We start from the raw sequence: 57671 nt of genomic DNA on the forward strand, positions 1-57671 counted from the left end.
GCGTGATCGCCAGGATGTTGCCGAGCACGATGGTCTGAATATTCACCGATGTCGGCGACAGCGAGACCATGAAAAGCCCGAGGCCGAAGAAGGAGGTGAAGATCAGGCCGATGATCGTGTCTTCCTTGAGCCTTGTGCGCTGGTTGAGAAACAACATGGCGCCGGCGGCAAGCGAGCCGGAGAAGAAGGCGCCGAGCGAGAAGGGCAGGCCGAGCATATAGGCGCCGGCGACCCCCGGGACGATCGAATGCGAGAGGGCATCACCGATCAGCGACCAGCCCTTGAGCATCAGATAGGAGGAGAGGAAGGCGCAGACGGCGCCGACCAGCGCGCTCACCCACATGGCATTGACCATGTAGCCATAGGTGAAGGGTTCCAGGAGCGTGGCGATCATTTGCCGTTCGGTTCCCCGTTGGTCTCGGGTTTTGCCGGCTGCGCCACCATCCGATCCTTGTCGCCATACATGACGAGCGGGCGCTCGTCGTCGGTGATGACGGCGAGCTGCCGCGGATCGGCATCGTCATGCAGGTTTTCGCCGCCGAGCACGAAGTGCCGGAGAACGCCGCCGAAGGCGAGTTCCAGGTTTTCGCGGGTGAAGGTGGTTTCCGTCGGGCCATAGGCGAGCACGGTGTTCTTGAGGAGCACGGTGCGGTCGCAGAATTCCGGCACACTGCCGAGGTTATGTGTGGAAACCAGCATGACCCGGCCCTCGTCACGCAGGCCGATCAGGAGGCGAATGATCGCGTCCTCGGTCTTGACGTCGACGCCGGTGAACGGTTCGTCGAGCAGGATGACCTTGCCATCCTGGGCGAGCGCGCGCGCCAGGAAGACGCGCTTCTTCTGGCCGCCGGAGAGTTCCCCGATCTGGCGCTTGTGATAGTCGCTCATGCCGACGCGGGCGAGCGCTGCCTCGACCGCCTCATGGTCTGCCTTCTTCGGGATGCGCAGCATGTTCATGTGGCCGTAGCGGCCCATCATGACGACGTCCTCGACCAGGACCGGGAAGTTCCAATCGACCTCCTCGGCCTGCGGCACATAGGCGACGAGGTTCTTCTTGAGCGCTTCCGGAACCGAACGGCCAAGGATCGAGATCTCGCCGCGCGACAGCCGGGCAAAGCCCATGATCGCCTTGAAGAGGGTGGACTTGCCGCTGCCGTTGACGCCGACGAGCGCCGTGATCGTGCCCGTCGGGATCTCGAAGGTCGCGTCGCGCAGGGCCCGCAGACCATTACGGTAGGTAACGGTGGCACCCGTAACACGTATGCCGCTGCCCTGTTCGCCGGATGCCGGCGCGGAGCCGGAGCGGGGCTTCACCTGAAGGTTCATTGCGAAAGCCCCTTGGCGATGGTTTCCGATGTGACGCGCAGCAGATCGATATAGGTCGGAACCGGACCGTCCGGCTCGCTCAAGGAATCAACGTAGAGCACGCCGCCGTATTTTGCACCGGTTTCGCGCGCCACCTGCTCAGCCGGATCGGGCGAGATCGTGCTTTCGGAGAAGACGACCGGAATGTGGTTGGCCCTGACGGCGTCGATGACCTTGCGAACCTGTTGCGGGGTACCCTGCTGATCGGCATTGATCGGCCAGAGGTAGAGTTCCTTCATGCCGAAATCGCGGATCAGGTAGCTGAAGGCGCCTTCGCTCGAAACCAGCCAGCGTTTGTCTTCGGGGATCTTGGCGATCTCGGCGCGGATCGGCGCGATGGTCGCCTCGATCTTCTGCTTATAGGCCTCGGCATTGGCCTTGTAGGTCTCGGCATTGGCGGGATCGTACTTCACGAAGGCGTCGCGAATGTTGTCGACATAGATGAGGGCTGCCGATGGCGACATCCAGGCATGCGGATTGGGCTTTCCGCTATAGGGGCCTTCGGCAATCCCCATGGGCTCGACGCCGGTCGAGACGACGGCACCGGGGACGTCATCAAAGTTCTGGAAGAACTTCTCGAACCAGAGCTCCAGGTTCAGACCGTTCCACAGGATCAGCTTGGCGTCGTGCGCCTTCAGGATGTCGCGCGGGGTCGGCTGGTAGTTGTGGATCTCGGCACCCGGTTTGGTGATCGATTCGACGATTGCGGCGTCGCCTGCGACGTTCTTGGCCATGTCGGCAATGACCGTGAAGGTCGTCACTGCCTTGAATTTCTCCTGCGCTGAGCCGGCGCCGGGAAGGAGCGCGATGGCTGCCAGGGCAGCTGCCGCTGCCAGGATCGCGCGCTTCGTCTGATCGATCATTCGCTACTCCCAGATGTTGACATCAACAGGAGTAGGGGAATGATTTGCATAAGTCAATGCAAATGCGAAGCATTCGCAACTAGCTATTTTCAAAACCAATGCCCTTGGCTAGTGTAACGACCATGAAACAGAACAAGAATCGTGTCGAAGAGCTGGAAGGCGTTTTGCGGGATGGCGGCGTGCGCGTTACGCGCCAGCGCTCCGCAATCCTGAAGATTCTCGCCACCGCCGAAGACCATCCGGATGCAAACGAACTGCATCGCCGGGCGAAGGAAATCGACGCCACCGTCTCGCTTTCGACGGTCTACCGGACGCTGTCAGCGCTCGAGCAGCAGGGCGTCGTGCAGCGCCATGCCTTCGAAAGCGCGACGGCGCGTTTCGAGACCGCCGACGCGCCGCATCACGATCATCTGATCGATATCGACACGGGGGCTGTGATCGAGTTCCGTTCCGACAAGATCGAGCAACTGCAAGCGGAGATTGCCGCCGAGCTCGGCTACGATCTCGTGCGCCACCGGCTCGAGCTCTACTGCCGCAAGCGCAAGGACTGAGCGAAGCTCGTCAGAGTCGTTGCGCTCGTGATGTCGCGCAACGTCTCCTTTTGCTTTCAAATGAAAAGAGTGTCAGCCGCGACCCGCGACGGCGGAGGTGCGCCGCCGTGCCGGTATGGTCATGGCCGCAACGCCGATGATGACGCAACCGAGACCGATCCAGGCGGTGTCCGACAGCCGTTCGCCGAGGAAGATCGCGCCGATGGCGACACCGACCGGCACGCGCAGATAGGCCTGGGCCGTGGCGCCGACCGAACCCAGCGTCTGGATCAGCCGGAAGTAGATGGCGAAGGCAAGTGCTGTCGAAAAGACTGCGAGGCCAAGGAGCGCAAGCAGCGAATCCATGGATGGAGCCAGCGTCCAGGGCCTGTCGACGATGAGGCTGGTGGGGATCAGCAGCACCGTGCCTGATATCAGCGAGCCGGCGGCGGGCATCATCGGGTCGAGCCCTTTGAAGCTGCGCCCGAAGATGGCGGCACCGGCATAACAGACGGTTGCAAGCACCACGGCGAGCTGTGGCAGCAATTGTTCGCCGAGGCCGCCGAAGGCCTCCATGCCGATGATCAGGCTGATGCCGGTCATGCCGGCAATGACGCCGACGAGCTTGCGGGCGGTGACCGGCTCGTGGTGGGTGACCAGGGCCGTCATAAGGAAGGCGAAGATCGGCGTCGTCGCATTGAGAATCGAGGCGATGCCGGCATCGATCGTCTGCTCGGCCCAGGCAATCAGTGTGAAGGGCACGACGCTGTTGAGGCAAGCCTGGAACAGGAACCGCCGCCAGGTTGCGAGGTCGCGCGGCATCTTCAGGCCACGCCAACGGAGAACCGCGAGAAGCAGGGCGCCGGCGATCAAGGTACGAGCGGCAATCAGCGTGACCGGCGGAATGGTTTCAACGCCGATCTTGATGAAGGTGTAGGAAGCGCCCCAGAGCGTGGCAAGCGCAAGCAGCAGGAGAAGCTCGAGGGTGAGATTGGTCTTGGCCATGGCATGGAACCTCCGTGTCGTCGTCGTTGTCCTTCTTCTAGCGCCGTGGAGATGGCAGATGCTTCGGTGGCGATCGAAGTATCGAGATCTCTCCGTGGACGTGAGACGACAAAGCCCCGGTCACCTTTCGGGACCGGGGCGGGTGCTTTCTGTATCGCTCAGTGGCTGTCGGCGAGCTTGGCCGCGTTGACGGACGCGGACCTTTCCAGGCTCAGGCCGTTGAAGAAGGCGTTGAGCACCACCGCCGAGATCGAGGCGAGCACGATGCCGGACTCGATGATCGGGTGGATCGCATGCGGCAGCCACATCAGGTAGTTCGGCGCGATCAACGGGATCAGGCCGAAGCCGACCGAGACGGCGACAACGAAGAGGTTGTTGCGCGACGACTTGAAGTCGACGGTCGACAGGATGCGCACGCCGGTGGCCGCCACCATGCCGAACATCACCAGGCCGGCGCCGCCGAGCACGAAGGTCGGCACCGCTTCCACCAGCGCGCCCATCTTCGGGATCAGTCCGAGCGCGATCATGATGGCGCCCCCCATCACGCAGACATAGCGGCTCTTTACGCCGGTGACGCCGACGAGACCGACATTCTGCGAGAAGCTCGTATAGGGGAAGGTGTTGAACAGGCCGCCGATCATCGTGCCGAGGCCATCGACCCTGAGCCCCGCCGTCAGTTGCTGCTGCGATACTTCGCGGTTGGTCATTTCGCCGAGCGCCAGGAACATGCCGGTCGATTCGATCATGACGACGATCATCACGAGCGACATGGTGGCGATCAGCACCGGATCGAAGATCGGCATGCCGAAGCGCAGCGGCGTGACCACGGCAAACCAGCCGGCGTCGGCCACCCGGTCGAAGTGCATCATGCCGAGTGCGGCGGCGAGGACGCAGCCGAGGACGACGCCGGTCAGCACCGCGATGTTGCTGATCAATCCGCGGCCGAAGCGTGCGATGACGAGGATGGACACAAGCACGAAGGCGGCAAGCGCGATGTGGCTCGGCTCCGCATAGAGCGGGTTCGGCACCGTGGCGCCGAGCACCAGACCATCAGGAATAGCAGGCCCGCCGCCGGCGGCGGCCGCGGCCTTCATCGCGGCCAGCCATTCGGCATGGGCTGGGTCGACCAGTTTCGGCGCCGTTGGGCCGAAAGGATTGCCGAAGATCCAGTTGACGCCCACCCGCATCAGCGAAACGCCGATGACGAGAATGATGGTGCCAGTGACGATCGGCGGGAAGAACTTGAGCAATCTGCCCATCAACGGCGCGATCAGCAGGGCGACGAGGCCGGCGCCGATGATGGCGCCGAAAATCATGCGCGCGCCCTCCTGGCCCGGGGTCATCGCCGCCATCGAAACCATCGGGCCGACGGACGCGAACGTAACGCCCATCATGACGGGAAGGCGGATGCCGAAGCTGCGACCGAGGCCGAGCGACTGGATGATGGTGACGATGCCGCAGACGAACAGATCGGCCGAGATCAGGAAGGCAACATCCTGGGGGCTGAGCTGCAATGCCCGGCCGACGATCAGCGGTACCGCGACGGCGCCGCCATACATGACAAGAACGTGCTGGATCCCAAGCGTGGCGAGCCTGCCCACAGGCAGCTTCTCGTCCACCGGGTGTATGCTGGAAACGTCGCTCATGGTTCCTCCTCCCATCACGTCGACCAGTCCGGTTCCCCCGTCCTCCAACAGGGGAGCGCAATTTTTCCGTGCCGAGGCAGAATGTCGCAAGTATTGCGAAAGCGAAAACACTTTCCGGAATCCGGGGGAAATCAGTCACGATGCCCTGGTGGCGGGAACGGTTGCCGCCAAGGTCGCGAGCCTTGACGAAAAGCTACAGGCGAGCCTGACGAGGCGGGAGACCATGCAACGTAGCCGCAATGCGAAGCAGCGATGGTCTCTTACGCCGGTGCTCCGGCGCTGTTCGTTTGGGATCATGGTCGATGGTATCTTGGAGATTGGCCTTCTGGCGTTTGCTCGCTGTGCTGTTCGCGCTCGCCTTCGCGCTTCCACCGGTTGCCGCGCGCGCCAACGGCGCCACCTTTCCGGGGCAGTGGCAGCAGGTGGCGTCAGGAACGGACGCGTGCGAGGCCTGCTGGGTCGAAATCAGGCGGAACGGTCCGGTCCTGAAGGTGACGGGCAAGGACGGATGGTTCGCGGTGGTCCATCTCGGACGCGCTGGAGGCGGCCATAGCGCCGAGGGGATCGGTCGCTGGAGCGAGGACGGGGACAGCCACTATCGCGGCCAGCCATTCGATATCCGGATCGCTATCGTCGACAAGCATCTCTACATGGACATGACCGTGCAGATGGACGACGGCTCGACGCACGCCGTCCGAGCGATCTTCGACAAGCGCCGGTCCGAGAAGTCCGGACGCCTTCGGCTGGCCCGGATGTAGGCACGGCCATGCCCCCTCAGGGATTGCCGGCAAAGAAATACCGGGGCCGTTGCCGACCCCGGTGCCGCATCTCCTGAAAGAAAAAGGCCGCCCGGTGGGGGCGGCCTTCTTGTTATTTCTGCCAGCTCTTGACCAGATCGTCGTAGTTGACGGTCTGCGGCTTTTCTTTCTCGTTCTCGACCTTCAGCTGCGGAGCGAGGTTGCCAGCCTTGACGGCTTCGGCGTTCCAGTACTCAAGGTCATGCTCTTCGGCGAGCTTCGGGCCGATGTCGCCCTGAACGCCCGAACGTTCGAGACGGGAGAGAACCTTCTCCTGCTCGGCGCACAGCGAGTCCATGGCTTCCTGAGCGGTCTTGGCACCCGAGGATGCGTCGCCGATCGCCTGCCACCACAGCTGAGCCAGCTTCGGATAGTCAGGAACGTTCGTGCCGGTCGGCGACCACTGCAGGCGGGCCGGCGAACGGTAGAACTCGATCAGACCGCCGAGCTTCGGAGCACGGTCCGTGAAGCTCTTGTGGTCAAGCGTCGACTGGCGGATGAAGGTGAGGCCGACATGGCTCTTCTTCACGTCGACGGTCTTCGAAGTCACGAACTGCGCATAGAGCCAGGCGGCCTTGGCGCGATCGTCAGGGGTGGACTTCAAGAGCGTCCAGGAACCGGCGTCCTGGTAGCCGAGCTTCATGCCGTCCTTCCAGTAGACGCCGTGCGGGCTCGGAGCGAAACGCCACTTCGGCGAGCCGTCCTCGTTGACGACGGGCAGGCCCGGCTTGACGAAGTCGGCGGTAAAGGCCGTGTAGGTGAACATCTGCTGGGCGATTTCGCCCTGCGACGGAACCGGACCGGATTCCGAGAAGGTCATGCCCTGGGCAGCAGCCGGTGCATAGGCCTTCATCCAGTCGAGGTACTTCTGGATGGAGTAGACGGCCGCCGGGCCGTTGGTGTCGCCGCCGCGGGCAACGCACGAGCCGACCGGACGCGAGTTCTCGTCGACCTTGATACCCCATTCGTCGACCGGCTTGCCGTTCGGGATGCCCTTGTCGCCGTTGCCGGCCATCGACAGCCAGGCGTCGGTGAACCGCCAGCCGAGCGACGGGTCCTTCTTGCCGTAGTCCATGTGGCCATAGACCTTCTTGCCGTCGACTTCGCGGCCGGTGAAGAACTCGGCAATGTCCTCATAGGCCGACCAGTTGACCGGAACGCCGAGGTCGTAGCCGTACTTCGCCTTGAAGTCCGCCTTGTTCTTCTCGTCGTTGAACCAGTCGTAGCGGAACCAGTAGAGGTTCGCGAACTGCTGGTCGGGCAGCTGGTAGAGCTTGCCATCCGGCGCGGTCGTGAAGGACTTGCCGATGAAGTCGTCGATGTCGAGGTTCGGATTGGTGACGTCCTTGCCTTCATTGGCCATGAAGTCCGTCAGGCTGCGCGCCTGCTGGTAACGCCAATGGGTGCCGATCAGGTCAGAGTCGTTGATGTAGGCGTCGTAGACGTTTTCGCCCGACTGCATCTGCGTCTGCAGCTTTTCGACGACGTCGCCTTCGCCGATCAGGTCGTGGGTGATCTTGATGCCGGTGATGTCGGCGAAGGCCTTGGCCAGCGTCTTCGATTCGTATTCATGGGTGGTGATCGTTTCGGAAACGACCTTGATTTCCATGCCGGCGAAGGGCTTGGCCGCATCGACGAACCACTGCATTTCGGCTTCCTGGGCCGCGCGGTCGAGCGAGGACATGTCGCCGATTTCGGTATCGAGGAACTTCTTTGCCTCGTCCATGCCGGCAAAAGCGGTGCCGGTGAAAGCCAGCAGCATAGCCGCCGTCGTAGTCAAAAGATGCCGTCGCATAATTCCCTCCCTTAGGTTTGCGAATGCGGTTCTTTAGCTTTTGAGGGGCCGCTCCCGCGGCCCCTCAAATCGGCTCGCCTCAGACATAGCGGAAGACGCCGACGGCATAGACCAGCGAGAGCGCGAGCGCCCACCACAGGTTCTGCCCGCCGACGAAACCGAGCCATGCGAGGTGAATGAAGGCGCTTCCGAGCAGCGACACGAAGAGGCGATCGCCCCGTGTCGTCTCGAAGCGCAGGATGCCGACGCGCGGGTTTCCGCCCGGCGCGGCATATTCCCAGACCGCCATCATCGACAGCAGCGCGAAGATGGTGAGGAAGAACATGGCCGACGGAAACGACCAGGCCATCCAGCCACCGGCGACCAGCGGCGCGAACCAGTCGCGCGCACCGTCCTTGATCGGCAGCATGCTCATGAGCAGCCCGGCGGCGGCGGCATAGACGATCAGAACGGCGGCGAAGGGCAGTTGCCAACGGGCCTTGCGAATGGGTTGAGCGGTCATCATACCCTCCCCAGGGCAAAGCCCTTGGCGATGTAGTTGCGGACGAAATAGATCACCAGCGCGCCCGGAATGATGGTGAGCACGCCGGCAGCGGCCAGCACGCCCCAGTCGAGGCCGGAAGCGGAAACGGTGCGGGTCATGGTGGCGGCGATTGGCTTGGCGTCCGTGGTCGTCAGCGTGCGGGCTAGCAGCAGTTCGACCCAGGAGAACATGAAGCAGAAGAAGGCGGCGACACCGATGCCCGAGGCGATCAGCGGCATGAAGATCTTCACGAAGAAGCGTGGGAACGAATAGCCGTCGATATACGCGGTTTCGTCGATTTCCTTCGGCACGCCCGACATGAAGCCTTCGAGGATCCAGACGGCGAGCGGCACGTTGAACAGGCAGTGGGCAAGTGCCACGGCGATGTGCGTGTCGATCAGGCCGAAGGCCGAATAGAGCTGGAAGAACGGCAGGGCGAAAACGGCCGGCGGCGCCATGCGGTTGGTCAAGAGCCAGAAGAACAGGTGCTTGTCGCCGAGGAAGCGGTAGCGCGAGAAGGCGTAGGCCGCCGGCAGCGCTGCCGATACCGAGATCACCGTGTTCATCACGACGTAGATGATCGAGTTGATGTAGCCGTTGTACCAGGATGGATCGGTGAAGATCACCTGATAGTTCCTGAGCGTCGGGTTCACCGGCCAGAGCGAGAAGGTGCTGAGGATCTCGCTCGTTTCCTTGAAGCTCATGTTGACGAGCCAATAGATCGGCAGGAGCAGGAAGACGATGTAGATCGTCGGCACCAGCCAGGAAAGGCGTTCGGTAAGCGGTTGTGTTTGCATGTTGGTTCTCCTCCCGCCTTTATCAGCCTTGCGCGTCGCTCGTGGTCATCACGGTGTAGAAGATCCACGAGAGCAGCAGGATGATGAGGAAGTAGATGATCGATAGCGCTGCCGCCGGACCGAGGTCGAACTGGCCAATGGCCGTCTTGACGAGGTCGATCGACAGGAAGGTGGTGGAGTTGCCGGGGCCGCCGCCGGTAACGACGAAGGGCTCGGTGTAGATCATGAAGCTATCCATGAAGCGCAGCAGGAAGGCGATCAGGAGCACACGCTTCATCTTCGGCAGCTGGATGTAGCGGAACACCGACCAGCGCGAGGCGCCGTCGATCTTGGCCGCCTGGTAATAGGCGTCCGGGATCGAGACGAGGCCGGCATAGCACAAGAGCACGACGAGGCTCGTCCAGTGCCAGACGTCCATGACGATCAGCGTCACCCAGGCAGCGACCGGGTTCTGCACGTAGTTGTAGTTGATGCCCATGCCTTCGAGCGTGCGGCCGAGCAGGCCGATATCGACGCGGCCGAAGACCTGCCAGATGGTGCCGACGACGTTCCACGGGATCAAGAGCGGCAGCGCCATCAGCACGAGGCAGACCGGGACGCCGAGACCCTTCTTCGGCATGTTGAGGGCGATGATGATGCCGAGCGGGATTTCGATGGCCAGAATGATCGCCGAGAAGATCAGGTTGCGGGTGAGCGCGTCCCAGAAGCGGTCGGAGGTCAGCACCTGCACGTACCAGTCGGTGCCGGCCCAGAAGAACGCGTTGTTGCCGAAGGTGTCCTGGACCGAATAGTTGACGACGGTCATCAGCGGGATGACGGCCGAGAAGGCGACCAGCACGAGAACCGGCAGCACCATGAACCAGGCCTTGTTGTTCCAGGTTTTTTCCATGGTCAGGCCTCCTCGCCGACGCGCCAGGAATCGGCGTAGATGTTGATGGCTTTCTGATCGAAGCGGACGCGCGGATCGGCGGGGATCTCGCCATCCTCGTCGACGATGATCGAGATCGGCTGATCGGCGAAGCGGGCACGCACGATCTTGTGGCGGCCGATGTCCTCTACCTTGGTGATCGCCACGGGCATGCCTTCGCGGCCGAGCGAGACGAATTCCGGGCGGATGCCGAGCTCGGTCTTGGCGCCGGCCTTGAACTTGGGCAGGAAGTTCAACGCCACGTGTTCGCCGCCGACCGTCGCGGTGTTGCCGTCGAGCTTGACCGGAAGCACGTTCATGCCCGGCGAACCGATGAAGTAGCCGACGAACGTGTGGCGCGGGCGCTCGAAGAGTTCGGCCGGGGTACCGATCTGAACGATCTGGCCGTCATACATGACGACGACCTTGTCGGCGAAAGTGAGCGCCTCGGTCTGGTCGTGGGTGACATAGACCATGGTGAAGCCGAACTGCTTGTGCAGCCGCTTGATCTGTGAGCGCAGCACCCACTTCATTTCCGGATCGATGACCGTCAGCGGCTCGTCGAACAGGATGGCGCTGACGTCGTTGCGCACGAGGCCGCGGCCAAGCGAGATCTTCTGCTTCTGGTCGGCGGTCAGCCCGCGGGCGGTCTTCTTCGCCCAGCCGCCGAGACCGATCATTTCGATCGTCTCCTTGACGCGGCGGTCAACCTCGGCTTCCGGCACATGCCGGTTGCGCAAGGGGAAGGCCAGATTGTCGTAGACCGTCATCGTGTCGTAGATCACCGGGAACTGAAACACCTGGGCGATGTTGCGTTCCTGGGTCGAGAGATGCGTCACGTCCTTGCCGTCGAAGAGGATGTGCCCTTCCGACGGGTTGATCAGGCCGGAGATGATGTTGAGCAGCGTGGTCTTGCCGCAGCCGGAAGGGCCGAGCAGCGCATAGGCGCCGCCGTCGTTCCATTCGTGATGCACTTCCTTCAGCGCGTAGTCGTTTTCAGACTTCGGCTTGGCGCCATAGGCGTGGCGGATATGTTCGAGATCGATGCGTGCCATGTTTTCCTCCCAGCGCCCCCTTTAGGCCGCGCCGCCGATGGCGCGTCCATCAGGCCCGAAGGCCATGAGATGACGGGTGTCGACGAAGACCTCGAGGGTCGCGTCGGGTTCGATGTCGTGAATGCCTGGCGCGAGCATGACCCAGCGCGCATTGGCAAATCCGACGTGAATGAAGCTTTCCGAGCCTGCGATCTCGGAGATCGCGGTCTTGACGGTGAGTGCGTCGCCGCTGCCTTGCGGACGGTCGAACGAAATATGGTGCGGCTGGAAGCCGACGGTGCAGGGACCGTCGGCGATGCCAGCCAGATGCGAAGGCACCGTCAGCACCGGCTTGCCGTCGAGCGCGAAAGCCGAACCTGATTTGACGAGTTCGATGCAGTTCAGCGGCGGATCGGCGAAGGTGCGGGCGGTGATGAGATCGACCGGACGACGATAGACGTCGATGGTCTTGCCGAACTGGGTGATGCGGCCCTGGCTGAGGGCTGCGGTATTGCCGCCGAGCAGCAGCGCTTCCGAAGGCTCTGTCGTCGCATAGACAAAGATGGCACCGGAGGCGGAAAAGATCTTCGGCAGTTCCTCGCGCAGTTCCTCGCGCAGCTTGTAGTCGAGGTTGGCGAGCGGTTCGTCGAGCAGCACGAGGTCGGCATTCTTGACGATGGCGCGGGCAAGTGCCGTGCGCTGCTGCTGACCACCCGAGAGATTGAGCGGCGTGCGGTCGAGATAGGGCGTCAGCTTCAGGAGATCGGCGGCCTTGCGCACTTCGCGGTCGATCGTCGCGGTGTCGGCGCCGCTGATGCGCATCGGCGAGGCGATGTTCTCATAGACGGTCATCGCCGGGTAGTTGATGAACTGCTGGTAGACCATGGCGACCGAGCGCTTTTGCACCGGCAGGCCCGTCACATCGATGCCGTCGAAGATCAGCGAACCGGAAGCCGGCTTGTCGAGACCGGCCATCAGCCGCATCAGCGACGTCTTGCCGGACAGGGTCGGGCCGAGCAGTACATTGAGCGACCCCCTCTCCAGCACCAGGTCGGTCGGGTAGATATGCGTCTCCCCGCCCACGACCTTGGATATCTTCTTCATTTCAAGCATTGAATTCTCCACCCAGCCTGTCGGCATTCCCGAGCGTTTCCAAGCCGGCGTGGAAACGCTCCATCTCGTCGTTTTTCGCATTTCCGGACGCAGAGCCTCTGCGCGCTTTGGCTGGAAATGCTTCAGAATGCGAGGATCCTCACGCGGCTGCGTCGGCCGCACCTCGCATGTATTCCTCCAGCGCCGCCGCCTCGCCGGGCGTCAGCTTCAATCCCAGTTTCGTGCGGCGCCACAGCACGTCCTCGGCGCGCCGTGCCCATTCCTTGGCGATCAGCCACTTGACTTCCGCCTCGTAGAGATCGGCGCCGAAGCGGCGGCCGAGCGCCGCCTCGTTCGAGGCCGAACCCAGGAGGGTGGCTGCCTGCGTGCCGTAGAGGCGCACAAGGCGACGGGCATGCACAGGCGCAAGGAAGGGGTATTGCTTTTGCAGTCTTGCGACTTCGTCGGCATAACCCTGGGCGGGGAATTCTCCGCCCGGCAGCTTTGATCCTGCGGTCCATTTCGAACCCTTGACGCCGATCGCCTCGCCGATCTTTTCGAGCGCGGATTCACCGAGGCGGCGGTAGGTCGTGAGCTTGCCGCCGAAGACGTTGAGCAGCGGTGCCGCACCCTTGTCGCCCTCGACGCGCAGCACGTAGTCGCGGGTTGCTTCCTGCGCCTTGCTGGCGCCGTCATCATAGAGCGGGCGCACGGCCGAATAAGTCCAGACGATATCGTCCTTCGTCACCGGTTCCAGAAAATATTCGCTCGCCGCGCTGCAGAGATAGTCGACCTCGGCATCGCTGATGCGCACATCCGCCGGGTTGCCGGTGTAGTCGCGATCGGTGGTGCCGATCAGCGTGAAGTCTTCCTCGTAAGGGATGGCGAACATGATGCGGCCATCCGGGTTCTGGAAGAAATAGGCACGCGGATCGTCGAACTTCTTCTTCACGACGATGTGGCTGCCCTGGACGAGGCGGACATTGTGGACGTCGTTCTTGCCGAGCGCGCCCGAAAGCACCGCATCGACCCAGGGGCCGGCCGCATTGATGAGCATGCGCGCCTGCAGGGTCTTGCGTTCGCCGGTTGCCTGATTTTCGGTCTCGACGGTCCAGAGCGCGCCTTTACGCCGTGCCGAGACGACGCGGGTTCGGGCCATGATCACGGCGCCGCGATCGGCAGCATCGCGGGCATTGAGCACAACCAGGCGGGCGTCATTGACCCAGCCGTCGGAATATTCGAACGCCTTGTTGAACAGCCGCTTCAGCGGCTTGCCGGCCGGATCGCGGTTCATGTCCAGCGTCGCCGTTGCCGGCAGCAGCTTGCGGCCGCCGATGTGATCGTAAAGGAAGAGGCCGAGGCGGATGAGCCAGGCCGGGCGCAGGCCGCCCTTATGATAGGGCAGCACGAAGCGCATCGGCCAGATGACGTGCGGCGCCATTGCCCAGAGCACTTCACGCTCCATCAGCGCTTCGCGCACGAGGCGGAACTCGTAATGCTCGAGATAGCGCAGGCCGCCATGAATGAGCTTGGTGGAGCCGGAAGAGGTGCCGGAGGCGAAATCGTTCATTTCGGCCAAGGCGACCGAGTATCCGCGGCCGACCGCGTCGCGCGCGATGCCGCATCCGTTGATGCCGCCGCCGATGACGAAGACGTCGTAGATTGCCTGCTCTGACACTGCTGTTTCCCCTCCACTTTTCGCGATGCACAAATTGATGCATGAGCGAAAGTGAAATCAGTTAAAACGAAAACATACCGAATGTCAAACGAATGCTCCCCGAATCTTTAGGGGTGTCTAAACCTCCCGATTCAGACGTCGGTTTCGATCAGCCGAACATCCTGTTCGGCACAGATTTTCCTGACATTTTCAAGCGTACAGCGATCGGTGATGAAGGTCTGGACCTGGGAGATATGGCCGATGCGCACCGGCGCGGTTCTTTCGAATTTGGTCGAGTCGGAAACGAGGATGACATGGCGTGCATTGGCGATGATCGCCTGGGCGACTTTCACTTCTCGGAAATCGAAATCGAGTAGCGCGCCGTCATGGTCGATCGCCGAGGCGCCGATGACCGCGAAATCGACTTTGAACTGCTTGATGAAGTCGACGGCGGCCTCGCCGACGATACCGCCGTCGGAGCCACGCACGACGCCGCCGGTGATCACCACCTCGATCGAGGGGAACACTCGCAAGCGGTTGGCGACGTTGATGTTGTTGGTGATGACCATCAATTCCTTGTGGTCGAGCAGCGCTTCACCCACGGCCTCGGTCGTCGTGCCGATATTGATGAACAGCGAGGCGTTGTCGGGGATGAGTTCGGCGGCCGCCCTGCCGATCGCCTGCTTCTCCGGTGCTGCGATCTGGCGGCGGGCATCGTATTTGACGTTTTCCTTGCCGCTCGGGAAGATCGCACCGCCATGAATGCGGTTCAAAATCTTGGCGTCGCAGAGGTCGTTCAGGTCCTTTCGGATGGTTTGCGGCGTAACGGAAAAGCGCTGCGCCAGTTCCTCCACGAGCACCCGGCCCTCGCTCTTCGCCAGCTCCAGGATTTCCGCCTGCCGACCTGTCAGGTACATTCCGTCCTCCCCATTTTCGTTTTGTTTCATAATATGCAAAAACGAAAGCCATGCAATTTCAGATTCGGCGGTTTCGATGAAATCGCTTTCGCTGCGGGCCAAAGGATCAGTGCGCGTTGCATTCGTTTCGCCGATGGGCGACTCTGCTTGAGGAATGAAGAGGGGAAGGACATGTTTCATCCGGCGTTGTTCAAGGGCATGACCGTTGTGGTCACCGGTGCAGGGCGCGGCATCGGGCTGGAGGTTGCCCGGCAGTTTCTGGATTGCGGCGCGCATGTGCTCGTCCATGCCGGCCGATCGATCGGCGATCTGCCCGATTTTCTCGAATCGGCGGCGACGGAAGGCCGGGCGCATGTCGTCACCGCGGATTTTCTGGCGCCCGGTGGCGTCGAGGGGCTGGCCGAGGTGGTCAGAGGCCAGTTCGATAGCATCGATATCCTCATCAACAATGCCGGCACCATGGTCGGTCGCTTCCCGGCGGCAGAGCTGACCGACGAGCAGTACCAAACCGTCGTGCAGCTCAACCAGACTGCGGTCGTCGAAATGACGCGGGCGATGCTGCCGCTTCTGCGCAAGGGTACGCATCCGGCAATCGTCAACACCGTATCGATCTCCGCCCTGACAGGGGGCAGCGCCGGCTCTTCGATCTATTCGGCCAGCAAGGCCTTCGTCGCCACCTATTCCAAGGCGCTGGCGCGCGAGCTCGCGCCCGAGGGCATCCGGGTCAACTGCGTTTCGCCGGGCACGATCACCACCGACTTCCACGAGCGCTATTCGTCGCCGGAAAAACTGGAGGCGACCCGCAAGACCATCCCGCTCGGCCGGCTCGGGACGGCGGAAGATTGCGCGCCGGCCTATCTGTTCCTCGCTTCGCACGCGCTGTCGGGCTACATCACCGGGCAGGTGTTGGAGGTCAATGGCGGGCAATTGATTGCTTGAACATGTGTTTGCGTCGGCGTTCGCCCCTCATCCGCCTGCCGGCACCTTCTCCCCGCGCGCAGGGAGAAGGGACAGCGCTGCGCCGTATTCGTTCTGCCTTGACTGCAAGCGGGCTTGTCTCGCCGGGCACGTCCCCTCTCCCCGCGAGCGGGGAGAGGGTTAGGGTGAGGGGCAAGCCAGTCCAGTAGCGTGGCAGAATCAAGAACTCCAAAGGCATGACATGATCGACAAGCTGGAAATGTTCCTCGTTCTCGCACGCGAAAGACACTTCGGTCGCGCGGCGGAGGAGTGTGGCGTAGCGCAACCGACCTTGTCGGCCGCCATCCGCCAGCTCGAGGATCAGCTTGGCGTGATGCTCGTCAGCCGCGGGTCGCGCTTCCAGGGACTGACGCCGGAGGGGCAGCGCGTGCTCGAATGGGCGCGCCGTATCGTCGGCGATGCCCGCACCATGCGCGAGGAGATGCGGGCGGCGCGCAAGGGCCTTTCCGGCCATATCCGCCTGGCCGCGGTGCCGACGACGCTGGCGATGGTGCCGATGATTACCGCGCCATTCCAGGAGAAACATCCTGATGTCACCTTCTCGGTGCTGTCGACCACGTCGCTGCAGATTCTGGCGCTGCTCGAAAACCTCGAGATCGATGCAGGTCTCACCTATCTGGAGAACGAGCCGCTCGGCCGGGTAACCAGCGTTCCGCTGCAAGTCGAGCGCTATCACCTCGTCACCGCCGCCGGAACGCCGCTTTCAGAGCGGGAAAGCGTGACGTGGAAAGAGGTTAGCGACGTTCGGCTTTGTCTATTGACGGCCGACATGCAGAACCGCCGCATCGTCAACCAGCATTTTGCCGAGGCAGGCGTGGTCGCCAGGCCGACGCTCGAATCGAACTCGATGATCGTGCTTTTTTCGCATGTGCGGACCGGGCGCTGGGCCAGCATCATGCCGTTCAACGTCGCGAAATCATTCGGTTTTCATGAGGATATCCGGATGATCCCGATCGTCGAGCCGGATGCCCGTCACACGGTCGGCCTGGTTGCGACCCATCGTGAGCCGTTTACGCCGCTTGTCTCGGCTCTGTTGCACGAGGCGCGTATCCTGGGTGAGCGAAACCAGGTTCAATAGATTTTTTCTATCGATCGACGGAACAGCCTTATTGACCCATCGGGCCATAAGCGCGAAGCTTTTTTGATCATGGCCGGAGACCGCCGAGGAACGGCCTTCGCCAGGTATTGAAATGTCGGCTGGACCGGTCGCCCGTTTGCGGGTGTCGCCGTCTAGCCCATGAGCCGGGAGGGCTCCCGTTGAACATCCATCAGCCGCGCGCCGACATCGCGGAAACCACCCTTGCCATCGTCGAGGAGCTCAAAGGGCTCGAAGGTCCGCTGTTGCCGATCCTGCACGAGCTTCAGGAAGAGTTCGGTTATGTGCCGCAGGAGTGCCTTCCGGTGATTGCGCGCGAGCTCAACCTGTCGCGCGCCGAAGTCTACGGTGTGATGACGTTTTACCATGACTTCCGCGAGCATCCGGCCGGACGCCATGTGCTGAAGCTCTGTCGCGCCGAGGCCTGCCAGTCGATGGGCGGTGATCAGCTCGCCGAGCGCGCCAAGCGGCTGCTCGGCATCGATTTCCATGAGACGACGCCGGATGGCGCGGTGACGCTGGAGCCGGTCTACTGTCTCGGGCTCTGTTCCTGCGCACCCTCGGCCATGCTTGACGGAGAGGTGCATGCCCGGGTCGATGCCGCCGATCTCGAGGCGCTCGTTCAGGAGGCGCGGCGATGACGGTGAAAATCTATATCCCGCGTGACGCCGCCGCCGTGGCGCTCGGTGCCGAGAAGGTCGCCAAGGCCGTGGCCGAGACGATCGCGGCCCGCGGTCTCGACGCGACAATCATACGCAATGGCTCACGCGGAATGCACTGGCTGGAGCCGCTGGTCGAAGTGGAAACCGCTGAAGGTCGCGTCGCCTACGGTCCGGTCAAGGCACGCGATGTCGGTTCACTGCTTGATGCCGGGCTGCTCGATGGCGGCGACCACGCGCTCTGTCTCGGGAAGACCGAGGAGATCCCCTTCCTCAAGCAGCAGACGCGACTGACATTTGCGCGCTGCGGCATCACCGATCCCCTGTCGCTCGACGACTACCAGGCCCATGGCGGCCTTGCCGGTCTGCGCAACGCCATCGCCATGGCGCCGGAGGCGATCGTCGCGCAGGTGACCGAGAGCGGCCTTCGCGGCCGCGGCGGCGCCGGTTTCCCGACAGGCATCAAGTGGAAGACGGTTCTCGAGGCCGCGGGGACACGCAAATACATCGTTTGCAATGCCGACGAGGGCGACAGCGGCACCTTTGCCGACCGGATGATCATGGAGGGTGATCCCTTCGTGCTGATCGAGGGCATGGCGATCGCAGGCATCGCGACCGGCGCCACCAAGGGCTTCATTTATACCCGCTCCGAATATCCCCATGCGATCGCGGCGATGGCTGAGGCGATCGAGATCGCGCGCAAGGCCGGCGTGCTCGGCGCTTCGGTGCTCGGCTCCGGCAAGGCCTTCGACATGGAGGTGCGCACCGGCGCCGGCGCCTATGTCTGCGGCGAGGAAACGGCGCTGCTCAACAGCCTCGAAGGCAAGCGTGGCATCGTTCGCGCCAAGCCGCCGCTCCCGGCCCACAAGGGCCTCTTCGACTGTCCGACCGTGATCAACAACGTGATCTCGCTCGCCTCCGTCCCTGTTATCATGGACAAGGGGGCTACCTTCTATCGCGACTTCGGCATGGGCCGCTCGCGCGGTACGATCCCGATCCAGATCGCCGGCAACGTCAAGCATGCCGGCCTGTTCGAAACCGCCTTCGGCCTCGCGCTCGGTGAGATCATCGATCACATCGGCGGCGGTACGGCGAGTGGCCGGCCGGTGAAGGCCGTGCAGGTGGGCGGCCCGCTCGGCGCCTATTTCCCTCGCGCTCTGTTCGACACGCCGTTCGACTATGAGGCCTTTGCCGCGCGCGACGGCCTCATCGGCCATGCCGGCATCGTCGTTTTCGACGATACCGTCGACATGCTGCACCAGGCGCGTTTCGCCATGGAGTTCTGCGCAGTCGAGAGCTGCGGCAAGTGCACGCCCTGCCGCATCGGTTCGACGCGCGGCGTCGAGGTGGCGGATAAGATCGCCGCCGGCATCGAGCCGGAGAAAAACCGCGAACTGCTCGCCGATCTCTGCAACACGATGAAATTCGGTTCGCTCTGCGCGCTTGGCGGGTTCACGCCCTATCCCGTCATGAGCGCCATGACCCATTTCCCGGATGACTTTCAGCCGGCACCGCGCGTTGAAGCGGCGGAGTGAGGAGGAAGACCATGTCTCTCATACATGAAATCGACTACGGCACTCCCGCTTCCAAGTCCGAAAAACTGGTGACGCTGACGATCGACGGGTGCGAAGTCACGGTACCTGAGGGAACCTCGATCATGCGCGCGGCGATGGACGCTGGCATCGAGGTGCCGAAGCTCTGCGCCTCCGACATGATGGATGCCTTCGGCTCCTGCCGGCTCTGTCTCGTCGAGATCAAGGGACGCGCCGGCATGCCGGCCTCGTGCACGACGCCGGTGGCGGCGGGTATCGAAGTCTCCACCCAGACGCCGCGGCTGAAGGACGTGCGCCGGGGGGTGATGGAGCTTTACATCTCCGACCACCCGCTCGACTGTCTGACCTGCGCGGCCAATGGCGATTGCGAGCTGCAGGACATGGCCGGCGCCGTCGGCCTGCGCGACGTGCGCTACGGGTATGAGGGCGAGAACCACGTCACGGCCCGCAACAATGGCGAAATCAATGCCAAGTGGCTGCCGAAGGACGAGTCCAATCCATACTTCACCTATGATCCGGCCAAGTGCATCGTCTGCTCGCGCTGCGTGCGGGCCTGCGAGGAAGTGCAGGGCGCCTTCGCGCTAACGATCGGCGGTCGGGGTTTCGACAGTCGCGTTTCGGCCGGCATGGCGGAAGACTTCATGTCGTCCGAATGCGTCTCCTGCGGCGCCTGCGTGCAGGCCTGCCCGACGGCGACGCTCACAGAGAAATCGGTCATCGAGATCGGCCAGCCGGAACATTCCGTCGTCACCACCTGCGCCTATTGCGGCGTCGGCTGCTCGTTCAAGGCGGAAATGCGCGGCGAGGAGCTGGTGCGCATGGTGCCGTGGAAGGATGGCCAGGCCAACCGCGGCCATTCCTGCGTCAAGGGTCGCTTTGCCTATGGCTATTCCAACCACAAGGACCGCATCCTCAACCCGATGATCCGCGAGAAGATCTCCGATCCCTGGCGCGAGGTCACCTGGGAGGAGGCCTATGCGCATGTGGCCTCCGAGTTCCGGCGGATCCAGTATCAGTACGGCCGTGATTCCGTCGGCGGCATCACCTCGTCGCGCTGCACCAATGAAGAGACCTATCTGGTGCAGAAGCTGGTGCGTGCCGGCTTCGGCAACAACAATGTCGATACCTGCGCCCGCGTCTGCCACTCGCCGACCGGCTACGGACTCGGCCAGGCTTTCGGCACATCGGCCGGCACGCAGAATTTCGATTCGGTCGAGTTCACTGACGTTGCCGTCATCATCGGCGCCAACCCGACGGACGGCCATCCGGTCTTCGCGTCACGACTGAAGAAGCGGCTGCGCGAGGGCGCCAAACTGATCGTCATCGATCCCAGGCGCACCGACATCGTGCGCTCGCCGCATATCGAAGCCTCCTATCACCTGCCGCTGCAGCCAGGCACCAATGTCGCGATCCTGACGTCGATGGCGCATGTGATCGTCACCGAAGGCCTCGCCGACGAGAAATTCATCCGCGAGCGCTGCGACTGGTCGGAATACGAGGACTGGGCGGCTTTCGTCGCCGAGCCCTATCACAGCCCGGAAGCGACCGAAGCCTATACCGGCGTGCCGGCCGAACTCGTGCGCGGTGCAGCAAGGCTCTATGCCACCGGCGGCAATGGCGCGATCTACTATGGTCTTGGCGTCACCGAGCACAGCCAGGGCTCAACAACGGTCATGGCGATCGCTAACCTTTCGATGGTCACCGGCAACATCGGCCGGCCGGGCGTCGGCGTGAACCCGCTGCGCGGTCAGAACAACGTGCAGGGCTCCTGCGACATGGGTTCGTTCCCGCACGAGCTGCCGGGCTACCGCCATATCTCCGACGACGCGACGCGCGAAACCTTCGAGAAGCTCTGGGGCGTTGAGATTTCCAACGAGCCTGGCCTGCGCATCCCGAACATGCTCGATGCCGCGGTCGATGGCACCTTCAAGGGCATCTACATTCAGGGTGAAGACATCCTGCAGTCCGACCCGGACACCAAGCATGTGGCAGCCGGCCTTGCCGCAATGGAGTGCGTCGTCGTGCACGACCTCTTCCTCAACGAGACGGCGAACTACGCCCACGTCTTCCTGCCGGGTTCGACGTTCCTGGAAAAGGACGGCACCTTCACCAATGCCGAGCGCCGCATCAACCGGGTGCGCAAGGTGATGACGCCGAAAAACGGCTATGCCGACTGGGAGGTCACGCAGAAGCTTGCCCAGGCGATGGGCCTCAACTGGAACTATCGTCATCCGTCCGAGATCATGGACGAGATCGCTGCCACGACGCCGAGCTTCGCGCTGGTCTCCTACGACTATCTCGACAAGTTGGGCTCGGTGCAGTGGCCATGCAACGAGAAGCATCCCGAGGGCTCGCCGATCATGCATGTCGACGGCTTCGTGCGTGGCAAGGGCAAGTTCATCCGCACCGAATATGTGGCGACCGACGAACGCACCGGTCCGCGCTTCCCGCTGCTCTTGACCACCGGCCGTATCCTCAGCCAGTACAATGTCGGCGCCCAGACGCGGCGTACCGACAACGTCGTCTGGCACGCGGAAGATCGACTGGAGATCCACCCGCACGATGCCGAACAGCGTGGCATTCGCGACGGCGACTGGATCAGGCTTGCCAGCCGCGCCGGCGAAACGACCCTGCGTTCGCTGATCACCGACCGCGTGGCGCCGGGCGTCGTCTACACCACCTTCCACCACCCGACGACGCAGGCAAACGTCATCACCACCGACTTCTCCGACTGGGCGACGAACTGCCCGGAATACAAGGTGACGGCGGTGCAGGTAATGCCGTCGAACGGGCCTTCGGACTGGCAGGTGGACTATGACGAGCAGGCCCGCCAGTCGCGCCGGATTTCCGGCAAGCTGGAGGCGGCGGAATGATGTTTTGCGCCGCGACCGACCATGGCGACATTTAGGACATCGACAACCGTTGCCGAGGCTGCCCGCCGCGGCGGCGCGCTTCGGGACGGTTCACGCGCCGTGCCGGAAGAGACGCCGGTTGCCTTCAGCTACGGCGGCTCGACCCACGCGGTGATGATGGCGACGCCCGGCGACCTTGAAGACTTCGCCGTCGGCTTCAGCCTGACCGAAGGCATCATCACGGATACCGGCCAGATCGAAACAGTCGAGATCGTCGCCGAGACGGTGGCCGGCAATCTCGGCATCGACCTGCAGATTGTGCTTGAGGACCAAGAGAACGACATGCTCCGCCAGCGCCGCCGGCACATGGCGGGTCCGGTCGGGTGTGGGCTTTGCGGCATCGAATCGATCGAGCAGGCAGTGCGGCCGACGCCGGATGTTTCCGGGTCGAAGTTGAGGCTGTCGCAGGAGGATGTCGTCTCGGCCGTGGCACTGCTCAACGGCCAGCAGCCGCTGCATTTCGAGACGCGCGCCGTGCACGGTGCCGCCTTCTATGTGCCTGGACGCGGCCTGATCGCAGTCCGAGAGGATGTCGGCCGCCACAATGCGCTCGACAAGCTGGTGGGTGCTGCGGCGCGCGCCGGCTTTAGGGGTAGCGATGGCGCCGTCGTCGTTACCAGCCGCGTTTCCGTCGAGATGGTGCAGAAGACGGCGGTCGTAGGCAGCCCCGTGATCATCGCCATTTCGGCGCCGACGGCGCTGGCCATCCGTACGGCAGAGGCTGCGGGCATGACGCTGATTGCGCTGGTGCGCGGCGACGAATTCGAGATATTCACCCATGCCGAACGCATCAAGTCCGGAGCTGTCGCCGATGTCGCATGACAACACCAACGCCAAGCTGATCTACATGGCGAACCAGATCGCCACCTTCTTCAAGAGCCAGCCGCAGAACGAGGCGGCCCAGGGCGTTGCCACCCATATCAACAAATATTGGGAGCCACGCATGCGGCGGAAATTGTTCGAGCATATCGACAATGGCGGCGAGGGGCTGACGCCGCTGGTGCTGGAAGCGGCGGCGAAGATCAAGCGTCCGGAAGCCGCCTAGCCAGCCTGCGCTCATCATCGACCGCAGGTTCTCCGCTCTTAGCGGACGGGGCGTTTTCCAAGCAATTGCTGCGTCTGAAAAGATTAAAGGGAAGGCGGCTACCGGTAGCCGCCTTCCCCATTCCCGAGCGCGGGGTGCAGGGATGTGCGCTCAGAAATTCTGCCAGCCATCCGCGGCCGGTGCCGCAGCAAGGCTTGTTCGTTGGCCGCTGCGCATGGCGCGGGCGGTTGCGTGGAGCCGGGTCGGTTGCGCGCGGTCGTCAAAGTGGCGGTTCGCGTCGATGATCTGGGCTTGCTCGCCGTAGCGGAACTGTCGGAGCAGTTCGTGCAGGGCGTCTGCCTCGCGGGCCATGGCGTGGCTTGCGGCCGTGCTTTCCTCGACCATCGCTGCATTTTGCTGGGTCGCCTGGTCCATCGAGTTGACCGCCTGGTTGATCTCCTTGAGGCCGGTCGACTGTTCGCGGGCGGCCTCGACGATCGCCGAGACGTTGGCGTTGATCTCCTGGACCTGGGAAAGGATCTCTTCGAGCGCAGCACCCGTCTGGCCGACCAGCGACACGCCGTTCTTGACATGTTCGGTGGAGGTGCCGATCAGCGCCTTGATATCCTTGGCCGCACTTGCGGAGCGTTGCGCCAGTTCGCGCACTTCCTGGGCGACGACGGCGAAGCCCTTGCCGGCTTCACCGGCGCGTGCCGCCTCGACGCCGGCGTTGAGCGCCAGCAGGTTCGTCTGGAAGGCGATGTCGTCGATGACGCCGATGATGTTGGAGATTTCGCGTGACGACTGTTCGATCTGGCCCATCGCGCCGATGGCGCTCTTGACCACATTGCCGGAGCGTTCGGCGCCGGCCTTGGTCTTGGCCACCATTCCGCCCGCCTCTTCGGCCCGGCGGCTGGAGTCGGCAACCGTCGTGGTGATCTCGTCGAGCGCGGCTGCGGTTTCCTCGACGGAGGCCGCCTGCTGTTCCGTGCGCTTCGACAGGTCGTCGGCCGCTGAGCGGATTTCCCGGGCGCCGGAGGCAATCGCGCTGGCATTGTCGCCGACGGTGCGCATCGCCTCGCGCAGCTTGGCGGTCGCCCCGTTGAAGTCGGTCCGCACCGTTTCCATGCTGGGCACGAAGGGCGTGTCGAGGTTGCGGGTCAGGTCGCCCTCGGCGAGCGCCCTCAGGCCGGCGCCGAGGCTGTTGATCGCGCTCATGCGCTCGCTGACGTCGGTCGCGAACTTGACGACCTTGTAGACCTTGCCGCTGAAGTCGCGGATCGGGTTGTAGGCCGCCTGGATCCAGATCTCCTTGCCGCCCTTGCCGTAGCGCACGAACTCGTTGGAGAAGAATTCGCCGGCGGCGAGACGTTTCCAGAAGTCGGCATATTCGGCGGTGCGGGCGTAATTCGGTTCGCAGAACATGCTGTGATGCTTGCCCTGGATTTCCGAGAGGCTGTAGCCGAGTGCGGCGCAGAAATTCTCGTTGGCCGTCAGGATTTCGCCTGTCGGTGTGAACTCGATGACCGCCTGCGAACGGGAGATCGCGTCGAGCTTGCCGGCATCCTCGGTTGCCCGCGCCTTGGCGGCGGTGATGTCGGTTGCGAACTTCACCACCTTGTACGGCTTGCCGCCGCGGAACACAGGATTGTAGGTCGCCTGGATCCAGATTTCGCGGCCGCCCTTGGCGATGCGCTTGTAGGCATTGGCGTCGAACTCGCCGCGCCCGAGGCGGGCCCAGAAGTCGCGGTATTCCTGCGTCTGGGTGTAGTCGGCCGGGCAGAACATGCGATGGTGCTGGCCGACGATTTCCGAAAGGCCGTAGCCGAGCGCCTGGCAGAAGTTCTCATTGGCGGTCAGGATCTTGCCGGTCAGGTCGAACTGAATGATGGCCTGCGACTTCGAAAGCGCGGCGACGATCTGGCGCGCATCTGCAATTTTACCGAGAGCGAACATTGTAACCCTCTGATCTCGTTTGTTGGCTCAAGCCGGGGCTTCGTGCCTTCTTTGACAGGGTTTGCGGGGCCAAAGCGGCGCAACTCCCGGACTAAGACAAATACCGGCCTGCCGAAAATTGTCTGGTCGTCCTACGCCGGCCCACCGGGTCAGCGGCTTCGTGCTTCGTGAGGGGAGTTCGAACTACCGGGCTTCATGCCCAAGTCGCCGTGTTTCTACAATCTAGGTTAGTAACAGGACTATTAAGCAGGTGTTAAAATAGCAACTATCAAATTTCAGTTGTAAAAACTCGTATATCCAATTTTAGTTGAATTAGTTGATCCTGCTTTTCTAATCTACTGCCGTGCAATCTGGGTCTGCCGCCAATAAGAAAGGCCGCCCCACGGCACGTAGGGCGGCCTTCATGTCGTTCGTCTGCTACCTCAGGGTTACCTCAGGCGGCCAGTTCTTCGACTTCACGTTCCTTGAACATTCGCGCCAGGTTGAGGAAGCAGATCATGCCGTTCTCGTTGGCGATGATGCCTTCGGCAAAGCTCTTGTCGAAGGACGCTGTCACTTCCGGCACCGGCTGCACCTGGCTGCCCTGAACGGTGAGGATGTCGGAGACGCGATCGACGACGAGGCCGATCACCATGTTGTGCACTTCGGCGACGACGATTGCGCTGCGTTCGTTGGCCGTCGTCGATTTCATGCCGAGCTTGTGGGCAAGATCGATGATCGGGATCACTGTGCCGCGCAGGTTCATGACACCGATCACTTCCGGCGGCGAATGGGGAATGGGGGTGGAGGGCGCCCAGCCGCGGATTTCGCGGATCGTCGTCGTCTTGACGCAGAATTCCTGATCGTGGAGGCGGAACGCAATGATCTCCAGCGTCTCGCCGTCAAACCCGGCCGTCCTGAGTGTGCTTGTCATCGAAGGTCCTTCCAGCTTTCCGGTCGACGCCCATGGCGCGACACCGCCAAACTCGAGATATCTCCGCATGGCTGCCGGCGCATGGGAGCGCGGCGATGGTCCGTTGGGGAGAGATCCTTACAGTCCGCCGATCACATCCGGCGGGGCGCAGCTGCATCATGCGCGGAAGAACCGCTTTGCGCTTTGGGAAGGGACTATAGGCCGGGATTCGTTAAGACTTGCTTTTGCAAGTGCTTAGAGCAGTTCCAGGAAAAGTGTGAAACGGTTTTCCGTCCGGAATTGCGTCGCTTCAAGGATGATCCGCCCTGAGCCTGGCTCGGGGCGGATCGGATCTTGGGGTCAGGCGGAGGCGAGAACCTTTGCGAACTGTTCCACGGCCCAGTCGACCTGTTCAGCGTTGATCACTAGCGGCGGCGCAATGCGGATCGTGTCGCCATGGGTGTCCTTGGCAAGGATACCCAGCTGCTTCAGTGCTTCGCAGTACTTGCGGGCGCCACCGGCTTCCGGCACCAGCTCGACCGCCAGCATCAGGCCGCGACCGCGAACTTCCTTGATGATGTTGGAGCGGATGTCGGTGAGGCCCTTCTGGAAGCGCTCGCCCATGCGGGCTGAGTTCTCGATCATGCCTTCTTCCGTCAGCGCCTTCAGCGCCGCCCGGGCGATGGCACAGGCGAGCGGGTTGCCGCCGAAGGTCGAACCGTGCTGGCCCGGTTTCAGAACACCCAATACTTCGGAGTTCGAAAGCACGGCGGAGACCGGGTAGAAGCCGCCAGAGAGCGCCTTGCCGATCAGCGTCACGTCGGCTTCGATGGCTTCGTGCTCTTCGGCGAGCAGCTTGCCGGTGCGGCCAAGGCCGGTCTGGATTTCGTCGAGGATCAGCGTGATGCCATGCTTGGTGCAGAGCTCGCGAACGGTCGTGAAATAGCCAACCGGCGGAACGATAACGCCCGCTTCGCCCTGGATCGGCTCGACGAGGAAGGCGACGGTGTTCTCGTTGATCGCAGCGCGGAAGGCGTCGATGTCGCCGAAGGGCACGACCTTGAAGCCCGGTGCGAAAGGACCGAAGCCGGTGCGGGCATCCGGGTCGGTGGAGAAGCCGACGATGCCCATGGTGCGGCCATGGAAGTTGTTGGAGCAGACGATGATCTCGGCCTGGTTCTCGGCCACGCCCTTGACCTCGTAACCCCACTTACGCACCGCCTTGACGGCGGTTTCGACGGCTTCGGCGCCGGAGTTCATCGGCAGCACCTTGTGCGAGCCGGTGAGGGCTGCGATCTCTTCATAGAAATGCGCGAGCTGGTCGTTGCGGAAGGCGCGGGAGGTGAGCGTCAGCTTCTGCGCCTGCTCCATCATCGCCTTCAGGATCTTCGGATGGCAGTGGCCCTGGTTGACGGCCGAATAGGCCGAGAGGCAATCGAGGTAGCGATTGCCCTCCATGTCCCAGACATAGACGCCTTCGCCGCGCGAGAGCACCACGTCGAGCGGTTTGTAGTTATGCGCGCCAAGCCGGTATTCGGTTTCGATCAGGGCTGCCGTCGTATTCATACATTGTCCTCCGTTTGTTATCTCAGGCGCTGCGGGTCGGCCGGTCGAGCACACGGCGGCCGAAGAGGCTCGCCGTCAATTCGACCAGGATACGCGCGCTCTTGCCGCGGTCATCGAGGAAGGGGTTGAGCTCGACGACGTCGAGCGAGGAAACGAGTTCGCTTTCCCAGAGCATTTCCATGATCAGGTGCGCCTCGCGGAAGGTCGCGCCGCCGGGAACGGTGGTGCCGACGCCGGGGGCGAGTTCCGGATCCATGAAATCGACATCGAGGCTGACATGCAGCAGGCCGTTGGCGGCGCGAACCTCATTGAGGATCTGGCGCATGATGTGGGCCATGCCGAGTTCGTCGACGGCGCGCATGTCATAGACGCGTACGCCGTGCTCGGTGATCTCTTCGCGCTCGCGATCGTCGACGGAGCGGATGCCGACCTGGAAGACCTTCTTCGGATCGACGAACGGCCGGTCGGCCGGCAGAATCGGAGCGAATTCCGCTTCGCCACAGAAATACGCGACCGGCATGCCGTGCATGTTGCCGGAGGGGGAGGTTGACGGCGAATTGAAGTCGGCGTGGGCGTCGAGCCAGAGCACGAAGAGCGGCCGGCCGACTTCGGCGGCGTAACGCGCCATGCCGGAGACGCTGCCCATGGAGAGCGCGTGGTCACCGCCGAGGATGATCGGGAAGTGGCCCTTGCGAACCGTGTCGTGCACGGAATCGTGCAGCGCGCGGGCAAAGGCTGCGACGATCTGCAGATTGTTGGCGCCCGGGTGGTTGGCGAGGTCGCGGGCCGGCAGCGGCTTGACGTCGCCTTCGTCGTGAACCGTGTGGCCGAGGTCGCGCAGCACCGTGTCGATGCCGGCTATGCGCAGGGCCGTCGGCCCCATGGCTGCGCCGCGCCGTCCAGAACCTTCTTCGATGGGTGCGCCGATCAGCGTGATGGTCGTCATATCCGCCCGATTCCTTCTCAAGATAATTCCGTGTGTACCCGGTTGGGATCGCGCGGATTATGGCCAAAATGCATGTCAGCAAAAAGATGGAAAACTGCCGATTAGTGAGATAAAATCGACAGATTGATAAGCACCATGTTACAAAGTGATAGCAATGGATGATCTCGATCAGGCACTCATCAGCGCCTTGCGCCAGAATGCGCGCATCCCCGTTTCAACGCTATCGGAAATGACAGGCGTATCGCGCGCGACCGTTGCTGCCCGCATCGACAGGCTCGTCGCTAATGGCACGATCGCTGCCTTTACCATCCGAACCGGCGCGGAAATCCCGGCTTCCGGGGTCCGCGCCGTGGTGATGATCGAGGTGCATGGAAAGATGGCCGACCGCGTTGCCGAACAGTTGCGCGGCCTGCCGCAGGTCCGGGCGCTGCACAGCACCAATGGCCGCTGGGACTTCATCGCCGAGCTGCAGGATCGCGATCTCGTCTCCTTCGACGAGACGCTGCGGCGCATCCGCCTGATCGACGGGATCACCGTCACCGAGACGAATATCCTGTTGAAAACCAGCAAGATGACCGGTGCATTCTGAGCATTTTTCGCCGCCCAAAGCGGTGAGGAAATTGCGTCTCTGAGTCGAATTGTTCTTGCTTTGTTCTCATGTTTCGCTATGATGTGCGCCTCACCCAAGATGGAGGATGTCATGGTTGCCAATGGCGGCAGGCTTGCCGATCGGCAGATCTGTGTGAAGCTGTTTGTCAGGCATGGCGACGAGGATCGCGCCATCGCCTTTTATCGCGAGGCGCTCGGCGCCGAGCTCCTGCAGCGGCACGAATGGCCGAGCGGCATTCTGACGAGTGCGGATCTGAGGATCGGGGAATCGGTCTTCCGGATTGCCGGGGCCAACCCGCGCCGCGATGCGGAGCCCAAGCTCGGGGGACCGCGCTCTCCGCATGCGCTGGGCACGACGGCGGTGATCCTGGAACTGCATGTTCGCGATGTCGATCGTGTGATCGGCCGGGCGATCGGCGCGGGGGCAAGCCTGCGCAATCCGGCCGAGACTTTGTCGACCGGTGACCGCGTCGGTGCCTTTATCGATCCTTTCGGCCATATCTGGGCGCTGTTCAACGCCATTGAGGATGCCGAAATCGTCGATCTGAACATCGAGGCCCGCAACGCCGCCTGAGGCGTTGCGGGCCTCTCGCTGTATGGCCGTGCACTTTGGCGGGATATGTTGCCCGCCGCGTGGCAATCAGAAGAACTCGTCGAGCAGGCAGTAGAGGTCGCGTTTCTCCGGATCGTCCCTGTCGATGCCATAGCGCGCCAGAAACGGCTGGACCCATTCCTCGCCGAGATTGTGGGCGATGCTGTGACAGGCAAGTGCAATGTCCTGATAGGGATCGGCGACGCCCAACCGGCTGCAATCGATGAAACCGGAGAACCGGCCATTCTTCTCGATGATGTTCGGCAGGCAGGCGTCGCCGTGGGTAATGACGAGCTTGCCGATCGAAGGTACGCGGGCTCGGAGTTCTGCAAAAAGATCTGCCGCCGTGCGGCCGAGTCGCGTTTCGTCGAAATCGTCTTCATCGATAAGGCCGGCTTCGGTGCGCGCTCCCGCGATGGCGATGCGCTTTTCGATCCGGTGATCGAAGGGGCAGTCGGCGACGTCCAGCCCATGCAAGCGTTTCAGGGCGTCCGCCAAGATGACGATCCGGTCCTTTGGCGACAGCGTCGTGGAGGCGAGGTCCGTGCCCTCGACAGCCTGCAGCAGCAGCCAGTTCGTTTCCGCGTCGAAGGCGCGGGCGATCACCCGCGGACAGGGCATGCCCTGAGACGCCAGCCAATCAAGCCGCTCCGCCTCGTCAACGAATTCGCTGAAGGGGCCGGCAGCCTCGACTTTCAGCACCAGCATCGGGCGATCCGGCGCCTTCAGCAGATAGATGCTCGAGTCCGACTGTCCGAGCGTGTCATGATTCCAGTCATAGCCTGCAACGAGCGGCAGGAGATTCTCGGGCAATTCGAGATGCGGTTTTCGGGAAGACAATACAATCACCTGAAAAATGAATGCAGCAAATTGGCCGTGACGGCGGCTGATGCCGATGTGGGTTCGCTGTGGCGGTGATTCCACACGTGACGTGCACGCATTCGCGCGGCTGCGGATCGTATTCGGTCCGCAGGCCGTATCTTGATCTGATCAAAATGTCGTCGAGGAGCGCGACGCCAGACAAACCGCCCCTCAATACTCCTTCTCGAAGAAGATACCGCCCGATGCCGAGCCGTCGCCCGCAGCCGACCCCTTGAGCTTCACGCCCTTGCCGACATCGAGATTGATGACCGCCTTGCTGGAGGCAGAATCAGAGCCCTGCTGCAGCTCGATATAGGTCCGGTCGTTGAGATACTTGCCGGCGCGCACCGAAGCGCCGCCGTTCTCGTCGGTGGTGACGTCGAGGTCGTCGACGCCGAGCTTGTTGCGCAGGCCATCAAGCAGCGACGTCGAGCCTCCGCCGGCAAGCTGGCTGACGGCGGAGGCGAGCTGGGCGATCTGGAAGGCCGAGAGGTTCGACAGCGACCGGTTGAAGATCAGCTGTGCCAGGATCTCGTCCTGCGGCAGCGCCGGCGATGACGAGAAGGCGATCTGCGGATTGTTAGCGAGGCCCGCAACCGAGACTGTGATGGTCGTCGAGCCGACGCTGGAGGTCGCCTTGAGGTCAAGCGTCGGGATCAGGTCGCCACCGAAGCCGATATTGCCGTCGGTGAAGGTCAGGCGCTTGCCGAGGATTTCGAGGCGCCCGCGGCGCATTTCGAAGCCGCCGGAAACGATCGGCTGCACGGCCGTGCCCCGGATCGTCAGGTTGCCACCGAGTTCGGCGTCGATGCCGCGGCCGCGCACGAAGACCTGGTTGGCGGCAACTGCCAGATCGAAGGCGATGCCGCCGCTGGCATTGGCGCCGGCTGCCGGCACCTCGTCCTTGCGCAGGTCCTTGACCATTTTCTGCACCTTGGGCGGCGCATTCTTGTGCTTGATGTCGATTGCCGAGAGCGAGGTGGGCAGCTTCTCGGGAATGGTGATCGATGCCTTGCGGATCGTAACCTTGCCGCCGAGCGTCGGGGTCGCGACCAGCGGACCGGTCAGCGTCATTTCGCCATTGAGATTGGCGTTGAACAGCGTGCCGTCGACATAGGTGGCATTGTTCAGGCGGATCGTCAGATTGGCCGGGAAGCCGGAGCCGGGGACCGTGCCGACGGTGCCGGTCGCCTCGATCGAGCCGCCGGTCGCGAGATTGGCCGAGAGCTTGGAGATCGTCGCCTGCTTTCCGTCGAGCGCGACATTGGCGGTCAGATCGTTCAGTGCCAGGTTGCGGCGCACGTCGACGAGCCGCCCGCCGGATGTCGTGACGGTGCCGGCGATCTGCGGCGCCTTGGCGGAGCCGGAAATCGCGAGGTTGATGCCGGCCTGGCCCGTGAGCGTGAAGCCTTTTTCCGCCATCAGGTTGGCAATGAGGGCAAAGGGCAGGTTGCCATTGAACTTCATTGCGATCGGCATGTTGCCGCCGATATCGACATTGCCGCCGCCCTTGAAGGAAAGGCCGCTGGCGCCCGAAAGCGTCGTGTCGAGCGTTACCTTGTTGTTGGCGAACTTGCCGTTGGCGGCGATGTCGAAGGCGGCGACCCCGGCCGTGCGTGCGGCGGCCAGCGACGCGCCAGACCATTTGAGGTTGTAGGCGACGACAGGTGCGGACGTTGCGCCAGCGACGTCGACGGTGCCGGCGATCGTGCCCTCGGCGCCGAGGTCCGGGACAAAAGCGTTGACCAGCGCTGCGGGCAGCGCATTGAGCTTGGCGGTGATGTCGAGTTTTTCGCCGGCCGTTCCGTTGACCGCGATGGTGCCCTTCGATGCCTGGATCGTCAGCGCGTTGAGGCGGACGGTGCCGTTTTCGATGGCGATGACCGTCGGCTGCGCGAGCTTCAGCGGGATGCCCTTTGGCGTCGCGCCGAAGGAGGCGAGGCGAATTTCCGTGCGTCCCTTCGCACTCGTGAGATCGCCCTTAGCCGTGAGCGGGCCACCATCATATTTGCCGTCGATCGAAAAGCCGGTGCGTCCCGCCTGCTGCTGGAAATCGACGGCGAGGCCGGCAACGCGGTTGGCGCCTTGAGCGATGGTCTCGGCGCGCACGCTGCCCTTGATGGCGAGGGCCGCGACATCGGAGATCGTGATATCAGCAGTCGGCTTGGCGATCGTCAGGGCATCACGCTTGATGCCGCTGCCGCCGGCCTTGACGACGACGGAGGTGATGCCGTTTGCGGTCTTGATTGCGGCCGACCCGTTGAGATCGCCAGAGGCTTTCTGCCCGGCCATGGCGGCAAGCAGGCCGAGATCGGGCAGGTTGAAATCGATCTTGCCGTCCGGTTTGAAGTCCGGGGTGAAACTGATCGCACCGGTCAGCTTGTTTTCACCGATCCTGGCTTCGAGCACGGGGATGGCGGTGCGTCCGTCCTTGGAGACGACGTCGGCCTTGACGTCGATCGCCTGGCCGTCGAGCGCACCGGTTGCGGTCAGGCTCGCCTGCGGGCTCGAGGGGTTGGCCTTCGCGTCGGCCTTGATCGTGAGGTCGCTGAGGGTGCGTCCGGCGAGCGTGGCGCCGCTCGAGGTCAGTTCGGCCTTGATGCCGAGTTCGGCGAGCGGGCCGGTCACGGCTGCGGTAAATTCAGCCTCGCCCTTGGCATCTGCCAGAAGCTTGCCGAGATTGGGCAGCTTTCCCTTGAGATCGGTGGTCAGTTGTCCCTGAGCCAAGGCTATCGTGCCGGCCGCCTCGATCGTGCTCGATTTGAGTTCGAGGCCCTCGACGGTCACGCTGCCGTCGTTCGCCGTCTTAACCTCGCCAGCAAGCGCGATGGTCCCGTCGAACTTTGCCGCCGCAGCCGGCGGCAGAGCCTCCGGAACGGTAAAGAGCTTGAAGGCGGTGGTGACCGTGTTTTCCTCACGTGAGACGGCACCGGTGACCGAACCGCCAATGCCGGGGCTTTCGATCGTCACCGGATCGAAGACGATGTTCTCCTTCGTCACCGACAGGCTGGCGTCGATCTTCATTGGCGCCTGGACCAGCCGGGTGACGTTGGCGTCGACGAAGCCTGCCTCACCGACTTCGATCACCGTTTTTAGCGGGCCTGATTGTGTAGCGAGGTTGAAGCCGTCGCTGCGCGCCGACAGCTTGACGGCGCCAAGTGCCGCGTCCGGCAGCGTCACGGAGGCGACGTCGGCGGCGAGATCGAGGATTGCGGCCTGCGCGTCGCCGATCAGCGACAGGTTGACGGCGTTGATCTTTGCCTGGGCCTCGCCCTTCTGCAGCGGCCAGCGGAAGTCGATCGCGCCGTTGGTGCCGGCAAGCCGGGCCTGCAGATTGTTGTCGCCCTTGCTGTCGAAGGTGCCGAAGGCGCCAAAGGTCAGCGCGCCGGTCGCGATCTGCCCCTTGTCGACGCGCACCATGCCCTGGCCGTTGAACGCGGCTGCGACGTCGATGCTGGTCTCGCCCTCGAACATCGCACGCAGTGCCGGCGGCATCAGCGAACCGAAGCCGCCGCCGCCAGTGACGGTGAGCCGATGCATGCCGTCGGGTGTCTGGACGTGGCGACCGTCGAGCTTGAGGATCTCGCTGCCGTCGAGCGCGGCCGTGGCAGTGCCGGCCCAGTCGGAAAGGGGACCTTCGCCGGTCAGCTTGATGTTGACCGCGGGCTCGTTGGGCAGGCGAAGGAGTTTCGCGAGCACGCCGTTGTTGGGCTCATCGACGGTTGCCTCCAGCTTCAGCTCGTTGCCCGCCGGGTTGAAGACGATATCGGCGACGGCGCGCGCTTCCGGCCGGTCACGCTGGGCGGCGGTCAGGCTGAGGGCAATGCTCTCGTTGGTCGCATTGATCTTGCCGCTGGCGGTCAGGAACTGATCTTCGCCGGCGATTGCCTTGCCGATGACGATCTCCTTGAGATCGATCGCGTCGATCTTGACGTCGACGGGAAGCGCGAAGGTCGCGCGCACTTCCTTGGTCTCGGTCGAGGGGATCGGCAGGCGTTCGACACGCACCGAGCCGGCGGACAACGCCGCGGCGTCGAAGCGGAAGGAGAGGAGGGCCGCCGGCGACCAGTTGAGCTTGAGGTCGCGGACCTCCGCATAGACGCCTTGGCCGTCGAAAAGCGTGATGCTTCCTGCCGCAAACTCACCTGTCAGCAGCGCACTCGGATCAGCGACCCGCACGATCTGGTCAGGCGTTGCCGCATATTTCTCGATTGCCCAGGCGACGAGGCGGGCGCCTGGAGTCGTGAAGCCCACGAAGGCGACGAGAAGGAGGGCAACGACCGCAATCACGCCAAGCACACGAAGGCCATAGCGCAGCGTCGCGCGAAGGAAGCGGACGACCTGATTCATGCTCTACCCTTAGCGCAAGTTGCGCTGCAGCGGAATCGCCGCAGGGCGAAACTATCGCGCAATGACGGCAATTTGCCGGTTCTTGCTGGAGAATCGGCCCTACTCAGAACGATTGGCCGATACCGGCATAGATGCCGTACTTGGTGCCACCGGGATATTTGTTGAGCGGCACGGCGAAGTCGAGACGGATGGGGCCGAAGGGCGTGGCATAACGCAGGCCGATGCCGGCGCCGGCGCGAATGTCGGAGAAATCGGGCGTCGTTTTCGCCGACACCGTGCCGGCATCGATAAACGGCACCACGCCGATCGTGTCGGTGATCGCGATGCGGGCTTCAAGCGAGGCGTTGACATAGGAACGCCCGCCGGTCTCCTCGTTGTCGGCGTTGCGCGGGCCGATCTCCTGGTAGGAGTAGCCGCGCACCGAACCGCCACCGCCAAGATAGAAGCGACGGTTTGCCGGGATATCCTCAAGCCCGCTGCCGCCGACGAGCACGCCGGCGCCGATCTTGCCGGCGAGAACGAAACGCTTCTCGTCGCCGAGCGCATGGTAGCCCGATGCCGACGCTTCGAAGGACGAGAAGAAGGTCTGGCCCTTGATCTCGTAGCTCGGCTTGGCGTTGATCATCGCCCGGTAGCCGTCGGTTGCGTTCAGCTTGTCGTCGCGAGTGTCGCGCACATATTCGAGCGGAATGGCCGCGGTCAGGTAGGAATTCGAGCCGAAGGCGTCGTCGATGTTGGCCCAGCTCAGCTCGCCGCCACCGGACACGGTGTCGGTCGGCGAGAGTTCGAATGTGGCGCCGGCAGCACCCGTCAGGATCTTGGCGCGGTAGGCGTCCGGATCCTGGATGTTGGCCTTGAGGCTGGCGGTAAAGGTCGAGGCGGGGCCGAAGGCGCCGGGCTTGGTGAAGAGGATGCCGACCGAATAGTCGAGCTTGTCCAGTTCCTTCGTCTCGCCGATGCGGTCGACCGAGCCTTCTATGCGCAGCGATTCCGCCCGCCCGAAGAGATTACGGTGTCCCCAATAACCCGAGACACCCAGACCATCGGTGGTCGAAACCTGCGCACCGAAGCCGAAATATTTATGCTTGCCTTCCGAGACCTCGATCTTCATTGGGATCGATCCGTCAGGCGACAGCGTGTTGGCTTCCTTGATCGTCACGCTTGAGAACACGCCGAGCTGGCGCAGGCGCTCGGATGCCTTGCGGATATCCTCGGGCGAATAGGGGCGCCCTTCGTTGAGGCGCGAATAGTCGCGCACGAAACCGGGATCGACGGTCTTGGTTCCCGATACGCTGACATCGCCGACAGGCGCGACCGGCCCGCCGCTTGCGCCGATGACGACGTCGACGGTGGAATTGGCGTGGTTGGCGACGGCGCTGCGTTCGGTGAGCTTGGCGAGTGGCCGGCCCTGCTCGCGCAGGTCGTTCACGACCTTTTCGCCAGCCTTGATGATCAGGGTCGAATCGGCGCGTGCGCCGGCAGGCAGGCCATAGTTATCAGGATTGAAGCCGGCCGCATCACCTTCGAACCTGACGGAACCGACCGTAAAGGCGGGGCCGGGCGTGACGGTGACCGTTACCGGGATCGCCTGCCCGTCGGGGAAGGCGGGATCCGGCGGCAGGCTGTCGATGTCCTGGCCGTTGACGCGAATTGCCACGGTGCCGCCGTAGCGGGCCTTTTCGTAGAGGGCGGCGAGCAGCCGGTCGCGATCGTCGCGCGCGCGGATGGCAAGACCGAGATCGCCGGACACGGGCTTTTCCTGACCCTGGACGAGCTGCGAGCTGTTTTCCAGCGCTTCCTTCAGTTCCTTGTCTTCGGTGCCGGCGTCGAAGGTAAGCGTATAGTTGACCGGGTCGATGACCGGCGCTTCCTCTTCGTCGCTCTCGAAGAACTTCATGCCGAAGAGCTTGAAGGCATGGGCGTTTTTGGCGGAAATCGGGCCGAGCGCAAACGAGAAGGCGACTGCAAGCGCAGTTGCGGCCTTCCAGTACGCAATACTCGACCGTGGTGGGGACATTCGCTTCCGCATCCCGTCTTCAGGCGACCCAATACAAACTGCCTGCTTATGCGGCCGGGTCACTATTGCATGCCTAAGGTTTTCCATCTGTTAACGATGACAGCCGGCTGCATCCACCCCTGATACCGATTTTCGGTGCCGTTTTCCGGGAAAAAGCTCCGAAATGTTGTCGGCGCAGCACAACCATAGGCTCCGGACGGACGGTTGCCAGCCAGGCGCGCCGGCATTTTGCTGGGTGTTTGGCTGGTTTTGTCCGCGGATCGTCGGGCCTATGCGGCTTCCGGCAGTGCCCGCAACTGCGGCACGCGAGAGGCTATGATAACGAGAAACTGGACCAGGAAACCCGTCGCGGCAACGGCCAGGCATGCCTCGACGCCGAAACGCGTGGCGACGACGGCACCCAGCGCTGCGCCGATCGGCCGCGCGCCGAACGTGGCTGTGGTGATGAAGGCGGAAACCCGACCCAGCATCGCATTCGGCGTGACGGCCTGGCGCAAGGTGAGGGTGGCGATCGACCAGAGCACAGGCCCTGCGCCAAAGAGGAAGAAGCTCAAGCCGGCAAGAACGCCGGATGGCATCCAGATCGTCGAGAGCATCACGGCGGCCGCCGCCAACCCGCCGAGCGGACCAAGCGCAATCATCACGCCGAAGGGGACACGGCGCGCAATGGCGGGCGCGGCGAATGCGCCGATCATCATGCCGGCGCCATAGATGCCGAGCGTGATGCCGACGCCTGTCGCCGTCATGCCGAGGGTTTGAATGGCATAAGCGACATAGACCGCCTGCAGCACGAACCAGGCGGTGTTGAAGACTATCGCCGTGACGAGGATCGGCCTGAGCAGCGTGTGGCCGGCAAGGAACCGTGCGCCTTCGGTCAGATCCTGCAGAAGTTTGCGTTTTGCCGCGGCGGGTTGGTGATGCTCGCCAAGGCCGGCAAGCAGGACGACGGAGAGAAGAGAAAGGCATGTGGCAGCGACATAGGCCAGGGATGCGCCCGTCCATGCGACGATCGCGCCGCCGATCGCCGGCCCGCCCGAATAGGCAAGGCTGCGGGCGAGTTCCAGCCAGCGGTTGGCATCGGCCAGTTGGGCGCGGGGAACGATCACCGGAATAAGGGCAGGGGCAGCGACATTGTAACAAACGGTGCCGATGGCACCGACGAACCCCATCGCAGCCAGAAGCGGCAGGGTCAAAAGGCCGCTGACCATCAGGAGCAGCGTGGCGACCAGCGACAGCGCGCGCAGCATTTCCGAGGAGACCATCAGCCTCAGTCGCGAGGCGCAATCGGCGACGAGCCCGGCCGGAATGGCGAGCAGGAGAAACGGAAGTGTCTGGGCCATCTGCAGCCATCCGGTTTCCGCCGGACCGGCGGCGAGCAGCAGCACCGCGGCGAGCGGAGCGGCAGCCAGCGCCATCTGCTCCGAGAATTGCGCAAAAAGATTGGACCAGCCGATCCGCTTGAAGGCTGGCGGCAGTGGATTGCCTGGTGATTTCGACATGTGACGGCCTCGATGGATGATACTTCGAGGACAGCAGACGGATTTGCGCGGCCGATAACCACCCGGTTTGCGCGCGTCGGATCATTTCTTGGGGGTATGCCTAGCTTCGCCGGCGCGTCCGGAACGAAAAACCCCCTCAGGCTTTGCGCCATGAGGGGGTAATTGGATCCTACGGAGAGCTTGCGCTACGCCGAAGGATGACCGTCTTCGCTACGCCTTAGCGCGGGCAAGAGTCGATGTAGCGGCGGCCATAGCGGTCGCGGTAGTAGCACTGGCCCGGCTGCTCGGTGACGTTGCCGATGACTGCGCCGGAAACGCCGCCGATGGCCGCGCCGACCGCTGCGCCACGGACGTCGCCGGTGACAGCGCCGCCGATGATCGCGCCGGAAACGGCACCGATGCCGGCGCCTTTTTCCGTCTGGGTGCAGCTTGCGACCGCCAGGGCGACCAGCACAAGTGCGATGGCTTTCTTCATGTTGTTCTCTCCGATCTCTACGGATCTTAAGCCTAGCGCTCAGTCCGTCCCGTGGATGATGGCGAAGCCGGGAACATCCCGCTCCACCTGAACTTGCAGTTCGGAAAATACGCGGTCCCTATTGAAAGTCTACGGGGACCTGCGGCTTCTTCCGGCGCGCAAGATAATGATATCGTTCCTGAACGGGACATGAAGGCTCAGTTCCGCGAGATACAACCCGCGTGGAAAAATATTGTCGTCCGGCGAGCGGTAGCGGTTGCGGCATTCCCAAAAAAGACAAATGATACAAACAAGCCTGCGACATCCGGAGGAGCGGATCCGTGGGCGACGGGCATCGATATCAGTTGGCGCGTACCCTAGTCGCGTGAACCATCTCACCCGACTTTTCGGCCGCGCTCGTGTTGGCATTGACCGACCCCGGAGGAGCGAAATGGCGAAAGTAACAATGACGGTCAACGGCCGTCAGGTGAGCGGTCATTGCGACGACCGCACATTGCTGGTGCAATTCATACGCGAAAATCTCGGACTGACCGGCACCCATGTCGGCTGCGACACGTCGCAGTGCGGCGCCTGCGTCATCCATATGGACGGAAAATCGGTCAAGAGCTGTTCCATCCTCGCCGCACAGGCGGCCGGATCCACGATCACCACCATCGAAGGGTTGGCGGCGGACGGCGAACTCCATCCGGTGCAGGCGGCGTTCAAGGCCAATCACGGCCTGCAATGCGGCTTCTGCACGCCCGGCATGGTGATGACGGCCGTCGACATGATCCGCAGGCACCAGGGCCAACTGGACGAGGCGACGGTGCGCGCCGAGCTCGAAGGCAACATCTGTCGCTGCACCGGCTACCACAATATCGTCAAGGCGATCCTTGCTGCCGCCGCCGAGATGAGTGGCGCCCGCGTGGCCGCAGAATAGCGGTAGATTTGGGGGCGGGACCCGCCCCGAAGGCATGTCATCGAAGGACTGTCGCTGGATATCTCGGGAGGAGATAGGCAATGGGCGTTGAAGGCATTGGCGCGCGGGTGGCGCGCAAGGAAGACAAGCGGTTCCTGACCGGAAAGGGCCGCTATACGGACGACATGTCCGTGCCGGGCATGAAATATGCGGTGTTCGTGCGCAGCCCGCATGCGCACGCGAAGATTCTGAAGGTGGACGCGTCGGCGGCCAAGGGCATGCCTGGAGTCATCGACGTGCTCGACGGCAAGCAGATCCTCGCCGACGGTATCGGCAACCTGATCTGCGGCTGGATGATCCACTCCAAGGACGGATCGCCGATGAAGATGGGCGCCTGGCGGCCGCTTGCGCACGAGACCGTGCGTTATGTAGGTGATGCCGTGGCGATCGTCGTTGCCGATAGCGTGGCCGAGGCGCGTGACGCGGCCGAGGCGGTCGTCGTCGATTATCAGGAACTTCCCGTCGTGATCGATGCGTCGAAAGCGCTCGAGGCGGGACAGCCACAGCTTCATCCGGAAGCGCCCAACAACCTGATCTTCGACTGGCAGATCGGCGACGAATCGGAGACTGACAAGGCGATCGCAACGGCCGCGCATGTCACCGAGGTCACGATTCATAACAACCGGCTCTCGCCCAATCCGATGGAGCCGCGGGCCGCACTTGGCATCTATGACGCCGGCGACGACCACTACACCTGCTACACCACCAGCCAGAACCCGCATGTGGCGCGGCTGGTGATGAGCGCCTTCTATAATGTCGCTCCGGAAAACAAGCTCAGGGTGATCGCGCCCGATGTCGGCGGTGGCTTCGGCTCGAAGATCTATATCTATCCGGAGGAGATCGTCTGTCTCTGGGCGTCGAAGCGCACCGGCGTGCCGGTCAAATGGACCTCCGACAGAACCGAGGCGTTCCTGACCGATGCGCATGGCCGCGACCACGTGTCGACGGTGAAGATGGCCTTCGATGCGAACAATCGCATCATCGGGCTGAAGGTCGACACGATCGCCAATCTCGGCGCCTATATGTCGCTCTTCTCCTCGGCGGTGCCGACCTATCTCTATGCGACGCTGCTTTCCGGCCAGTACGACATCCCGGCGATCCACGCGAATGTGCGCACGGTCTACACTAACACCGCACCGGTGGATGCCTATCGCGGCGCCGGGCGGCCGGAGGCGACCTATCTGCTCGAACGCACCATGGAGACGGCGGCGCGCGAACTCGGGGTCTCACCGGCGGAACTGAGGCGGGTCAACTTCATCCGCTCCTTCCCGCACCAGACGCCCGTGATCATGAACTATGACGCGGGCGACTACGAAGCGTCGCTGAACGCAGCGATGCAGGCGGCTGACTGGAACGGCTTTGCCGCCCGCAAGGCGGAAGCCGATCGCCGCGGCATGAAGCGCGGCATCGGCATGAGTTGCTACATCGAGGCCTGCGGCATCGCGCCGTCGGCGGCGGTGGGCTCCCTCGGGGCCGGCGTCGGTCTGTGGGAATCGGCCGAGGTGCGGGTCAATGCGGTCGGCACGATCGAGGTCTTGACCGGCTCGCACAGCCACGGCCAGGGCCACGAGACCACCTTTGCACAGCTCGTCGCCGATCGCTTCGGCGTTCCGATTGACAGCGTCAACATCGTGCATGGCGATACCGACAAGGTGCAGATGGGCATGGGCACCTACGGCTCGCGCTCCGGCGCCGTCGGCATGTCCGCCGTCGTCAAGGCACTCGACAAGGTGGAGGCCAAGGCGAAGAAGATCGCCGCGCATCTGATGGAAGCGGACGAAAGCGACATCGTGATTGAGAACGGCGAACTGAAGGTTGCCGGCACCGACAAGGCGGTGCCCTGGTTCCAGATGGCGCTTGCCGCCTACACCGCCCATAACCTGCCCGCGGGCATGGAGCCGGGCCTGAAGGAGGGCGCCTTCTACGATCCGGCCAACTTCACCTTCCCGGCCGGTTGCTACATCTGCGAGGTGGAGGTCGATCCCGATACGGGGCGGACCAAGATCGTCCAGTTCGTCGCCGCCGACGACTTCGGCAACATCATCAACCCGATGATCGTCGAGGGGCAGGTGCATGGCGGCATTGCCCAGGGCATCGGCCAAGCGCTGCTCGAAGGGGTGCATTACGACCCCTCCGGCCAGCTGCTGACGGCAAGCTACATGGACTACGCCATGCCGCGTGCCGACGATCTGCCGTCGTTCCAGGTCTCGACCTCGAACACGCCCTGCCCGAACAATCCCTTGGGGATCAAGGGTTGCGGTGAGGCGGGCGCGATCGGCTCGCCGCCGGCGCTGATCAACGCCATTACGGATGCCATCGGCAACAACGCGCTCACCATGCCGGCAACACCGCAGAAGGTGTGGGCGGCGGCGCACGCGGCCAAGTGAACGGGAGGACACCGCATGTACGAGACCCAATATCACCGGGCGTCCTCGGTTCAGGATGCCGTCAGCCGAATGGAAGCGGCCGGCGAAGGCAAGTATGTCTCCGGCGGCATGACGCTGATCCCGACGATGAAGCAGCGGCTGGCGGCACCGAGCGATCTCATTGATCTCCGGCATATCGCCGAGATGCAAGGCATCACGGTTTCCGGCCGGTCAGTGCGGATCGGCGCCGCCACGACACATTATGACGTGGCGTCGTCGGCGGCGCTCAAAGCCGTCTGTCCGGCGATCTGCAGCCTTGCCAGCCATATCGGCGACCCGCATGTGCGGCACATGGGCACGATCGGCGGCTCCATCGCCAACAACGACCCAGCGGCCGATTATCCGGCGGCGATGCTGGCGCTCGGTGCGACGATCGTGACCAACAAGCGCGAGATTGCGGCAGATGATTTCTTCACCGGCCTGTTCGAAACGGCGCTGGAGGACAGCGAGATCGTCACCGCCATTACCTTCGATGCGCCTGCCAAGGCTGCCTATCAGAAGTTCGCCAATCCGGCATCGCGCTACGCGATGACCGGTGTGTTCGTCGCGCGACGGGACAATGGCGACGTCCGGGTGGCCGTTACCGGAGCGGGAGCGAACGGGGTGTTCCGGCATGGCGATATGGAGGCGGCGCTGGTTGCCAACTGGTCGCCGGACGCGCTCAGCAATGTCAGCGTCGATGCCTCGGAACTGCTCTCCGACATTCACGCCGACGCGGCCTACCGCGCCAATCTGGTGAAGGTCATGGCCAAGCGCGCCGTGGCGGCGGCCTGACCGGCATGGGGTATCGCCAAACAGCAAAAAAAGGGGGCGGCTTCGGCCGTCCTTTTTTCATCCTTGCTTGACTTCGATCAAGCTTGAAGAGATGAACATGCGCTAGGGCTTTCTTTGGAATGTTTCAAAACTAGGGCTCTCCAGGTTGAAACGGTTTCAGTGAAAGCAGCGAAGATGCTTCGGTCCGAAAATGCTAGATCATTCCGGATGCATTCATTGGACACGCAGCGCTTCAGGGGCCTTTTGCCGCAGTTGGCAGATGCCGAGCATTCCGAGGTTGACCCCAGGTCGCTTTGATTGAAGAAAAGCGACCGGGCACTGGAGAAAATGATGGATTTCGAGAATTTCTTTAAGAACGAGCTGGACGGGCTGCATCAGGAAGGCCGCTACCGGGTTTTCGCAGACCTCGCCCGTCATCGCGGCAACTTCCCGAAGGCAGCGCGCCACACGGCTGCGGGCGTTCAGGAAGTCACCGTCTGGTGTTCGAACGACTATCTCGGCATGGGCCAGCATTCCATCGTCACCGAGGCGATGAAGCGCGCCATCGACGAATGCGGCGCCGGCGCCGGCGGCACCCGCAACATCTCCGGTACCAACCATTACCACGTCCTGCTTGAGCGCGAGCTCGCGGACCTGCACGGCAAGGAATCGGCGCTGCTGTTCACCTCGGGCTACGTGTCCAACTGGGCCGCACTCGGGACGCTCTGTTCGAAGATTCCTGGCGTCATCGTCTTCTCGGACGCCGGGAATCACGCTTCGATGATCGAGGGGATCCGTCACTCCAAGTGCGAACGCGTCATCTTCAAGCACAATTCGGTCGCTGACCTCGAAGCCAAGCTCGCCGCCGCCGATCCGCGCGCGCCGAAGATCATCGCGTTTGAGTCGGTTTATTCGATGGACGGCGACATCGCGCCGATCAAGGAATTCTGCGACCTCGCCGACAAGTACGGCGCCATGACCTATCTCGACGAAGTGCATGCCGTCGGCATGTACGGTCCGCGCGGTGGCGGTATTGCCGAGCGCGAAGGCCTGATGCATCGCCTGACGGTGATCGAAGGCACGCTCGGCAAGGCCTTCGGCGTCATGGGTGGCTATATCACCGGTTCTGCGGCGCTCTGCGACTTCATCCGCTCGTTTGCCTCCGGCTTCATCTTCACCACGGCGCTGCCGCCAACGCTTGCCGCCGGTGCGCTCGCCTCGATCCGCCACCTGAAGGAAAGCCAGGTCGAACGCTTCGCACACCAGGAGCGCGTCCGTCGTCTGCGTTCGCTGCTCGACCAGCGCGGCATTCCGCATATGCCGAACCCGAGCCATATCGTGCCGGTCATGGTTGGCGACGCTGCCAAGTGCAAGTGGATCTCCGACCTGCTGCTCGACAATTTCGGCGTCTATGTGCAGCCGATCAACTATCCGACGGTGCCCAAGAAGACCGAGCGCCTGCGCATCACCCCGACGCCGCTGCATTCGGATGCTGATATCGACCATCTCGTCAACGCGCTGCATTCACTGTGGTCGCGCTGTGCGCTCGCGCGCGCCGTCGCGTAAGCCCAAGCTTATCTTTCGGCGAATCTGCCCCTCTCCTCGGGTTTAACCCGAGGACTAACTCTCTCCCCGTGTGCGGGGAGAGAGGACGACGGCTTAACTCTGTATCCGTCCAATGCCGAGACGCCGTCTCGCCCAAATGCTGGGAAGCAGAAACCAAGAACGTTGGTGGTGGATCAGAGCGGGTGCTGCAGTGTCCCTTCGCCCCGCCTGCGGGCAGAAGGTGCCGGCAGGCGGATGAGGGGCGGGATGCCCGACCAGACCAGTTATTGAAGCAGCCCGGCCGCGAGATGCCGGGCTTTTTCGTCGGCGGCGAAGACATCGTCCATCGATGTAGCCGCCGGCAGGTCGGCGAGCTTGTCCATGACCTTTTCGACGATCTCGGCCATCGCGAGAAAGCCGGTTCGTCCGGCGATGAAGGCGTCGAGCGCCGTTTCCTTGGCGCCGTTGAGCACGGCCCCCTGCACGCCGCCCTCGACCATGGCGCGGCGCGCCAGGCTGATCGCCGGGAAGCGCACTTCGTCCGGCGCTTCGAAATCGAGGCGCGACAGCTTGGCGAAATCGAGCCGCTCGATCGGCAGGCTGCAGCGGCTCGGATAGGACAGCGCGTAGCCGATGGCGGTGCGCATGTCCGGGCAGCCAAGCTGCGCCAGCACTGAGCCATCGGTGTAGCCGACCATCGAGTGGATGACCGACTGCGGATGCACGATCACCTCGACTTGCTCCGGCTTGAGTGCAAAGAGGTGTTTCGCCTCGATCATCTCCAGCGCCTTGTTGAACATGGAGGCGCTGTCGATCGAGATCTTGAGGCCCATCGACCAGTTGGGATGGGCGCGGGCGACATCGGCGGTTACATGCCGCATCTCCTCGAGCGACTTGGTGCGGAAGGGGCCACCCGAAGCCGTCAGGATGATGCGCTCGACCGCGTGGCGCTGCTGTTCCTCGAGCACCTGGAAGATGGCGTTGTGTTCGCTGTCGACCGGCAGCAATCGGCCGCCGCCCGTCTTCACCGCGTCGATGAACAGGCTTCCGGCGGAAACCAGGCACTCCTTGTTGGCAAGCGCGATGTCGGCGCCGCGGCGGGCGGCTGCGAGCGTGGGAGCAAGACCGGCATTGCCGACGATCGCCGCCATCACCCAGTCGGCATCGCGTTCGGCTGCCTCGATCAGACCGCTTCGGCCGGCGGCGACGGCAATGCCGGTGCCGGCAAGGGCTGCCTTCAGGTTTTCGAATTGGTTTTCGTTGGCGGTGACGGCGAGTTCTGCGCCAACCTTCAAGGCCTGTTCTGCGAGCAGGGGGATGTTGCCGTTGCCGGTGACGGCGACGACGTCGAAGCGCTCGCGACCGCCAAGGCGCTCGATGACGTCGAGCGTGTTGGTGCCGATCGAACCGGTTGATCCGAGGATCGTCAGTCGGCGCTTCGCACTGTCGCGGGATGCCATGCCAATACCCATGTTCTTCTTTTCGGACGGGATGCCCGGCGCAGCCTGCGCTGCGGACACGTGATCTTCGCGAGATCGATCCGAGTTTTTTATGTTGTTTGCTAGGCTCTACAGGCGAATTCCGCCGGCAACAAGGGCGCGGTCTTCAATCCGTGTCGTCCACGGGCTAAGAATCGGACTGCTTTGAGTCGGAGCCCGAAGGAGTTCGCGATGCTGAAGATCATTACCGCCGTTTCCTGCGCCTGCGTGACCATCGAGATGGCCTCGATGCAGCCGGTTGCAGCCGAAAACGTTCCGCCGCAGCTCGTCGGTACCTGGCTTGCCGAAGATATCGGCGGCGGCGGCGTCATCGACGATCTGCAATCGACGCTGGAAATCCGCGAGGACGGCACTTACGGCGGCATGGCCGGCTGCAACCATTTCACCGGCACCTTCAGTCTGTCGGGCACGAAGATCACCTTCGGCCCGGCCGCATCGACACGCAAGATGTGCGTGCCGGCGGCGATGACCCAGGAACAGAAATTCCTGGAGGCGCTTGGCAGCGAACTCTCCTGGGCAGTCGAGGGATCGAAACTCGTGCTCAACAAGGCGGAGGGCAGGACCGCGATCAAACTGGCGTCGATGACGGTGGGTTCCGAAGGGATCGACGTGACGTTCCGTGCTCCGGGAGCCGGTGCGGTGGATCGGCGATCGGTGCGCTATGACTGCGGCGGCAAGCCCGTCGAAGCGGAGTACATCAATGCCGGCCCGGTTTCATTGGTGACTTTCACGATCGACGATACCTTCGTCGTCGCCGCCAATGTGGTTGCCGCTTCGGGCGCCAAATATGCCGGCGGCCAGTATATCTGGTGGACCAAGGGTGACGAAGCGACGCTTTTCGGCGCGACGAAGGGCGAACAGGACCAGGGCATCGCCTGCAAGCCTGCGCCTTGACGCGGAGGCTGCCCCGCAACTTCTCCAACCGCGCTTTCCAACCCGGCTAAAGAAGTTTCCGGGAGAATCGGAACTTTTACCCTCGCTCCATAGTTACAATCCCGGCGCTATCGCGCTGTCGTTGTGAAAAGGGAGTTGATCCATGGGGCTGCTTATCGGAATCCTGATTACGTTCCTTGTCATCGTGTTGGTGCTTTATCTCGTCCAGCGGCTGCCGCTCGACGCGCGCGCCAAACAGATCGTCCAGATCATCGTCATCATCATCGGCATCATCTCTCTGTTGAAATACTTGGCCGTCTTCTGACGCGCCTCGTTCCCAACCAATGTGAAAGCCGCCGGCTCCGATGTACCTGCGGTTTTTCTGCGCCGTCGGTCGATGCTGACGGAAGCTGACAGTCATTATGCCCAGGGTCGCGTTGTCGAAACGGGAGACCCGACCATGCTGTCACCAAACCTCATCCTGCTTTATGTCGAAGACCCGCTGGCGAGCGCACGCTTCTACACCGACCTGCTCGATCGCGAGCCCGCCGCCGCCTTTCCAAGCTATGTCGCCTTCGAACTGGAAAACGGCCTGACCTTCAGTCTCTGTTCCACGGCGGCGAAGGATTTCATGTCCTCCGGCACGGGCCATCGCTCGGAAATCGCCTTCATGGTGAAGGACGATGCCGAGGTCGAGCGGCTCTATACCGCTTGGCGGGAGCGGGGGTTTACGATCGAGCAGGAGCTGAAAACGGCCGTCTTCGGCCGCACCTTCGTCGCACTCGACCCGGATGGCCATCGCCTGCGCGTCTGCCGGCCGGATGATTGAAGTGCTGCGAACGCTGTGATTCCGGGCCGATTTTGCCTAAGCCTGCAGGTGGTTGATCCCTGTTCGGGAAAGCAGTGACGCGGCCCTTGCTCGAGTTGAACCAAGTATTGCCGGTACTGGCAAAGAATGGTTCTATGTCGATATGGGGGCTAATCGTCGTTTGGTTTCGATCATCGTTGCCGTGACTGTCTTGTTCGCGGCGATTGATGTTGTGTGGCTGCCGTTTTCAACAATCAGCCTTGATCCGCGAAACTTTGCTCACCTTGCGAAGGCGGCGTCGGCCGCTTTGGCTGCCTATCTGATCGGCAGGCTTGTTCTCTACCGCCTGCGCGATGAAAGTTCGTGGGCGGCCGGTGCGATGCGATGGGCTGCGGACCGCCTGATTGTGCTGGTCGCGGTTTCCACGATCTTTCTACCACTCGGCTTCGTCAGCGCCATCTTCATGTATTTGGCCTCGGCAACCCAGGTTCCCCTGGTCGATGGCAAATTGGCCGCACTCGACGCGGCGCTAGGCTTCGATTGGCGTTCGTTTCTGGCGACGACGAACGGGTCTCCGCCGGTCGCATGGGCATTGGTAATCGCCTATCACAGCCTGACGCCTCAGGTGATTGCGCTGTTTCTCTTGTACAGTGCGGCTTGGCGAGCGGACAAAGCCTTGGAGTTCGTCGCGCTGCTTGCGGTTTCCTCGGTGTTTACCGGCCTGTTGATGGCGATGTTTCCGGCCGCGGGCGCCTATGCCTATTTCGATCCGCCGCCCGAAACCTTCGACGCGTTTACGGCACAAGCCGGGATGTGGCACTACTCCGAACTGCTGAGGCTGAGGTCGGGGGACAATTTCAACCTGTTTGTTGCGAACGCGCAAGGCCTTGTGACTTTCCCCTCCTACCACACGGCCCTTGGAATCATGGTTGTCTATTCCCTGCGCAGCGTCCGCTGGGCCGCCGGCCCGATCGCTGTTTTGAACGCAGTGATGATCATCGGTACCCTGCCGGAAGGTGGACATCATTTGAGTGATGTGATCGCCGGCGCAATGGTCGCCGTGGTTTCAATCCTGGTGGTTCGAGCGGTCATGGGAATGGGACGGGAACGGTACCGGCCAGAGCAGGCTGCGACGACACTGTAGGCAATGGCCGAAACAAAAAAGGCCGGGGCAAAACCCGACCTTCCTCATCACCTTCGATCGACGCCAGTTCATCCGTGGTCATCAAGAAGGTGTGACTGTTCAATAGCTTCTGTTCGTGACAGGCAAATGACGACCTGACTTCCGTCCCGAAAGTCGGCGGCGTGGATCGCCGCCGACCGATGCTCTCAATCTGCCACTTCGACCAGAAGCTCGGTTTCTACCGGCAATCCCAGCGGAAGACTGGCGACGCCGAGGACGATACGGCCCGAGAGAAGCTCGGGACCGAAGACATCGGCCAGCAGGTCGGATGCGCCATCGGCGACCGCGGGGTGGTCGCGGAAATCGCCTGATGTTGCGATGTAGACGCCGAGCTTGGCGATGGCAGCGACCTTGTCGAGCGAACCGAGCTCAGCCTTGATTGCCGACAATGCACTCAGGGTAGCGATTTCCGCCGCGCGACGTCCCTCATCGACCGTTAATTCGACCCCAAGTCGGCCGACGACCTGCGGCTTGCGGTCGATGACCGGCAGCATGCCGCTCAGATAGAGCAGCTTGCCGATCCTGACCCCTTCGACATAGTTGCCGAACGGTGTCGGTGGAGGAGGCAGCGCGATGCCGAGTTCATTCAGCCGCTGTTCTGCGCCAGCGGCGGTCGCTTGCCCGCGGCTTACCATTTGCCCAAATGCGCGCCGCCGTCGACGTTCAGCACCTCCCCGGTGACGCGCGGCGCCCTGGTCAGGAACAGGACGGCATCCACGATCTCATCGACGCTGGAAATGCTGTGCATCGGCGAGAGCGTGTTGAGGAAATCCTTCGGGTTGTCCTTGTGGAGCGGGGTGTCGACGACGCCGGGGGCAACGACGTTGACGCGAATTCCGTCCCTTGCGTATTCCATGGCGATATTCTTCGAGATCGCATTGATGCCGCCCTTGGTCAGCATCGCGACCGAGGCGTTCATGCCCGCGATCGGGCGATCGGCCAGCGGCGTCGTGATGCTGACGATGCTGCCGCCTCTCTTCTGCGCCAGCATCTGCCTGACGACCAGTTGGGTCGTGTGGAGGAAGCCTTCGATATTCGTCGCGCTCAGCTGGCGGTAGTCCTCAGCGGTGTAGTCGACGAAGCGCTTGGTGAAGAAGATGCCGGCATTGTTGACGAGCGCGTCGATCGAGCCAAACCGGTCGATCGCGGTTTCGACCACGCGTTTCGCCGTGGCCGGATCGGCGATATCGCCGTCGACGCGGGCCAGCCGGTCCGATTCGACGATGTCCCGGGACTGGCTGACGCTTCGCGAGGTTGCGACGACACTGTAGCCCTGAGCGAGGAAGGCGTTTGTAAGGCCCGCGCCGATACCTTGGGACGCGCCGGTGATGATGGCGACCTTGTTGGTCATTTGATCTCTCCACGGTTGGATTGCGTTCGTGGGATCAATATGGTCGAGGTGCGATTGCACGATTAGATGAAATTATCTGGAATTACTTTTCCATCAGTGCAAAAATCGTTGCCATGGTCGATCTGAACGATATCGCGGTCTTCGCTGCCGTTGCGCAATTCGAGAGTTTCAGCCGGGCGGCGCGCGCGCTCGGCATGCCGGTTTCAACGGTTAGCCGCAAAGTGGCGGCCCTTGAGGAGCAACTGGGCGTCACTCTGTTGCAGCGGACGACGCGCAAACTGAACCTCACGCTTCAGGGGCGCGCTTACTACGCGGAGTGCAGCGAACCGCTGAAGCAGCTTCACGACGCGGAACGGGTCCTGAGCGAAGCGCAAAGAAAACCCGAAGGGCTTTTGCGCATCACAGTCCCCATGACTCTCGGGCAGCCGCCGTTCTTTGATTTCCTGTCTGGTTTCCTGAAGAAATACCCCGAGATCGAGGTCGACCTGCTGGTCACAAACATGTTCATGGATCTCGTTGCCGAAAACATCGACGTGGCGGTCCGATTTGGCGAATTGCGCGATTCGTCGCTCGTCGCACAGCGCATCGGCAGGAGCACCCACTTCCTCGTGGCTGCTCCCGAATACGTGCACGAACACGGCATGCCTTCCGTGCCGGAAGATCTGCGCGACCACCGTTGTGTGCTGGTCAATGCCCGGAGCAACGAAACCGAATGGCATCTCGTCAACGGGGACGAATCGATCAGGCTTCACGTGACCGGAGCCGTCTCGGTCCACGATATCCAGTCGGCCAGCGCCATCACCGAGCGCGGCCATGGCATCGGCCGGCTTCCGCCGATCTTCTGCGACAGCCTGCTTGGGAGCGGCAAGCTCGTGCGCGTGCTTCCCGGATGGTCGGCGCCGGATGTCTTTGTGCATGCGGTCTATCCGACGCGGCGGTTTTTGCCGTCGCGACTTCAGGTCTTCTTGCAGGCGTTGAGAGCCTGGCGGGGCCCGGCATGGCAGCCGCTTCGCTAGCCATCGACCTCTTCGAGCTTCTGCGCGAAAACGCTGAAGCCGGCGCGGCGATAGGTGTCCTGCGCCTTTGGGTGATCCCATTCGTCCGTGTGCAGCCAGATGCGGTTCGGTCCGCCGCTCCAGACAGCGCGCAGCGCGCTGTCGAGCAGGAACGGTCCGAGCTTCCTGCCGTACGCCTCGGGGACCAAGCCGAAATGGGTGAGCTCGATGTCGGGTGTCCCGACGCGGTCGAATTCGCAGAGCCCGACCGCTCGCTCGTCCACCCGCAGGATGTAGAGGCCAGTCGATTCGCTGCGAAGAAAACCGTCGAGATCGGCTGCGCTCATGCGCAGGCGCTGATCCCAGCGCAACGGATCGCCGACGGCGCGGTAGAGCGATAGGAACGTGGCGGCATCGGGCAACTCGGGCAGGACCCGCGCACCCTCGACCGGAGATGGAGGCGCTTCGCCCGCGCGTTGTCCACGCATTTCCATATAGGTCACGAGCAACTGAACCATGAGTGCACCAGTGTAATGCGTTTGGCTGGAATCTCACATTTTGGCCGGGGGCATAGAGCGCTGCGTAAACGCGAGTGGGGAACGGCCCGGGGAATGTGTCGGAGGGTTGGAATTCTATCTATTTGATTTTTATGGTGATCCCGGCGCGATTCGAACGCGCGACCCCCAGATTAGGAATCTGGTGCTCTATCCTGCTGAGCTACGGGACCACTTGGATAGCACCCATACAAAAGCAAGGCGTCTTAGCCAAGTGTTTTTGCGCGTGTGTCCGCGGAAATGCCGGCGCCGCCGAGCCTGGGTTATCTCGTCAGAGCGACGCATTGGCGCCATCTCCCGCGTGTTTAAATCGATTGCGAAACGGGGCTGGTCTTTCCGGTCGCTCGAATGCTAAGCAAGGCGGGCGTCGGCTTGAGGAGGCTGGCGTTCCCCGTGAGACCTTCATCAGAGACCTGATCCACATATGTTCATCGGAATAGATTGGGGCGGCACGAAAATGGAAGTCATCGCGCTCGGGCGCGATGGCGAAACGCGCGCCCGGCATCGCGTCGCGACCCCGACCAGCGGCTACGACGACTGCATTCGCGCCGTTCTCGATCTTGTCACTGCTGCCGAACAGACGGCGGGCGAAAAGGGCTCGATCGGCATCGGTATTCCCGGTAGCCCCAATCCGCGCACGGGCATCGTGCGCAATTCCAATGCGGTGCTGATCAACGGCAAGCCGCTCGGACGTGACCTGGAGGCGGCACTCGGCCGTGCGGTCAGGCTCGCCAACGACGCCAACTGCCTGGCGGTTTCGGAGGCGGTCGACGGTACGGGCAGGGACGCGCATGTGGTTTTCGGCGTCATCGTCGGCACAGGCCATGGCGGCGGTCTTGCGATCGACAAGAAGGTGCATGCCGGCTATCAGGGCGTTGCCGCCGAGATCGGCCACTATCCGCTGCCCTGGATGACGAAGGACGAGTATCCCGGGCATAAGTGCTGGTGCGGCAAACACGGCTGCCTCGACATGTATGCCTGCGGTACCGGCGTCGAGCTCGACTACCGGATCACAACAGGCGCGGAGCGCCGCGGCCGCGACATCATCGAGGCAAAGCGGGCGGGCGACCCGGTTGCAACGGGCGTCTACGAGCGCTTCGTCGACCGGCTGGCGCGCAGCCTGGCGCTGCTCACCAACATCGTCGACCCCGACGTTTTCGTGCTCGGCGGTGGCATGTCGAATGTCGACGAGATCTATGACGACGTGCCGCCGCGGGTGGTCAACTATCTCTTCGGCGACACGTTCGAAACCCCCATCCGCAAGGCCCTGCATGGCGACAGTTCCGGTGTGCGCGGTGCGGCCTGGCTCTGGAAGGACTGAACCCATGAATATCGACAAGGACTTGGGCCGCATCGCGCGGCAGGAACAGGAATTGCAGTTCGAGCGCTTCGACCTCGAAACGGCCTGGGAGCTCGGCGCGCTGCTGCGCAAGATGGCGGTCGAGCGCAAGCTCGGCGTCGTCATCGACATCACGCTGTTTTCGATGCCGGTGTTCTACGCCGCGCTCGAAGGGGCGACGCCCGACAATCCGAACTGGGTGCGCCGCAAGCGCAACACGGTCTTCCGGCTGTTCAAGAGCAGCTATGCCACGGGCCGCGAGCTCGCCAAGGCACAGACGAATCTGCAGGCAAAGCTCGGGCTTGCCGATGCTGATTACGCCGCGCATGGCGGCAGCTTCCCGATCGTCGTCAAAGGCACCGGCTGCATCGGTGCGGTCACGGTTTCCGGCCTGCCGCAGCGCGAGGACCACAACATGGTCGTCGAAGCGCTTTCGTCCTTGCTCGGCAAGGATCATGACGCGTTGAAGCTTGAGGGCTGAGTGTTGTCAGGCGATATTTTGTCTCAGTCCCAGGCTCTTTCGCAATGGCTCGCCGACAAGGCCCTGCCGCTATGGCGCGACAAGGGTGTCGATTCCCCAGGCGGCTTCGTCGAGACGATCGACATGGCGGGTGAACCGACGCGCGCCAACAGGCGCGCGCGCGTCCAGCCGCGGCAGGTCTATTGCTTTGCCGAAGCCGGCCGACGCGGCTGGTCCGGCGATTGGTGCGGCGCTGCCGAAGGCGGGCTTGCCTATTTCGATCGCGTCTTCAAGCAGCCGAGCGGCTTCTACGGCGCGCTCGCCGATGCGGATGGCAATTTGCTCGACGGATCCTTCGATCTCTACAACCAGGCCTTCGCGCTGCTCGCCTTCGCCTATCTCGCTGAGGTCGTGCCGGCACGGAAGGCCGAAATGATCGAACGCAGCAATGATCTTCGGTCTCGGATCGAGGCGCATGTCAAGCATCCGGTTGCGGGTTTCGAGGAAGACAATCCCCCACGGCTGCCGCTTTGCTCCAACCCGCACATGCATCTCTTCGAGGCGTGCCTCGCCAGCGAGGCGGTCGAGGGCTTCGATCAGGTCGCCTGGGCCAATCTCGCTGACGAGATTGCGGATCTGGCGATGGATCATTTCATCGACGCTGAGACCGGCGTCCTGCGTGAGTTCTTCGATCACGACTGGGCGCCGATTGCCGGCGACAAGGGCCGCATCGTCGAGCCCGGTCATCTCTTCGAATGGGCCTGGCTGCTGTTGCGCTGGGCGGAACGCCGCGGCAGCGCCGAGGCGATCGTGAAAGCGCGGCGGCTCTTCGATATCGGCGAGGCGCACGGCATCTGCGCGAACCGCAACGTTGCGATCATGACGCTTCTCGACGATCTCTCGGTGGCCGACCCGATCGCGCGGCTCTGGCCGCAGACCGAGTGGCTGAAGGCCGCGGTTCGTTTCGCGGCGCTGACCGGCGGCGCCGAGCGGGAGCGTTATCTCGCTTCGGCTGCGCGGGCGGCGGCAGCGCTTCAGACTTTCCTGGAGACCCCGGTCGCGGGTCTCTGGCGCGACAAGCAGAAGGCCGATGGCAGCTTCGTTGACGAGCCTGCACCGGCCAGCAGCTTCTATCACATCCTCTGCGCCATATACGAAACCGAGGATTGCCTGGCACGGCTTTGATTTGCCGTCCGGAGCAGGTCCTTTCATAATGGCCCGTCGCAATCGCGGCGGGCCATTTTCTTTGTCCAGATGGCCAAATGTGATCGCGCCATATGTTGACATAAAGATATCTTTATGTGATTGACTCGATTATTGTTTGTCGTTTTCAGAACGGGAGATTTCCCATGTCCGCCATCGGCGCCCTTTTCGGTGACGTTTCCTCCAAGCCGGACGGCTCCGAGATCAAAGAGGCGCTGCGTCGGGCGGCGAGTGAACGCATCCTGATCATGGACGGCGCGATGGGCACGGAGATCCAGCAGCTCGGCTTTATCGAGCAGCATTTCCGTGGTGACCGGTTCGGCGGCTGCGCGTGTCATCAGCAGGGCAACAACGATCTTCTGACGCTGACGCAGCCGAAGGCGATCGAGGACATTCACTACGCCTATGCGATCGCCGGCGCCGACATCCTCGAGACCAACACCTTCTCCTCGACCCGCATCGCCCAGGCCGACTATGGCATGGAGGACATGGTCTATGAGCTCAACCGCGACGGCGCCCGGCTGGCGCGCCGTGCCGCCAAGCGTGCCGAGGCCGAGGACGGCCGCCGGCGCTTCGTCGCCGGCGCGCTCGGACCGACCAACCGCACGGCGTCGATCTCGCCTGACGTCAACAATCCCGGTTATCGCGCCGTCACCTTCGACGACCTCAGGATCGCCTATGCCGAACAGATCCGCGGGCTGATCGACGGCGGCGCCGATATCATCCTGATCGAGACGATTTTCGATACGCTGAACGCCAAGGCCGCGATCTTCGCCACCAAGGAAGTCTTCGCCGAAAAGGGCATCGAGCTGCCTGTGATGATCTCAGGCACGATCACCGACCTTTCGGGCCGCACGCTTTCCGGCCAGACGCCGACCGCCTTCTGGCATTCCGTTCGCCATGCCGATCCGTTCACCATCGGGCTCAATTGCGCGCTCGGCGCCAATGCCATGCGCGCCCATATCGACGAGCTCTCGGGCGTTGCCGATACCCTTGTCTGCGCCTATCCGAATGCCGGTCTGCCGAACGAGTTCGGCCAGTATGACGAAACACCCGAGCAGATGGCCGCCCAAGTGGAAGCCTTCGCGCGCGATGGCCTCCTCAACATCGTCGGCGGCTGCTGCGGCTCGACGCCGGCTCATATCAGCGCGATTGCGAGAGCGGTTGCCAAGCATCCGCCGCGCGAGATCCCCAAGGTCGAACCGCTGATGCGGCTCTCCGGCCTGGAACCGTTCACGCTGACCGCGGACATTCCCTTCGTCAACGTCGGCGAGCGCACCAACGTCACCGGTTCGGCCAAGTTCCGCAAACTGATCACCGCCGGCGACTATTCGGCCGCACTCGATGTCGCGCGCGACCAGGTGGCGAACGGTGCCCAGATCATCGACATCAACATGGACGAGGGCCTGATCGATTCGAAGCAGGCGATGATCGAGTTCCTGAACCTCGTCGCCTCCGAGCCGGATATCGCCCGCGTGCCCGTGATGATCGACTCGTCGAAATGGGAAGTGATCGAGGCGGGCCTAAAATGCGTTCAGGGCAAGCCGCTGGTCAATTCCATTTCCATGAAGGAAGGCGAAGAGGCTTTCCTGCACCACGCGAAACTCTGCCGCGCCTATGGCGCCGCCGTCGTCATCATGGCCTTCGACGAGGTCGGTCAGGCCGATACCAAGGCGCGCAAGGTCGAGATCTGCAGCCGCGCCTACAAGCTCCTGACGGAAGAGGCCGGCTTCCCGCCCGAGGACATCATCTTCGACCCGAACATCTTTGCGGTGGCGACCGGCATCGAGGAGCACAACAATTACGGCGTCGACTTCATCGAGGCGACGCGCGAAATCATCGCCACGCTGCCGCATGTGCATATCTCCGGCGGTGTCTCCAACCTTTCCTTCTCCTTCCGCGGCAACGAGCCGGTGCGGGAGGCGATGCATGCCGTTTTCCTCTATCACGCCATCCAGGCGGGCATGGATATGGGCATCGTCAATGCCGGCCAGCTTGCCGTCTATGATGCGATCGATCCGGAGCTGCGCGAGGCCTGCGAGGACGTGGTGCTCAACCGCCGCGCCGATTCGACCGAGCGCATGCTTGAAATCGCCGAGCGTTATCGTGGTCAGGGTGGTTCACAGGGGCGCGAGAAGGATCTCTCCTGGCGGGAATGGTCGGTCGAAAAACGTCTTGAGCACGCGCTGGTCAACGGCATCACGGAGTATATTGAGGTCGACACCGAAGAGGCCCGGCTAACCGCCGCGCGGCCGCTGCACGTTATTGAGGGTCCGCTGATGGCCGGCATGAACGTCGTCGGCGACCTCTTCGGTTCCGGCAAGATGTTCCTGCCGCAGGTGGTGAAATCCGCACGCGTCATGAAGCAGGCGGTTGCCGTGCTGCTGCCGCACATGGAGGCGGAGAAGCTTGCCAATGGCGGCGAAGCGCGCGAAAGCGCCGGCAAGATCCTGATGGCGACGGTCAAGGGCGACGTGCACGACATCGGCAAGAACATCGTCGGCGTCGTGCTCGCCTGCAACAATTACGAGATCATCGATCTTGGCGTCATGGTGCCTTCGGCGAAGATCCTCGACGTGGCGCGCGAGCGGAAGGTCGATATCATCGGCCTTTCGGGGCTCATCACCCCGTCGCTCGACGAAATGGTGCATGTCGCCTCCGAACTCGAGCGCGAAGGCTTCGACATTCCGCTTTTGATCGGCGGCGCGACGACCAGCCGCGTCCATACGGCGGTCAAGATCAATCCGCGCTACGATCGTGGCCAGACTGTCTATGTCACCGATGCCAGCCGCGCCGTCGGCGTGGTTTCGA

Annotated in this window: 49 protein-coding genes, 1 tRNA gene and 1 pseudogene (2 of these 51 cut by a window edge); 24 read left to right on the forward strand and 27 right to left on the reverse strand. The window is 62.9% G+C overall.

Annotated elements, in window-relative coordinates; all coding sequences use genetic code 11:
- The 3 genes in view from ACTJKM_RS13960 to ACTJKM_RS13970 are tightly spaced (each overlapping or abutting the next) and all read right to left on the reverse strand, a layout consistent with a single transcriptional unit that may run on beyond the window.
- On the reverse strand, positions 1-394 hold the 5' end (the start) of the coding sequence (locus ACTJKM_RS13960) for a metal ABC transporter permease (RefSeq protein ID WP_057255029.1). Its footprint begins 467 nt before the window's first position; the window shows 394 of its 861 coding nt (coding positions 1-394); its start codon is at positions 392-394; the stop codon falls past the left edge of the window.
- Complete coding sequence (locus ACTJKM_RS13965) at positions 391-1326, reverse strand: manganese/iron ABC transporter ATP-binding protein (protein ID WP_440660514.1); 936 nt, start codon at positions 1324-1326, stop codon at positions 391-393. Before ACTJKM_RS13965 ends, ACTJKM_RS13960 begins: the two co-directional genes overlap by 4 nt.
- On the reverse strand, positions 1323-2228 hold the full coding sequence (locus tag ACTJKM_RS13970; protein WP_440660515.1) for a metal ABC transporter substrate-binding protein: 906 nt from the start codon (positions 2226-2228) through the stop codon (positions 1323-1325). The genes ACTJKM_RS13965 and ACTJKM_RS13970 overlap by 4 nt, the downstream gene beginning before the upstream one ends.
- A gap of 122 nt (positions 2229-2350) precedes the next feature.
- Here ACTJKM_RS13970 and ACTJKM_RS13975 point away from each other — a divergent pair, with 122 nt between their 5' ends.
- Complete coding sequence (locus ACTJKM_RS13975; RefSeq protein WP_057255032.1) at positions 2351-2779, forward strand: Fur family transcriptional regulator; 429 nt, start codon at positions 2351-2353, stop codon at positions 2777-2779.
- Positions 2780-2851: 72 nt separating this feature from the next.
- On the opposite strand, the gene ACTJKM_RS13980 is transcribed toward ACTJKM_RS13975, so the two are convergent.
- A complete protein-coding gene (locus ACTJKM_RS13980) occupies positions 2852-3763 on the reverse strand; it encodes a DMT family transporter (protein WP_058325684.1) in 912 nt (303 codons plus the stop codon).
- Between the two features lie 158 nt (positions 3764-3921).
- On the reverse strand, positions 3922-5409 hold the full coding sequence (locus ACTJKM_RS13985; RefSeq protein WP_440660517.1) for a nucleobase:cation symporter-2 family protein: 1488 nt from the start codon (positions 5407-5409) through the stop codon (positions 3922-3924).
- A 302-nt stretch (positions 5410-5711) separates the two neighbouring features.
- Between ACTJKM_RS13985 and ACTJKM_RS13990 the strand changes: the two genes are divergently transcribed.
- A complete protein-coding gene (locus ACTJKM_RS13990; protein WP_156414740.1) occupies positions 5712-6167 on the forward strand; it encodes a hypothetical protein in 456 nt (151 codons plus the stop codon).
- A gap of 112 nt (positions 6168-6279) precedes the next feature.
- On the opposite strand, the gene ACTJKM_RS13995 is transcribed toward ACTJKM_RS13990, so the two are convergent.
- The 8 genes from ACTJKM_RS13995 to ACTJKM_RS14030 all read right to left on the reverse strand — a co-directional run bounded on the left by ACTJKM_RS13995 (position 6280) and on the right by ACTJKM_RS14030 (position 14928).
- Positions 6280-8001: an ABC transporter substrate-binding protein gene (locus ACTJKM_RS13995; protein WP_057255036.1), complete on the reverse strand. Its 1722-nt coding sequence runs from the start codon at positions 7999-8001 to the stop codon at positions 6280-6282.
- Positions 8002-8080: 79 nt separating this feature from the next.
- Positions 8081-8503, reverse strand: coding sequence for a DUF2160 domain-containing protein (locus ACTJKM_RS14000; protein WP_082616181.1), 423 nt, complete (start codon positions 8501-8503; stop codon positions 8081-8083).
- A complete protein-coding gene (locus ACTJKM_RS14005) occupies positions 8503-9321 on the reverse strand; it encodes a carbohydrate ABC transporter permease (RefSeq protein ID WP_057255037.1) in 819 nt (272 codons plus the stop codon). The genes ACTJKM_RS14000 and ACTJKM_RS14005 overlap by 1 nt, the downstream gene beginning before the upstream one ends.
- A gap of 22 nt (positions 9322-9343) precedes the next feature.
- Positions 9344-10210: a carbohydrate ABC transporter permease gene (locus ACTJKM_RS14010; RefSeq protein ID WP_057255038.1), complete on the reverse strand. Its 867-nt coding sequence runs from the start codon at positions 10208-10210 to the stop codon at positions 9344-9346.
- 2 nt (positions 10211-10212) lie between these two features.
- Positions 10213-11283: an ABC transporter ATP-binding protein gene (locus tag ACTJKM_RS14015; protein ID WP_057255039.1), complete on the reverse strand. Its 1071-nt coding sequence runs from the start codon at positions 11281-11283 to the stop codon at positions 10213-10215.
- A 21-nt stretch (positions 11284-11304) separates the two neighbouring features.
- Positions 11305-12375: an ABC transporter ATP-binding protein gene (locus ACTJKM_RS14020; RefSeq protein WP_058325682.1), complete on the reverse strand. Its 1071-nt coding sequence runs from the start codon at positions 12373-12375 to the stop codon at positions 11305-11307.
- A 139-nt stretch (positions 12376-12514) separates the two neighbouring features.
- Positions 12515-14032, reverse strand: coding sequence for a glycerol-3-phosphate dehydrogenase (gene glpD / locus ACTJKM_RS14025; RefSeq protein WP_058325681.1), 1518 nt, complete (start codon positions 14030-14032; stop codon positions 12515-12517).
- Between the two features lie 131 nt (positions 14033-14163).
- Positions 14164-14928 (reverse strand): DeoR/GlpR family DNA-binding transcription regulator, encoded by a 765-nt coding sequence (locus ACTJKM_RS14030; protein ID WP_058321804.1) that lies wholly within the window; start codon positions 14926-14928, stop codon positions 14164-14166.
- Positions 14929-15099: 171 nt separating this feature from the next.
- Between ACTJKM_RS14030 and ACTJKM_RS14035 the strand changes: the two genes are divergently transcribed.
- The 7 genes from ACTJKM_RS14035 (at position 15100) to ACTJKM_RS14065 (ending at position 23171) form a co-directional block, all read left to right on the forward strand.
- Entirely contained in the window at positions 15100-15867 is a 768-nt protein-coding gene (locus ACTJKM_RS14035; protein ID WP_058321752.1) for an SDR family NAD(P)-dependent oxidoreductase, read from the forward strand.
- 220 nt (positions 15868-16087) lie between these two features.
- Positions 16088-16984, forward strand: a complete 897-nt coding sequence (locus tag ACTJKM_RS14040; protein WP_057255043.1) for a LysR family transcriptional regulator — start codon at positions 16088-16090, stop codon at positions 16982-16984.
- 179 nt (positions 16985-17163) lie between these two features.
- Positions 17164-17643 carry a formate dehydrogenase subunit gamma gene (locus ACTJKM_RS14045; protein ID WP_057255044.1) on the forward strand — a complete coding sequence of 160 codons (480 nt, stop codon included), beginning with the start codon at positions 17164-17166 and terminating at the stop codon, positions 17641-17643.
- Complete coding sequence (locus tag ACTJKM_RS14050) at positions 17640-19196, forward strand: formate dehydrogenase beta subunit (RefSeq protein ID WP_093233144.1); 1557 nt, start codon at positions 17640-17642, stop codon at positions 19194-19196. The genes ACTJKM_RS14045 and ACTJKM_RS14050 overlap by 4 nt, the downstream gene beginning before the upstream one ends.
- Positions 19197-19207: 11 nt before the next feature.
- Positions 19208-22087 carry a formate dehydrogenase subunit alpha gene (gene fdhF / locus ACTJKM_RS14055; protein ID WP_440660519.1) on the forward strand — a complete coding sequence of 960 codons (2880 nt, stop codon included), beginning with the start codon at positions 19208-19210 and terminating at the stop codon, positions 22085-22087.
- A gap of 21 nt (positions 22088-22108) precedes the next feature.
- On the forward strand, positions 22109-22948 hold the full coding sequence (fdhD, locus tag ACTJKM_RS14060; RefSeq protein ID WP_440660521.1) for a formate dehydrogenase accessory sulfurtransferase FdhD: 840 nt from the start codon (positions 22109-22111) through the stop codon (positions 22946-22948).
- Complete coding sequence (locus ACTJKM_RS14065; protein WP_057255048.1) at positions 22938-23171, forward strand: formate dehydrogenase subunit delta; 234 nt, start codon at positions 22938-22940, stop codon at positions 23169-23171. Before fdhD ends, ACTJKM_RS14065 begins: the two co-directional genes overlap by 11 nt.
- 150 nt (positions 23172-23321) lie before the next feature.
- On the opposite strand, the gene ACTJKM_RS14070 is transcribed toward ACTJKM_RS14065, so the two are convergent.
- The 4 genes from ACTJKM_RS14070 to rocF all read right to left on the reverse strand — a co-directional run bounded on the left by ACTJKM_RS14070 (position 23322) and on the right by rocF (position 28510).
- Positions 23322-25106 (reverse strand): methyl-accepting chemotaxis protein, encoded by a 1785-nt coding sequence (locus ACTJKM_RS14070; RefSeq protein ID WP_440660523.1) that lies wholly within the window; start codon positions 25104-25106, stop codon positions 23322-23324.
- Between the two features lie 433 nt (positions 25107-25539).
- Positions 25540-26019 (reverse strand): chemotaxis protein CheW, encoded by a 480-nt coding sequence (locus ACTJKM_RS14075; RefSeq protein ID WP_057255050.1) that lies wholly within the window; start codon positions 26017-26019, stop codon positions 25540-25542.
- 339 nt (positions 26020-26358) lie between these two features.
- Positions 26359-27564 (reverse strand): ornithine--oxo-acid transaminase, encoded by a 1206-nt coding sequence (gene rocD, locus ACTJKM_RS14080; protein ID WP_440660525.1) that lies wholly within the window; start codon positions 27562-27564, stop codon positions 26359-26361.
- A 22-nt stretch (positions 27565-27586) separates the two neighbouring features.
- Positions 27587-28510, reverse strand: a complete 924-nt coding sequence (gene rocF, locus ACTJKM_RS14085; protein ID WP_058321760.1) for an arginase — start codon at positions 28508-28510, stop codon at positions 27587-27589.
- Positions 28511-28664: 154 nt separating this feature from the next.
- Between rocF and ACTJKM_RS14090 the strand changes: the two genes are divergently transcribed.
- On the forward strand, positions 28665-29099 hold the full coding sequence (locus ACTJKM_RS14090) for an Lrp/AsnC family transcriptional regulator (protein ID WP_043614769.1): 435 nt from the start codon (positions 28665-28667) through the stop codon (positions 29097-29099).
- Positions 29100-29210: 111 nt separating this feature from the next.
- The gene (locus tag ACTJKM_RS14095; RefSeq protein ID WP_057255053.1) at positions 29211-29693 is read left to right on the forward strand and encodes a VOC family protein; all 483 of its coding nucleotides are present in this window, start codon (positions 29211-29213) and stop codon (positions 29691-29693) included.
- Positions 29694-29759: 66 nt separating this feature from the next.
- On the opposite strand, the gene ACTJKM_RS14100 is transcribed toward ACTJKM_RS14095, so the two are convergent.
- From ACTJKM_RS14100 to ACTJKM_RS14120, 5 genes and pseudogenes are all read right to left on the reverse strand, one after another.
- The gene (locus ACTJKM_RS14100) at positions 29760-30551 is read right to left on the reverse strand and encodes an APH(3') family aminoglycoside O-phosphotransferase (protein ID WP_058325750.1); all 792 of its coding nucleotides are present in this window, start codon (positions 30549-30551) and stop codon (positions 29760-29762) included.
- 192 nt (positions 30552-30743) lie between these two features.
- Positions 30744-33581 (reverse strand): annotated as a pseudogene (locus ACTJKM_RS14105) (translocation/assembly module TamB domain-containing protein); the annotation flags it as partial.
- Positions 33582-35025: 1444 nt separating this feature from the next.
- The gene (locus tag ACTJKM_RS14110) at positions 35026-36939 is read right to left on the reverse strand and encodes an autotransporter assembly complex protein TamA (RefSeq protein WP_440660527.1); all 1914 of its coding nucleotides are present in this window, start codon (positions 36937-36939) and stop codon (positions 35026-35028) included.
- Positions 36940-37208: 269 nt separating this feature from the next.
- Positions 37209-38438: an MFS transporter gene (locus ACTJKM_RS14115; protein ID WP_440660528.1), complete on the reverse strand. Its 1230-nt coding sequence runs from the start codon at positions 38436-38438 to the stop codon at positions 37209-37211.
- A 217-nt stretch (positions 38439-38655) separates the two neighbouring features.
- Complete coding sequence (locus ACTJKM_RS14120; RefSeq protein ID WP_034802400.1) at positions 38656-38913, reverse strand: glycine zipper domain-containing protein; 258 nt, start codon at positions 38911-38913, stop codon at positions 38656-38658.
- Positions 38914-39343: 430 nt separating this feature from the next.
- On the opposite strand from ACTJKM_RS14120, the gene ACTJKM_RS14125 reads away from it, so the two are divergent.
- From ACTJKM_RS14125 to hemA, 4 genes are all read left to right on the forward strand, one after another.
- On the forward strand, positions 39344-39832 hold the full coding sequence (locus ACTJKM_RS14125; RefSeq protein ID WP_034802397.1) for a (2Fe-2S)-binding protein: 489 nt from the start codon (positions 39344-39346) through the stop codon (positions 39830-39832).
- Between the two features lie 80 nt (positions 39833-39912).
- Entirely contained in the window at positions 39913-42258 is a 2346-nt protein-coding gene (locus ACTJKM_RS14130) for a xanthine dehydrogenase family protein molybdopterin-binding subunit (RefSeq protein ID WP_440660529.1), read from the forward strand.
- 15 nt (positions 42259-42273) lie between these two features.
- Positions 42274-43071, forward strand: coding sequence for an FAD binding domain-containing protein (locus ACTJKM_RS14135; RefSeq protein WP_093233149.1), 798 nt, complete (start codon positions 42274-42276; stop codon positions 43069-43071).
- Positions 43072-43401: 330 nt separating this feature from the next.
- Positions 43402-44616, forward strand: coding sequence for a 5-aminolevulinate synthase (gene hemA / locus ACTJKM_RS14140; protein ID WP_057255058.1), 1215 nt, complete (start codon positions 43402-43404; stop codon positions 44614-44616).
- 263 nt (positions 44617-44879) lie between these two features.
- On the opposite strand, the gene dxr is transcribed toward hemA, so the two are convergent.
- Positions 44880-46055: a 1-deoxy-D-xylulose-5-phosphate reductoisomerase gene (gene dxr, locus ACTJKM_RS14145; RefSeq protein ID WP_440660546.1), complete on the reverse strand. Its 1176-nt coding sequence runs from the start codon at positions 46053-46055 to the stop codon at positions 44880-44882.
- A gap of 210 nt (positions 46056-46265) precedes the next feature.
- Here dxr and ACTJKM_RS14150 point away from each other — a divergent pair, with 210 nt between their 5' ends.
- From ACTJKM_RS14150 to ACTJKM_RS14165, 4 genes are all read left to right on the forward strand, one after another.
- Positions 46266-46988, forward strand: a complete 723-nt coding sequence (locus ACTJKM_RS14150) for an META domain-containing protein (protein ID WP_440660530.1) — start codon at positions 46266-46268, stop codon at positions 46986-46988.
- A 142-nt stretch (positions 46989-47130) separates the two neighbouring features.
- Positions 47131-47292, forward strand: coding sequence for a Thivi_2564 family membrane protein (locus tag ACTJKM_RS14155; RefSeq protein ID WP_089044368.1), 162 nt, complete (start codon positions 47131-47133; stop codon positions 47290-47292).
- Positions 47293-47427: 135 nt separating this feature from the next.
- Positions 47428-47796 (forward strand): VOC family protein, encoded by a 369-nt coding sequence (locus ACTJKM_RS14160; RefSeq protein WP_440660531.1) that lies wholly within the window; start codon positions 47428-47430, stop codon positions 47794-47796.
- A gap of 160 nt (positions 47797-47956) precedes the next feature.
- A complete protein-coding gene (locus ACTJKM_RS14165) occupies positions 47957-48919 on the forward strand; it encodes a phosphatase PAP2 family protein (RefSeq protein ID WP_440660533.1) in 963 nt (320 codons plus the stop codon).
- Between the two features lie 185 nt (positions 48920-49104).
- On the opposite strand, the gene ACTJKM_RS14170 is transcribed toward ACTJKM_RS14165, so the two are convergent.
- The gene (locus ACTJKM_RS14170; protein ID WP_058321768.1) at positions 49105-49593 is read right to left on the reverse strand and encodes a RidA family protein; all 489 of its coding nucleotides are present in this window, start codon (positions 49591-49593) and stop codon (positions 49105-49107) included.
- A complete protein-coding gene (locus ACTJKM_RS14175) occupies positions 49587-50309 on the reverse strand; it encodes an SDR family NAD(P)-dependent oxidoreductase (RefSeq protein WP_058321769.1) in 723 nt (240 codons plus the stop codon). Before ACTJKM_RS14175 ends, ACTJKM_RS14170 begins: the two co-directional genes overlap by 7 nt.
- A gap of 113 nt (positions 50310-50422) precedes the next feature.
- Here ACTJKM_RS14175 and ACTJKM_RS14180 point away from each other — a divergent pair, with 113 nt between their 5' ends.
- Entirely contained in the window at positions 50423-51325 is a 903-nt protein-coding gene (locus ACTJKM_RS14180) for a LysR family transcriptional regulator (protein ID WP_058325669.1), read from the forward strand.
- Here ACTJKM_RS14180 and ACTJKM_RS14185 read toward each other — a convergent pair.
- Positions 51322-51822: a GNAT family N-acetyltransferase gene (locus tag ACTJKM_RS14185; RefSeq protein ID WP_057255064.1), complete on the reverse strand. Its 501-nt coding sequence runs from the start codon at positions 51820-51822 to the stop codon at positions 51322-51324. The genes ACTJKM_RS14180 and ACTJKM_RS14185 overlap by 4 nt on opposite strands.
- A gap of 132 nt (positions 51823-51954) precedes the next feature.
- A tRNA-Arg gene (locus ACTJKM_RS14190) sits at positions 51955-52031 on the reverse strand.
- A gap of 251 nt (positions 52032-52282) precedes the next feature.
- Here ACTJKM_RS14190 and ACTJKM_RS14195 point away from each other — a divergent pair.
- The 4 genes from ACTJKM_RS14195 to metH form a co-directional block, all read left to right on the forward strand.
- A complete protein-coding gene (locus tag ACTJKM_RS14195; RefSeq protein ID WP_440660534.1) occupies positions 52283-53179 on the forward strand; it encodes an ROK family protein in 897 nt (298 codons plus the stop codon).
- A 4-nt stretch (positions 53180-53183) separates the two neighbouring features.
- Entirely contained in the window at positions 53184-53678 is a 495-nt protein-coding gene (locus tag ACTJKM_RS14200) for a heme-degrading domain-containing protein (RefSeq protein ID WP_057255066.1), read from the forward strand.
- A gap of 15 nt (positions 53679-53693) precedes the next feature.
- Entirely contained in the window at positions 53694-54842 is a 1149-nt protein-coding gene (locus ACTJKM_RS14205; RefSeq protein ID WP_373419845.1) for an AGE family epimerase/isomerase, read from the forward strand.
- Positions 54843-55006: 164 nt separating this feature from the next.
- A protein-coding gene (gene metH / locus ACTJKM_RS14210; protein ID WP_058325626.1) for a methionine synthase crosses the window boundary here: on the forward strand, positions 55007-57671 show its 5' portion. It continues 1106 nt past the right edge of the window; the window shows 2665 of its 3771 coding nt (coding positions 1-2665); its start codon is at positions 55007-55009; the stop codon falls past the right edge of the window.

The organism is Ensifer sp. 22460, assembly GCF_052044935.1.
Lineage (GTDB): Bacteria > Pseudomonadota > Alphaproteobacteria > Rhizobiales > Rhizobiaceae > Ensifer.

Bases quoted from the DNA above. Each gene is read 5' to 3' on its own strand.
- ACTJKM_RS13985 (WP_440660517.1), bottom strand. From the start codon at position 5,409: ATGAGCGACGTTTCCAGCATACACCCGGTGGACGAGAAGCTGCCTGTG.
- ACTJKM_RS13970 (WP_440660515.1), bottom strand. From the start codon at position 2,228: ATGATCGATCAGACGAAGCGCGCGATCCTGGCAGCGGCAGCTGCCCTG.
- ACTJKM_RS14120 (WP_034802400.1), bottom strand. From the start codon at position 38,913: ATGAAGAAAGCCATCGCACTTGTGCTGGTCGCCCTGGCGGTCGCAAGC.
- rocD (WP_440660525.1), bottom strand. From the start codon at position 27,564: ATGAATACGACGGCAGCCCTGATCGAAACCGAATACCGGCTTGGCGCG.
- ACTJKM_RS14175 (WP_058321769.1), bottom strand. From the start codon at position 50,309: ATGACCAACAAGGTCGCCATCATCACCGGCGCGTCCCAAGGTATCGGC.
- ACTJKM_RS14185 (WP_057255064.1), bottom strand. From the start codon at position 51,822: ATGGTTCAGTTGCTCGTGACCTATATGGAAATGCGTGGACAACGCGCG.
- ACTJKM_RS13980 (WP_058325684.1), bottom strand. From the start codon at position 3,763: ATGGCCAAGACCAATCTCACCCTCGAGCTTCTCCTGCTGCTTGCGCTT.
- ACTJKM_RS14150 (WP_440660530.1), top strand. From the start codon at position 46,266: ATGCTGAAGATCATTACCGCCGTTTCCTGCGCCTGCGTGACCATCGAG.
- ACTJKM_RS13990 (WP_156414740.1), top strand. From the start codon at position 5,712: ATGGTATCTTGGAGATTGGCCTTCTGGCGTTTGCTCGCTGTGCTGTTC.
- ACTJKM_RS13995 (WP_057255036.1), bottom strand. From the start codon at position 8,001: ATGCGACGGCATCTTTTGACTACGACGGCGGCTATGCTGCTGGCTTTC.
- ACTJKM_RS14095 (WP_057255053.1), top strand. From the start codon at position 29,211: ATGGTTGCCAATGGCGGCAGGCTTGCCGATCGGCAGATCTGTGTGAAG.
- ACTJKM_RS14070 (WP_440660523.1), bottom strand. From the start codon at position 25,106: ATGTTCGCTCTCGGTAAAATTGCAGATGCGCGCCAGATCGTCGCCGCG.
- ACTJKM_RS14020 (WP_058325682.1), bottom strand. From the start codon at position 12,375: ATGCTTGAAATGAAGAAGATATCCAAGGTCGTGGGCGGGGAGACGCAT.
- ACTJKM_RS14030 (WP_058321804.1), bottom strand. From the start codon at position 14,928: ATGTACCTGACAGGTCGGCAGGCGGAAATCCTGGAGCTGGCGAAGAGC.
- ACTJKM_RS14195 (WP_440660534.1), top strand. From the start codon at position 52,283: ATGTTCATCGGAATAGATTGGGGCGGCACGAAAATGGAAGTCATCGCG.
- ACTJKM_RS14065 (WP_057255048.1), top strand. From the start codon at position 22,938: ATGTCGCATGACAACACCAACGCCAAGCTGATCTACATGGCGAACCAG.
- ACTJKM_RS14075 (WP_057255050.1), bottom strand. From the start codon at position 26,019: ATGACAAGCACACTCAGGACGGCCGGGTTTGACGGCGAGACGCTGGAG.
- ACTJKM_RS14135 (WP_093233149.1), top strand. From the start codon at position 42,274: ATGTACGAGACCCAATATCACCGGGCGTCCTCGGTTCAGGATGCCGTC.
- ACTJKM_RS14015 (WP_057255039.1), bottom strand. From the start codon at position 11,283: ATGGCACGCATCGATCTCGAACATATCCGCCACGCCTATGGCGCCAAG.
- ACTJKM_RS14155 (WP_089044368.1), top strand. From the start codon at position 47,131: ATGGGGCTGCTTATCGGAATCCTGATTACGTTCCTTGTCATCGTGTTG.
- ACTJKM_RS14000 (WP_082616181.1), bottom strand. From the start codon at position 8,503: ATGACCGCTCAACCCATTCGCAAGGCCCGTTGGCAACTGCCCTTCGCC.
- rocF (WP_058321760.1), bottom strand. From the start codon at position 28,510: ATGACGACCATCACGCTGATCGGCGCACCCATCGAAGAAGGTTCTGGA.
- hemA (WP_057255058.1), top strand. From the start codon at position 43,402: ATGGATTTCGAGAATTTCTTTAAGAACGAGCTGGACGGGCTGCATCAG.
- ACTJKM_RS14050 (WP_093233144.1), top strand. From the start codon at position 17,640: ATGACGGTGAAAATCTATATCCCGCGTGACGCCGCCGCCGTGGCGCTC.
- ACTJKM_RS14180 (WP_058325669.1), top strand. From the start codon at position 50,423: ATGGTCGATCTGAACGATATCGCGGTCTTCGCTGCCGTTGCGCAATTC.
- ACTJKM_RS14125 (WP_034802397.1), top strand. From the start codon at position 39,344: ATGGCGAAAGTAACAATGACGGTCAACGGCCGTCAGGTGAGCGGTCAT.
- ACTJKM_RS14005 (WP_057255037.1), bottom strand. From the start codon at position 9,321: ATGCAAACACAACCGCTTACCGAACGCCTTTCCTGGCTGGTGCCGACG.
- ACTJKM_RS14035 (WP_058321752.1), top strand. From the start codon at position 15,100: ATGTTTCATCCGGCGTTGTTCAAGGGCATGACCGTTGTGGTCACCGGT.
- ACTJKM_RS14200 (WP_057255066.1), top strand. From the start codon at position 53,184: ATGAATATCGACAAGGACTTGGGCCGCATCGCGCGGCAGGAACAGGAA.
- ACTJKM_RS14160 (WP_440660531.1), top strand. From the start codon at position 47,428: ATGCTGTCACCAAACCTCATCCTGCTTTATGTCGAAGACCCGCTGGCG.
- ACTJKM_RS14115 (WP_440660528.1), bottom strand. From the start codon at position 38,438: ATGTCGAAATCACCAGGCAATCCACTGCCGCCAGCCTTCAAGCGGATC.
- ACTJKM_RS13975 (WP_057255032.1), top strand. From the start codon at position 2,351: ATGAAACAGAACAAGAATCGTGTCGAAGAGCTGGAAGGCGTTTTGCGG.
- fdhD (WP_440660521.1), top strand. From the start codon at position 22,109: ATGGCGACATTTAGGACATCGACAACCGTTGCCGAGGCTGCCCGCCGC.
- ACTJKM_RS14090 (WP_043614769.1), top strand. From the start codon at position 28,665: ATGGATGATCTCGATCAGGCACTCATCAGCGCCTTGCGCCAGAATGCG.
- ACTJKM_RS14010 (WP_057255038.1), bottom strand. From the start codon at position 10,210: ATGGAAAAAACCTGGAACAACAAGGCCTGGTTCATGGTGCTGCCGGTT.
- ACTJKM_RS14040 (WP_057255043.1), top strand. From the start codon at position 16,088: ATGATCGACAAGCTGGAAATGTTCCTCGTTCTCGCACGCGAAAGACAC.
- ACTJKM_RS14110 (WP_440660527.1), bottom strand. From the start codon at position 36,939: ATGTCCCCACCACGGTCGAGTATTGCGTACTGGAAGGCCGCAACTGCG.
- ACTJKM_RS13965 (WP_440660514.1), bottom strand. From the start codon at position 1,326: ATGAACCTTCAGGTGAAGCCCCGCTCCGGCTCCGCGCCGGCATCCGGC.
- ACTJKM_RS14130 (WP_440660529.1), top strand. From the start codon at position 39,913: ATGGGCGTTGAAGGCATTGGCGCGCGGGTGGCGCGCAAGGAAGACAAG.
- ACTJKM_RS14170 (WP_058321768.1), bottom strand. From the start codon at position 49,593: ATGGTAAGCCGCGGGCAAGCGACCGCCGCTGGCGCAGAACAGCGGCTG.
- dxr (WP_440660546.1), bottom strand. From the start codon at position 46,055: ATGGCATCCCGCGACAGTGCGAAGCGCCGACTGACGATCCTCGGATCA.
- fdhF (WP_440660519.1), top strand. From the start codon at position 19,208: ATGTCTCTCATACATGAAATCGACTACGGCACTCCCGCTTCCAAGTCC.